Here is a 57,671-nt window from a genome sequence, read left to right as displayed (position 1 = left end):
CATTTTTTCTTCGCTACTGGGAAAAGCATGTAGGGAATACCGTGCGACGTGAAGCGTTTGAAAAGATGTTAGAGCACTTTTTACGCCATGGGGTGAGGCTAGATGTCGAATGCTGCCTGTCGTTGAAAGAGGTGCACAAAGCAATTGAGCTTATTGAATCCGATCAGCCTTTATCAGGTAAAGTCATTCTCACGGTGTAATAGTAACCACTTTGGAGGTGGTGATTGGTAATCTTAAAGGCTCCTGTCACATCTTGTATTGTGTTAGTATGCTGACTCTTCCTATATTGCAGAGGTTTCTATGACTCTCAACCCTCTATTGAAACAGCCCCGTATCCACTGACTCGTTAAGTTTTTGACTATAAAAATTTAAATTCAAACGAGTTAGAGGTAAGTATGCAAAAGAAACATTGGTCAAAATTCCAATATTTACATGAAGTGGTTTCCAACCCCAATATCTTTGTGAAAGGCGAGCACAGTTATTACAGTGATTGCTGGGATAACGGATTCGAAGAGTCTGTTGTTCGATATTTGCATGGGGATGAGGTGAGTCGTCAATGGGAGCCTCGATGGGAAATTGATCAGTTATACATCGGCGACTATGTGTGCATCGGTGCTGAAGTGGTTATCTTAATGGGCGGCAACCATACCCACCGAGCGGATTGGTTCTGTTTATATCCCTTTATGGAGCACATTGAAAAAGCCTATATCGGTAAAGGTGATACCCACATCGGAGATGGTTCTTGGCTTGGTATGAGATCGATGATCATGCCTGGTGTATCTATCGGCGAGGGTGCGATTGTGGCTGCAAACAGCGTGGTCACTAAAAATGTCCCTCCATACAGCGTTGTGGCTGGCTCACCAGCAAAAGTGATTAAGTATCGTTTTGAGCCGGAGGTCATCTCAGAGCTTATAGAACTGAAGGTGTATGATTGGCCAACAGAAAAATTTGAAGCTCTGAAGCGGCACTTGTGTTCATCGGATCTAAGCGAACTAAAAGCTGCGATTTCGGACTACGATTTAAATCAAGACTAACAGCAAAGAAAAGCGCCAAGGTTATGCCTTGGCGCTTTTTATTTTTCATTCAGTAGTTTACTGAGCGGGTTTAAACATCACTTTGTAAGCGTATTGATTGTCTGTTAACTGAAATTCCTTGTGCACACTTGGGCTCCAAGAGTCATCACCACCAACGCCCATGTGTTTATGGTCTAAGCGCACGTAAATCTTCTCTTCTGCGACCAAATCATTGGTGTGTTTCGCTGCTGCTAAGTGCTGCTGGGCGTACTGACTCACACTGAACTGGAAGTCACCCGAGATTTCTAACTCATTCACCTTCAACCATTGCGTACCACAACGCAGACCGCTATCGGTTGGGAAAATGTACGGCGTGTGCATTTGCTCAAGCGTTTGTGTGTGCTGGCCGAAGCGCGCCGCTGCCAAACGGTCTGGGTAGTTTTCAAATGGGCCTAAGCCTTGCCATGTGATCGGCGCGTTTTGCTCATTCAATGGCAGTTCGAACTCCAAACCGATGCGTGGCATTGGTGGTAAATCATCAGCCAGCTTCACGTCGACAGCCAATGTCATCTCACCGTTATTGCTCAGTGTGTGCGTCCAAGTCGTGATCGCCTGAACTTCCCCATTAAAGTGGTAAGCGAACGTTGAGGTCACTTTCACTGCGTGCGCCAGAGTTTCACTGTGGCAAGCGACACATTGGCGTTCCCACTGGCCGATACCCGCCATGTCCCAACGGCACATCCAAGCGTTTGGATCGACATTGTCGATTTCGCTCACGCCGATGTCGTTATCCAGTGGTGCACGGAAGAAGTTATCTTGTGGTGCCGCAAGCATTTGTGCTTCGCCATCAACACGCCAATCAGTGATCAAGCCCGTTTGGCTATCCCAAATCCACTGGTACTTTTCGTCTTGGCTAGATATTAAGATCGCATCGCCTTGCTGCGTTAGCATTGGCGCTGGTTGCGTTTCCAATGTTGGCAGAACAAGGCCAGCGGTATTGCGTAGCAGCATTTGCTCAGAAGCGACGACGTGCTCCGCGTCTGCCCAAAGCGTTGCAGCAATCAGAGTAATGTCGGTATTTAAATGGTATTGCGCTTCCGCTTTTGGCGTGAAGTTAAAGGCAATCTCAATGCTTGCTTGGCTGTCGGCTTCTACGTTAAGCGCCAATGACCCCGTTTGGATGACTTTGCCATCTTCCAACAAAGACCAGTTCAACTGCTCATTATCGGTCGCACGGAACAAGTTCTCGTTAGTCACTAACAGCGTGCAAGCGTCTTTGGTTTGCTCTTGCAGTGACACAGTGATCATGCGTTGGCAGTATTTTGCTTCTTCCAACGTTGGATGAACTGTGCGATCTGGGAAGATCAAACCATTGATGCAGAACTGACGGTCATTGATTTCATCACCAAAGTCGCCGCCGTAAGCCCAGAAGTGTTGGCCGTTTTCATCCCATTGGCTCAAGCCTTGATCCACCCAATCCCAAATAAAGCCGCCTTGTAGGCGAGGGTAATCGCGAAACGCATCCCAGTAATCATTAAAGCTACCCAAACTGTTCCCCATCGCGTGTGCGTATTCACACAAAATCAAAGGGCGAGTTTCGTTTGGTAACGATACCCATTTCTTGATTGCCCATTTAGGCACGGCTTCGTCTTCAATGACCGTATTCACACGCGCGTACATTGGCGCAATGATGTCGGTTGCTGTGGTGTTTGAACCGCCGCCTTCGTACTGCACAGGGCGAGACGGGTCGTAGTTTTTAGACCAAGCGTACATGGCATTGTGGTTGCTGCCGTGACCGGATTCGTTACCTAAAGACCAGATGATGATCGAAGGGTGGTTCTTATCGCGCATCACCATTTGGGTGTAGCGGCTCATGTAAGCGTGTGCCCATTGTGGATCGCTCGATAGGCGGCTCATTGGTTGCATGCCATGGGTTTCGATGTTCGCCTCATCGCACACGTACAAGCCGTATTGGTCACACAGTTCGTACCAACGAGGGTGGTTCGGGTAGTGCGCCGTACGTACCGCGTTGAAGTTGTATTGCTTCATTAAGCGGATGTCGCGGATCATGTCTTCTTCGGTCATCACATGACCGAGTTCTGGGTGATGTTCGTGACGGTTCACGCCGCGGATCAACAAAGGCTTTCCGTTTAGCTTCAATTGGCCATCGTTGATTTCGACTTTACGGAAGCCCACAGGGTACGCTTCGCTTTCTAAGTGCGTGCCGTTTTCATCCAATAGTGAAACGACTAAGCGGTAAAGGTTCGGTGTTTCCGCCGTCCATTTCTTTGGCTCGCGTAATTGCAACGTTTGGAATACCACGTCATCCCATGTGCCACGTTCGTCGATGCGACGGTTGTGCGGACGGTCGATGCGTGGATCTGTCACGGCTTGTTCGCCATCAAAGAGCTGCACTTGAACTTGGTAGGTGTCAGGCGCAGAAATCGAAGTGGCAATCGACAGTGAACCATCGCGGTAACACGCGTCTAAATCTGGCGTGATGAACACGTCTTCAATACAGTGTTGTGGTTTAGACAGCAAAGTCACGTCGCGGAAGATACCACTTAGCCACCACATGTCTTGGTCTTCTAGGTAGCTGCCATCACTCCAGCGAATCACCATGACGGATAAGCTGTTGTCACCTGCGACAAGGTACGGCGTTAGGTCAAATTCAGAAGGCAGGCGACTATCTTGGCTGTAGCCAACCCAAGTGCCGTTACACCAAAGGTGGAAAGCCGAGTTCACTCCATCAAAGATAATGCGTTGGGTATTGATCAAGTCCGCCTCAGAAAGTGACACGGTAGTGCGGTAGCAACCTGTTGGGTTATCACTTGGTACAAACGGCGGGTTTACCTCAAATGGGTATTTCACATTGGCGTAGATAGGCTTGTCGTAACCTTGCATTTGCCAGTTTGATGGGACAGTAATCTCATCCCAGTCTTTGTCATTGAATTGTGACTCGATGAACTCGCCGTCAACTTGCTCTGGCGCATCAAACAGTTTGAATTTCCATTGTCCGTTCAGCGACTGACGCTGGGCTTGAATACCGTCGCGGGCATGGTCAATATCGCGGAAACTGGAAAGAGGGCTGTGAGCCTTAAGACAGTGAATGTTCACTGATTGTGGGTTTTCCCAATCACGTCTTTGAATAATATCTGAGAATGCTGTCATGATGTTCCTACTTAAATTTCTTTGTTACTAATCTGGTTTCGCAATCATTTCGCAGTGAAATACAGGTGAATAGCGTTGCGAATGAGTCGGAGAGCGACGAATAGCTACTTCGCTAGCTGCTCTACGAGATAATCTTTGGCTTGGGTATAGCCTTGTTGTGATGCTTGGTTGGCTAGCGCAGCGGCTTGCTGTACATCGTTGTTTTCGAGTGCTTTATCGATTTGAGATTGAAACACTTCCCACTCATCCAGCGCTTCTGGAGAGGCGGATTGTGTCATTTGAGAATTCTGTTTCTGCTTAGTTTGTGTGCCTAGTTCTGTCAGTAGTGTGAGAACGGAATTGTTGTTTGACGCGCTGGTGGTCACCTCGACGACACCAAATGCTTGGTAATCCGCGACTAGAGGAAGCTGTTTACTGCCGATGATGTTCTGAGACTCTGCATACACCTGTTCAGGGTGTTGTCGTGCGAGTTTTTGTCCAAGCAATGATGAGTCGGAAGCGAGAACTATATATTGCGCCCCGTTTAGTTGCGGGTTGATCGTGATGACTTTCTCGATGCGCTCTAAACCGCGCATGCCGGTTGGGTGATACTCGAAATCCTGTGCCGAGTAACGAGCAACAAGCTGCCAGTTTTGGTCATAAACTAAGACGCTCGCAGCAAACAAGGCTTGGTTATCGACATAAGAGCGTACAAGCAGTGCAAATGGGGCATCTGACGTTATTTCATAGCCGACAACGGGAAGCGCTTGGTGTGAAGTTGAGCTTGATGAAAGTAGTACCGTGTCACTCAAGATAGGCAGTTCAGCATCCACAACAACTTGCTGGTGGAATGGTGTAGACAGCGTTGTGAGTGGCAGCGCTTCTAGGGTTGAGCAGCACGTTTGTTTATCCAAATCGGTATTAAAAGCCTGCTCAGGCAATCCACTGCATGCGCTCAAAGACAATGCCATTACAAGAGTGGCTAGCGGTTTTAGTTTCATCTGCTTGTGTCCTATGAGGGGTGAGCGCTTTGCTCACCCCGTTGGGTCTAAAAATAGTAACCGGGTAGGATTACCACCACGTTTCGACGTTAAAGCCGAAAGTGATCTCGTCTATGTTTTGCGTAGCTATGCTTTGTGCTTGTCCGTAGACATCACCTCCGCGTCCCCACTCATCGGTTTTCTCTGAGTAAGTCGCGAATAAACGAAGTGATGGACGAGCCCAAACACCTTTGCCTGCTTGGAACATTTGCGACACTGTCACTTTGTACATGTCGTTGGTGCCAGCACCGTTCTGAGCTTCTACCGATTCATAACCCACCTCTAGCGCGGTTGCCATGTAATCCGTCCAGCTGTATTGAGGGCGAGCACCAACACTGAACCACTTCTCACCTTCTTCGTTGTCGAGGTTTTTATCTTGGTAGGCGATGGAGTACATCACTTGGAAATCTTCACTCACGTTTAGATCACCTGAGTTGAAAATACGCCAGCTGTAACCATCGTGTTCAACGCCCGTACTGTACTTACGCTTTGAACCACCTTCTGCACTCATCAAACCGCCCGCCAACGCATCGGTACCGTATTGGAAAGCAAAGGTATTTGAACCATATTCCCAAGCTTGGCGATACAGTGTAGAGAGCATGGCGCCAGAAGTGGTGATGTTACTTTCGTCATAACTCGAGTTTTGTGTGAAGACATAGTTCAGACCAACGGTCAAATCAGCGGTGTCACTGAGCGTGATATCACTAAGACGCGCATCAAGGTTGTGTAGGCTGCGGTCATCGACACTAGAGTTTGGTGCCATCCAAGCGATGTGGCCCTTCGCAAAACCAAAGTCCCAATCCTCTAGACCAATACCTGTGCTAGAGGTATCCCAGTATTTAATGTCGATCATGTGGACCTCGTGACGACGGTAGAAGCGTTCACCTGCCCATACCTTAGCGTCGGCTTGTCCATCAATCAGGCCGTGACCTGCAGACCACATCTGGATCAAGCTAACGTCGCCCCAACTCTCGCCACTGCCTAGGTAAAGCGTGGTATCAAAGTACGCATCACCTTGTTGCCAAACGTCGGCTTTGAGGCCTGCTTCCCACCAGTTCATCTCGTTACCTAAACGGTAGTTACCGTAGCCTTCACTGGCTCGAATCACATCATTGCGCTCGCCTTTGCCTGAGTTGTGTTCGTCGTTATCGGTGTAAATGTTGCCCCATTTGGCATAACCGAAGTAAGTGATGTTCTCCACTGCGGCCATACCAGCAAGCGGTGCAAGGGCGAGGGTAAGCCCAAGCGCTCTTACAAGCGTCTTTTGTTTCATGAAGTGTCTCCATTCTATTTTTTATGGATTATTTTTTTATTGAGTCCTAACTCGCTGCGCAGTGTAAATAAACTCTGGAAGCGTTTTCATGATGAGGTTGGCATTTTTTATAGAGGAGGGGTTTTATGGCTATTTAATGTGATAAAAATCTCGTTTTATCTGAATTTTTGGTATTTACGACGTGTTTTTGATGAGGTTTTTGTGGAATCGTTTTCTTTGTGTGGTGGAAAGATATCCTAGATTTTCAAGAATGTTTCTTTATTAAGTCTTTGTAATAATGAATTTTTTTAATGGGGAAGGTAGCCCAATTGAAGTCAATTGGGCATGTGAGACAAGAAGATTAATATGCCAGGCTTTCGCGAGGCTCGCTGCCTAGTGTGCATGGCATACCGTCAATCTGGGATATAAAGTTAGGACCCAACAGAGACACTTCGTGCGTTCTCGAAGTCCCAAGAATACGGTGACGATTTGATGACTGCAAGAGGTCGGTGAGCTAAATGGGTGTTTAGTCGCCTTAATGATTGAGTTATGTTTTTAAGAGTTTGAAATTGATGGTATTTTAATTGATTTTAAACACGATCTGATGTGGTGTATATCAACCATCTCGATGTTTATCTCTGCTCATTTGACCAGTGAATCACTACGTAATATAAGCAAGCACTTTACTGAACGACACAATCTATTCTTTATAAAAAATATAATGGAAACGTTTCCATCATTAGGGGTTCGTCACAGATTCTTTCTAAGATTTCATTATGATGCGACGTAATTTCCAGTTTCAAGGTAAGACAAGATGACGGATAAAACACTGGTTGAGCTAACAGGTAAGCAAACGCAGCTGATCTTAGAGCTTGGTGATTATGCCGAGATCCTGCATTGGGGTAAGAAGGTAAGCGGCGATTACAAAGAGTATCGCAGGGCTTTGTATCGCCCAGTGCCGTACGGGCGTTTAGACAATGATGTATCGATGACTTTGAACCCAGAGCTTGGTCGTGGTCTATTTAGTAGTCCTGGCGTTGAAGGACATCGCAATGGTCAAGATTGGGCTCCGGTATTTGTTATCCGTCATGTTGAAGAAGACCAGAATGGCATCGTGGTTGAGAGTGAAGATGCCGTTGCTGGTTTGCAGTTAAAAACGGAACTGTTGTTAGACGCCAATGACGTGGTCAAAACGCGTCATACGCTAACGAATACCAAAGAGGGTGTGTATCAGATCAACCGCCTTGCGAACACCTTACCTTTGCCTGCGCGAGCGAATGAGCTAATGACTTACTACGGTCGTTGGGTCCATGAATTCCAAACGGTTCGTCAGCCATTGCTACAAGGTGGGTATCAACAAGAGAATCGCCGTGGTCGCACTTCGCATGAGCATTATCCCGCTTTGGTTGCTGGCACCGCACACTTTGATGAGATGAGTGGTGACGTATGGGGTTTTCACTTTGCGTGGAGCGGTAACCACAGGCTGCGTGTTGATGTTAAGGCTGATGGTCGTAGATACATGCAAGCAGAGGTGATCTATCTGCCGGGTGAAGTCGCGTTGGAAAAGGGTGAAAGCTTGACCACACCTTGGTTGTACGCGAGCCATAGCAACTCAGGTTTGAATACCATGAGTCACCATTTTCACTCTCATGTACGCGAGACTATTTTACCAAGAGATTTCAACGTCAAGCCTCGCCCTATTCACCTTAATACGTGGGAAGGTATCTACTTCGACCACGATCCAGAATATATCATGTCGATGGCTACTCAGTCGGCAGAGATGGGGGTTGAACGCTTTATCATCGATGATGGCTGGTTCAAAGGACGCAACGGAGACAAAGCTGGGCTAGGGGATTGGTTCCTATGTGAAAGCAAATACCCAAATGGTTTACATCCGATTGTAGAACACGTAAACAATCTAGGAATGGAATTTGGCTTGTGGTTCGAGCCAGAGATGATCAATAAAGATTCAGATCTGTATCGCACTCATCCCGATTGGCTGCTGGCTGTCGATGGCTACGAGCAACCAACGGGTCGCAACCAATACGTCATCAACCTACAAAATGATGATGCGTTTAACTTCTTGCTTGAGCGACTGGACCATTTCCTTTCGACCTACAATATTGCTTACATCAAATGGGACATGAACCGCGAAGTCGTTCAGCCTGCGCATTTAGGTCAGGCTGCAGCGCACAATCAAACCCAGCGCTACTATCAGTTAGTCGATAAAGTTCGCGAAAAGCACCCGAAAGTAGAGATTGAGTCTTGTGCGGCGGGCGGTGGTCGAATCGATTTTGAGGTGCTGAAACGTACTCATCGATTCTGGGCTTCAGATAATAATGACGCGCTTGAACGTCAATCTATTCAACGTGGTATGAGCTACTTCTTCCCACCCGAAGTGATGGGCAGTCATATTGGTGCGAGCCATTGCCACAGTACTCGTCGTCGCCATAACATCGAGTTCCGTGGGCTTACCGCACTGTTCGGTCATATGGGTATTGAACTTGACCCTGTGAAAGAAGAGCAAGTGGAGAAAGAGGGATTTGAGCGCTACATCAAGCTACACAAAATGTTGCGTCCATTACTGCACAGCGGCAGCACTTGGCGTATCCCAACTGACGATAAAGCGCACCAAATTCATGCGGTTGTCTCTAACGATCAGTCGGAAGCTGTCGTGATGATTGCACAGCTTGCGATGCCAACCAATTCATTGAGTGGCCATTTGCGTGTACCTGGGTTGGATCCACAAGCGATATACCGAGTCACGGTATTGGATAAACCATCTAATTATGACGATATCGTGAACTATCAGCCACCCTGGACTCAATCGGGCTGCGAATTATCAGGTGATTGGTGCGCTGAGGTTGGTCTCACGATGCCAATTTTGGATGCCGAGAGTGCTATGTTAATCAAACTTCAGCGTATCGACATAGCATAGAACCACAGCTTTTCATCTCAACGAAAATAGGTCCCTAAACAAGGGAATAAAATGCCGCACAAGTTTGAAATTTGTGTGGCTTTTTGCGTTTCATTGTAATATCTTATTGATAATTGTTATTATTATCAATTGACTTAAGTTGTTAATTTAAAAGGAGAAAATTATTTTTATTTCGTAGTGGTGTGTAACCTTTCGTGCTCAATGTCTCATTTCTATAACTTTAATGGAAACGTTTCCATAAGGCGGTTTTTGATCACAGTAAGGTGGCTGGTGTGTGAGTAGCATTACCCTCGAAATATAAATAAAAGACGTCGACGCTCTCCATTCTAGTTAGGGGAATGAACAGCAGTACGACACTAAGGAACTAAAATGTCTGATAAAATTACGCTACAAACCAAGCTGTCCTACGGCCTCGGAGCACTCGGTAAAGATTTCGCCTGTGCACCCATCTACATTTTCTTAATGTTTTACTTTACGGATGTCGCAGGTCTCTCTGCCGCGTTCGTTGGTACCATCTTTTTAGCGGCACGTATTATCGATGCTGTGACCGATCCAATGATGGGTGTCATCGTTGATAACACACGCTCAAAATTCGGTAAATTCCGCCCTTGGATTGTGATTGGTACAATGCTGAATGCGATTGTGTTGGTCGGCCTTTTCAGCACGCACATGTTTGAAGGTACGACTCTGTACATCTACGCAGCAGCGGCATACATCCTATGGGGGCTTACCTACACCATTATGGATATCCCTTACTGGTCAATGATTCCGGCACTGTCTAGTGAACGTCAGGAGCGTGAAAAGCTGGTCGTGTGGCCACGTCTGTTTGCAAGCCTTGCATGGTTCATTACAGGTACCTACGGCCTACACATTGTGGGTGAGCTTGGTAACGGTAACCAAGGTGACGGCTTCTTCAATGTTGCGATGCTGATTGCGGTTCTGTTCGTGATGAGCGCATTCTTGATTGCACGTAACGTCAAAGAAAAAGCAGCTCCAGCTAACGCAAAACCAGCAGAAAAATTCAGCTTTAAAGATGTGCTTACTATCATTGGTAAGAACGACCAACTTAAAGCGCTTATCGGCACTGTGTTGTCTTTCCAAATTGCTAACCTACTTGTTGGTGGCTTCGCGATTTACTACTTCTCTTACGCACTGGGTAACGCCGAGTTATTCCCTGTTTACATGGCGGTGGCAGGTGCAGCTGAAGTAGCGGGTGTGTTCTTGTTCCCACGTATTGCGGCATTCTTACCACGTAAGCTTCTATGGCCTATCGCTTGTGGTTTCCCTGTTCTATCTTGTGTACTTCTACTATTGATGGGCTTCATCGCTCCAGCTAACGCGCTAATGATTGGTATGGCAGGCGCTGCAATCAAGTTTGGTGTGGGTATTGCGAATGCACTGCAAACAGTCATGCTTGCAGACGTAGTGGACTATGGTGAACACAAAACTGGCCGCCGCAGCGAGAGCGTTATCTTCTCTGTACAAACAATGCTTGTGAAATTCGCAGGTGCTGCGGGTGGCTTCATTGTTGGTGTGGGTCTATCTGTTGTGGGTTATGTGCCAAACGTAGAACAATCAGCAAGCACTATTATGGGACTAGAATTCATGATGATCGGCCTACCGGCAATCATGATGACCATCAGTGGCCTTATCTACCAACGCTACTACCGCCTACACGAAGGCTTCAACAAAGACGATGCAGACCAAGTAGAGCAGGGCGAACGAGTGACGGCAGAAGCATAGACTATCTAATCTATTAAGCCTAAATAGAGGGCATAAATCTCTAATTACAGAAACCAGCCTATAGTGATGTAGGCTGGTTTTTTGTTTGGTGGCTTTGTGCAATAAAGGGCTAGCTTATTTCTGGACATATCTAAACTAGAGAGTCAACTCTAACTTGGTTTATTCGGATAAGTAAAAGTATGTTGATGTCTTAAGCATGGCTCATAGCAGCAAACTTACATTTATCTTTCAACAAACTTATAACAGGCTTTACGGCAACAAATGTTGAAGTCGTATTATCATGCTGCCAATGAACCCTATGTTCTCTACGTTTACTAATAGTTACGCATATGTGATTTTTAGCGCGGGACAAGGCAACGTATATTGCACAATTATCCTCAAATGTTTGTTCGGAATAGTTCCAAAAAGCCTGATCTTCTAACCCCATAAAGTATACAGTATGATACTCAAGACCTTTACACTTGTGGATGTTCATTAAATGTACAGCGTTCTCAGCACTAAATAGCTTTGCAGCATCTTCTAATGAATTGGTCTGATTACACATATTTCTCAAATGTACTTCAAGCGCTTGCCATACATGACTAAAATAAGCAGAGGATTTATATTGTTTCCATCTTCCTTTTATTTTTGACATACCAATCTCATGAATAAAGCTTTGAATATAAGATAATAAGTCATCAGCCGTTGTTGCTATTGTTATTAACTCTTGTTTTAGAGAGATAAAATTAACTAGAGAAGTAGTTAATGCTTCTTCTTTATCATCATCGGGCTCAACCTTGTTTAAGGCTAAATTAACTTTAAATAGCTCGGTCATGACTTTGGGTTCAGGATGCACTAACGCTTTTAAAAACTGCGAGAATAATTGCCCAAGAGGTTCTTTTAATGCATCTTGTAGGTCGGTCATGTCGAGGTTGTTTATACCAAGCTTCGTTAACTCAGCTCTCAATATTTCAGTGTACTGTGATGTTTGCTGCTTAGTTAAAACAGAAATATCGCTTGCGTTGATACCACTTCTGATTGCTTCATTTATACTGTGAGCAATGAATGAGGCTTCTTGATGTTCATCACTGAAAGCATTTAGAGAGCAGTTTTCCGGAATTGTTGATACTTCTTGGATTGTAGATTTTGGGTTCTGTACAAATTGCAATACTACTGCTAGAACATTTTGTATTTCACTAGATGCTCGGTAGTTCTTGACTAGGAGTTTTTTTTGTGCCGAAAAGTCATTTAAAAAGTCAGTGAATACAGTTTGACGAGCTCCGGCCCATAACATGATACTTTGGTTAATATCTCCAACAGTTAAAATCTTAGTATCGGAGTTCTGAAACAACAATTGTAACAACTCGTATTGCTCATTAGTCGTATCTTGAAACTCATCCACAAAAACATATGCATAAGAATAAGAAAACATTGTCCGTAGATCTTCTCTTGCTCGCAAGATGCGTAGTGCCAAAGCTAGCAAGTTGTCCATCAATATTTTGTTGGAGCCATTGGCATCTTGGCGACGAAAGACGATATCGTAATTGTCTATCGGACGCTCATTTTCAGGAAGAATATTTTTGAATCTATCAACGATACTTTTGCTGAATGCGTGGAATGTAAAAGAGTCAAAACGTGTAGCTTTATGACCGCAACGCTTATTTATTCTCTCTTTTATGTTTAACTGAGCTTCGGTTTTAAACGTAAGAGATAAAATTCTTTTTGGCCAAACACATTTATCTGTAAAGAACAAATAATTTGCTTTTTGGGCCAACAACTCTGTTTTTCCTGCACCTGCACTTGCTAGTACAGCAACCGATGCATCACAGGTAATAATATCCATTAGTTCAGTTGTAGCTTCTATGTTCTCTGATGGCTTCCAATCAGTCATTACTCAACTACCTGTTCGGATAATTCAACAATGCGTTCCATCAATCGTGTTAACTCTGGTGGTAACTTTTCTAGTATCTCTCGAGATGTATATTGCTCCTCAAGTTTAGTAAACATACGAACATGAGATGCAGGTTTACTTTTATTCGATAAGAAACGATAGCGATACCATAAGAAGTTCCTTTCCCAATCTGACCCAAAATCAAACCGTTTACCAACATTTCCTTTTTTGAGTACAGCTTTAATTAGCGCCGCCTCTCTTTTTACAGTATCTTCTTCTTCCTCATCTTCTTTGCCATCAGAGGGACCTCTCTCTCCATAGGCTTCATCTTTTTCACAAAAGATCTCAGGAAAAGCACAAATCATTGAATAATCGATATCTAGTGGACTAGAAAAATAAACATTACATGCTTCTAATTCATCTGTAATTATCCTTGTTTTTCCATCTTCATAATGTATTGAAAATGAATCAGCGTTTCGCTCGCTACTCCAGTCGGGGATATAAGGGATAATGTTTTCGTTAATATAATCGCTCTTTATTTCATCCATTAAAAGTAATTGTTCCACGACATACTTCATACGGCCAAAACCACCACCATTACGATCAATATCAAAGTCTAATAGTGTAACAAAAGGGATCTTTAGAGAATTAAGCAAACGCCAGAAATGGTTAACATGCTTTCCACCAAGTGGAACCACCGATATTGAATGACCGTCAATGTCTTTTCCAAAGTGTTCCAGCAACTTCGGAAGAACAACCTGCTCACTATCGCCTTCACCTAGTATCACTAGTTTAGAAAAGTAAATTTCTGGATAGGCCTTTACAGCTTCGCTAATATACTTAGCTTGCTCATCAGTATCTTCAGGCAATAATAAGGCTTGAATCTTGGTACATATATTCTCATTTTCTAGTCGAAAATGACGTATTTGTGTTGGTTCTATACGCCCAACCAATGAAGCGGAGTGCGTAGAAATAACTGATTGACAGAGTTCAGTCGCACCATAATCTTTTACTAGCTTTATTATTCGACCTAAATAGTGTGGTGATAAATGGTTCTCAGGCTCCTCAAGCACGATCAAGCTAAAAATAGGTAACTTCATCTTATCAGCATCAAAATTTGATGGTTGATTATCAACAACAGCTTGTCGTGTCGCTTTATCTATATCAAATAATGCTTTGGTTAGAGCAAAGTAAACTAGAGATTTTTGGCCATCACTTAGTCGACTAGTATCAACCTTGTTTCCAGTTGCATCTGGCATAAACTGAAGCTGTATAAGTCTCAATATTTCATCCACATCACCGACAGGAAAATTAAGCCCAGCTTGAGTGAGGTGACGCCCCTTGTATATCTCCTGCCAATTGTGATTAATCGCGCGTGTGATTTGGGTTAAAGCTGGGTTGTCTGATGCTAATTGGTTCAGTTGCTGAGCTTGTGCTTCAAAAGACTCTTGCTCCCCCTCTGACCATTTAATCGCCTTGAGTAAACGACCCAATATGGCTTTTGATGAGTACTTTAATTGAACTAATGGGTCTCTATTGGCAGGTACATAGTTGACTTGAATCGCATTCCTTTGGGTTGCAGACAAACGATGCTTATTATCGTCTTCAGGTTCTTCCATATCACCATCGATTACCCAAATATTTTCGTCTACATCTCCTAGAGGGTTGTAGTCAAAGCTTAGGCTTGCTTCCAATCGAACCCTAAATATGATTTCACCAGTTGAACTAGATGCTGTAAGTCCATTAATTAAAGGTGGAATCGATGGATTTCCGTTTGCAAGACTGAACCATGCCTCTATAGTTAAATTTCTTGGTGTTACAGGATCCACATCGTCAGGTAAGTGAAAATCAGAAGGTACAATACCACGTAAAGAATGGTCGATTGAAAACAACTTATTTAGAGCCTCTAACGTGGCACTTTTTCCTGTTCCGTTGTGACCAATAAAAACTGTTAGCTGAGGATCAAACTCTATTGTTTGAGGATGGCTTATGGATATGCTTTTGTAGCCAGATACTACTAGTTTCTTTAATAACATGCTTACCACTTGTTTGTAGAGGATTCTGTTCGAGTCGCTTAAATAATCAAGAAATCTAATTACACCTTAAGCAACCAATTGATAAGTAAACCCTATCATATTAGGCGGTGAGGGTTTTTTAGAAATATCAAGTTTTGGGGCAGAACCGAGCTAGCTCTTCTGAAGATCGAGAGCCATAGTCGATTGGTATAGTGGCGCGGAATAACGCTGGAAGATACTGCTGAACTGCTCTTGGTTATCGAGCACAAAAGTTACTCGAATATGATCTACATTACATGTGGTGAGGATTGAGCGTAACCAGCTAGCCAGAGAATCATTTAGAAGCCCCTCGCAATTAATAAACCAGATCCACGTTGGCTTATCACTTAGGATGATATCCATGATTTGCGACTTGTTTCTGTAATCTTTATCTGCAAGTGAGAGTAGGTCGATGTAGATCGTTTGAACCCCTAATCCATTGTTGATGCGATTGTATGTATTCTGGAGGTCTTCTCTACACTCATTAGTGAAAGTATGAAATCTCATCATACCCAGCTCCCAATACCCATTTATTAGGCGCTCATGCGAGCCAACAGGCCATTTATCCAAATTAGGGGCGATAGATTGTGGGGTTGTATTCTTCATTCATCCATCCTATTTGTTGGGTGAGTGCCCCGTCTTCTTCGCTAACTGTTGCATCGCTTCTGCAAAGGTTGTTGTCCCACCTTTTGCTTTAACCTGAACCACCTTAAACCCCATTTTCTCCAGCGCTTTGCGCTCTTCCACAACGGCTTTGTCATCTTGCTGACTGCCTGGTACTGGCTGATGAATATAACACCCTTCTAATTGACCATCTTCAACCAGCTGGTGGTGTTTTAGTGCGTTTATATCAAATTTCATAGTGAGTCTTTTGTTTTGTAGAGAATATAAGTGCTAAGGCAAGAAGGGTTAAGTGAGCATAGCCTTTATTGCTTGCAGTGACTACAGCCTAACTCTATTAGTAATGTTTTGGAAACAGTAAAACGCTTTAGGGCTTACTAATCACAAAGTAACCAACCTGTTAAAGTGTTGTGATAAATAATTACAATTAAAGACAGGACAATGTGATGCAAGGGATAGATAGCTACGAAGCGTTCATCAACGCCGCCAAAGAGTTCATTCCTCAAGAACGAATTATTACCGATTACCTTAGAAAGCTTGCGTACGGAACTGATGCAAGTTTTTACCGACTAGTTCCTAAAGTTATTGTGCAAGTTGCTAATGAGCAAGAAGTGATTGAGCTAATGATGTTGGCAAGCCAAATGAGTTTGCCTATTACCTTCCGAGGTTCAGGGACGAGTTTATCGGGTCAAACCATTACAGATTCCATTCTGATATCGATCACATCGGATTGGAAAGACTTTGAAATTCTCGATGAGGGCCAACGAATTCGCATGCAATGTGGAGTTCTGGGTGGCGATGCCAACCGATATCTCTCACCTTACGAACATCAACTGGCGCCAATGCCAGCGTCAATTGACGCCGCCAGCGTTGGTGGTATTGCGATTAACAATGCGGCCGGAATGAATTCAATGGATACCTATGGCGTGATGGACTCCGCGCGCATTGTATTTCTGGATGGAACAGTACTCGATACCGGATCGAGTAGCAGCCGTGAAGCGTTCAAGCAGACGCATGCTCAAATGGTTGATGAGATTACACAGTTGTCAAAGCAGCTCAAAAGTAATACTGCATTGAGTGAGCGGATTGCTCGTAAGTATGAAATCAAAAATACGACCGGTTATGGCTTGAGATCTTTGATCGATTGGGAAGATCCGATAGACATCATTTCTCACTTGTTGATTGGCTCTGAAGGCACGCTCGGCTTTATCTCAGAAATTACTCATAACACGATTCGAAAGTATCCACTGAAGGCGTCGGCATTTTTGGTGTTTCCAGATATCCGAACTGCCAGCAACGCGGTAACTCGATTTAAATTGAATAATACGCCAGTGTCCGCTGCTGAAATGATTGATTACTTTGCGCTTAAGGCGGTGCAGCACATGGACGGAGTGCCGAGCTATATTGCCACGGCTCCTGAAGGTGCAACGGCGATTCTGGTTCAAACTGAAGCCGATGAACAAGCCGTGCTTGATGCGCAGATTCAGACAATATTGACTGAAATCGAAGACCTTGAGTTGGTTGTGCCAGCAAGCTTTACTGATAAGCCTCAAGAGTATCAGGCGTACTGGAACATTCGCAAAGGTATATTCCCAGCCGTTGGTGCGACGAGACCAAAGGGCACAACAGCACTGATTGAAGATGTCGCTTTTCAGATAGAGACGTTGGCGGATGCATTGACGGACTTGCAACAGTTAATGCAAGAGTATGGCTACTACGATGGTGTGATTTATGGCCATGCGTTAGACGGTAACTTACACTTTATTTTCTCTCAAGGGTTTGGTTCGCAGCAAGAGGTGGAGCGATACGAGAGGTTCATTGATGCTGTCTGCGATATCGTCGTCAATAAGTATGATGGCTCTTTGAAAGCAGAACACGGTACAGGCCGAAACATGGCGCCTTTTGTTCGTAAAGAGTGGGGAGATGAAGCGTATAGCTACATGCTTAAAATCAAGCAGATCTTCGACCCGCAAGGCATCTTAAACCCCGATGTCATGATCACCGAGAATCCTAAGCTGCACATCAGTAACCTTAAACCGATGGAAGCAGTGAGTGACATTGTCGATCAGTGTATCGAATGTGGGTTTTGTGAGCGTATGTGTCCGTCTCGAAACCTGACTTTGAGCCCACGCCAACGAATCATAGGTAAGCGCGAACTGGCTCTCTTAGACGGGGAAGACAAAGCCGCATTTGCCGATAAATATGACTACATGGCTGTGGATACTTGTGCTGGCTGTGGCTTATGCTCAACCGTTTGTCCGGTCGGTATTAATACTGGTGATTTAGTAAGACAGCTGCGTCATGACCGTCATGCTGATAAAGAAGGGGTGTCAGAGTGGATCGCTAATCACTTCGATACAGTAACAACGGCAGCAAAGGCGACTTTTAGTGTCGCAAATACGACCCACGGCGTGCTTGGTACTAAAGCAATGGGAGCCGTAACACGAGCAGCTCGTAAGGTGTCTGGAGAAAAAGTGGGTTTTTGGAACCCTCAAATGCCGACAGCCGCAAAGAAAATTACTATCAAAGGCAGAAGCAATAGCGATAAAAGTTCAAACAAACCTAAAGTCGTTTATCTACCAAGTTGCGCCAGTCGTACGATGGGGCCAGCAAGAGATGCCAAGAATCAGACATCGTTAGTCGATAAGACAGAGAGTTTATTGATAAAGGCAGGTTTTGATGTGATCTATCCTCAGCGACTCAATGAGCAATGCTGCGGCATGCCGTTTAAGAGCAAAGGGATGTTCAATCAGGCTCAAACTAAGGCGTTAGAAACGGTACAGATGCTGCTGGAAGCAAGTAATTATGGTGAGTTTCCTGTCTATTGCGACACCAGCCCTTGTACGATGCAACTGTTGGATTTCATGGACCCTCGTATCAAATTGTACGAGCCGGTTGAATTCATTCATAAATACATGATGGATAAACTGGATTTCACCCCGACGGACGAAAAAATCGCGCTTCATATTACGTGCTCTGCACGACGCATGGGCCTAGATAACAAGATCGTGGAACTGGTCAACGCGTGTAGCAATAACGTCGTTATTCCAGATCAGATTACCTGTTGTGGTTTTGCTGGAGACAAAGGCTTTACTACTCCTGAGCTCAACGAATCTGCTTTAAGCACCTTGGCAACTCAGGTTGAGGGGTGCCAAGGCGGTTATTCTACGAGCCGCACTTGTGAGATTGGTTTGAGCCATCATTCAGGGATTGATTACCAGTCGATTGTCTACCTGGTCGATGAGTGTAGTGAGCCCATCGCCGTTAGTTAATCGGTCATAGTGATTTAACACCAAACGCTTACCTTGCTTCCCCACAAGGTAAGCCACTAAAAGTGTTCGCTCACTATAAGACATCCATTTTTTATTCTTATAAACTCACTTCAACAATGTAATTCAGCGTTGTAACAAGTGCATTCGAGTTATGGTTAAAAACACCGACGATTTTCTGATTTTTTATCAGCTTATAGAACAAGGCTCTTTCAGCAAAGCAGCCGACCATGTGGGGCTAACGAAATTCGTTGTTAGTAAACGGATCACACGTCTAGAGCATGATTTAGGTGTGCAACTTGTCTATAGAACGACGCGCAAACTCACTTTGACCGAGGCGGGTGAAATCTTTTATCGCCATGCTCGAGAGGTTGCCAATTCGGTCTATAACGCGGAGCAAGATCTGCAAGGGCTCGATGAAAAACTCTCTGGCTCTATTCGCATTTCGGTTCCCACGATATCTGGTGAACTGATCCTCCCGAAAGCAATATCAGACTTCAACAAAAAGTATCCGAAAATTCATATCCATATGGATCTAGATAACCGTTTTGTTGACTTGATTGGAGAAGGCTATGATATGGCGATACGTACCGGGGTTTTGCCTGATTCAAGTTATATCGCCCGACGGCTCTTGGATGTTCACTGGGTGATATGTGCAGCGCCAGAATACCTCAAAGAAATGGGTAGCCCTAACTCACCTCAAGACTTGAGAATGCACAACTGCTTGGGTTATTCCTATCAAGAAACTGGGACATTTGAGTGGTTGTTTAAAGGAGATGAAGGTGTTTATACCCTTCATGTTACAGGTAACTTCAGTACAAATAACGCTTCAGCGCTCCGACAAGCTGCCTTGTTGGGACAAGGTCTCGTCTACGTTCCTAAGGTTTTGGTGGCAGAAGATTTGAAAAGTGGTCGGCTGGTGGAGGTACTCCAAAACCAAGTAGGCAAGCGACTCGGAATCTACGCAATCTATCCTTACACCAAGCACTTGCCCATAAAGACGAAGTTGTTTATCGAGCATATTTACAACTATTACAACCGAGCTAAAGATAGTTTCTAGCCTTTCCTCATGAAACCGAGTTTTTCTCCTTAAGTGACTAATTATTCAATCTATCAATTGCACTGCTCACAGTTATTTTTAGTTTGGCTGAGAGTGGTGAAATTTTATAAAATTAGAATAAATACTCTAATAAAGTAACTAAAAATGCATGTTTTTGGTTGGCAATTATATGTTTTATAAACAATAAAATGGATATTGAGTGTTCACTCTTTTGGTTTGCCGAGTGATTATCGCTCAAGAATTAAACATTTGCGTGGTGAATGATTTGGACTTTAGCGCAATTAATTTATAGCTGAATAGCTCATGCCGAGATTTTATAAATGATTCTTGATGGGTTATGTGTGAATAAAAATATGCTAAAGGAAAAAGCAGATGCACTATACAACGTTAAAAATGAAAGGCTTAATGCCACTGTCCGCCATAGCAGTGGCAATGACATTCTCTATGTCAGCGCAAGCGGCACCATTCTCTGGATTCGATGAATCTAACTTGCCGACCAAATACATCGTCAAGTTTAAAGAAGATACATCGAGCCCTTCACTCATGGGGGGAAACCCCTTTTGGGGGCCACGCATTGTGCAAGAGTCGGTATTAGACCAACTCAAAGCACGCAAAGTAGAAAAGCTGGGAAATAGCTCAATCTACAGTGTGGAGATGGAAGACTCAGAGTTAGGGAAACTGCGTGATCGTAGTGATGTTGAATATGTGGAAATTGACCCACCACGATACCTATTAAGCGAAACCACCCCTTGGGGATACGAAGCGGTGAATGCTCAGCTTTTGGATGACTCAAATGCTGGCAATCGTACAGTGTGTATTATCGATTCAGGCTACGATCTCGCTCATAACGATCTGAGCGGCAACCTTGTGTCAGGGACTAACGACAGCGGCACCGGTTCTTGGAGCGTACCTGGAAACAATAACGCGCACGGCACACACGTAGCAGGCACCATCGCTGCGATTGCGAATACTGAAGGCATTAAAGGTGTGATGCCAAACCAAAACGTGAATCTGCATATCGTCAAGGTATTCAATGAAGCGGGCTGGGGTTATTCGTCCAGCTTGGTGAAAGCGGTACAAACGTGTGCAGACAATGGTGCGAACGTGGTTAACATGAGCTTAGGTGGTAGCCAATCAAGCGTGACCGAAAGAAATGCGCTAAATGCCGTTTACGATAACGGAGTTCTGTTGATAGCCGCTGCTGGTAACGATGGTAATACAGCGCACAGCTACCCTGCGTCTTACGACTCAGTTATGTCGGTCGCTGCGGTTGATGATAAGAGCGACCACGCTGCGTTTTCTCAAGCAACTAATCAAGTTGAGATTGCAGGTCCGGGTGTAGCCATTCTATCTACCGTGACGTTAGGCGAAGGCAAACTATCCGACATTAGGTTAAACGGTGTCAGCCAATTTGAGCGTGGTATTGTGCCACACAACCGCTTAGTTCAAAGTGGCGGGAGCTACGGTCCTGATCCAGTCGCAGGTTCAATTACGGCAGAACTGGCAAGCTGTGAGGTCTCTGGTAGCCGTTTCAATTGTGGCGATATGTCAGGCAAAATCTGTTTGACGGAGCGTGTCGGTAATCAGTCATCGGGGAGCTACCCAGAGATTGATGCAGTTCAAGCGTGTTACAACGCTGGAGCAAGCGCAGCGATTGTGTACAGTAACTCCGAACTACCGGGTTTGCAGAACCCTTTCCTTGTTGATCAATACAACGCAGCACGCATGGTGTCGGTGACGGTTGATCGTGCGTTTGGCCAAGAGCTGGTGGGCTATGTCGGCCAAGAGATCACGGTTTCAACAACCAAAGGTGAAGACTATGAGTACTACAACGGTACTTCCATGGCGACACCTCACGTAACAGGTGTTGCGGGCTTAGTGTGGAGCTATCACCCAACCTGTACCGCTGCACAGGTGCGTAATGCGCTGATCAAGACAGCAACGGACATTGATGTCGTGGGGCGTGACAATCGCACTGGTCATGGTCTTGTGAACGCAGATGCCGCGAAGCAATATCTAGATGCGGGTTGTAATGGTCCTGATGGTTCAGGTAGTGGAACCGATCTGAACAGCTACACCAATTCTGATGCGGTTGCGATTCCTGATAACAGCACTGCAGGCGTTGTAAGTGAACTAGATGTGGTTCGTTCCGGTGATGCGGGTATGGTAACGATTGATTTAGATGTTGCTCATACCTACATTGGAGACTTGCGTATCACACTCACTTCTCCAACGGGCGGACAAGTGGTGCTGCATGATAATCAAGGCGGCAGTGCCAACGATATCAATACCACTTACCAAGTCGACTTCTCTGGTTTTGAGTCTCAGGGTACTTGGGAACTAAAAGCGGTAGACAGTGCCAGAAGAGACACAGGAACCATCAACAGTTGGACACTAACCTTTCAATAAGGAGTGACTATGAAGGCGTTGAACTTAGTTTCGTTGTCCGCAATGGGTGTGAGTGCGCTATTAGCACTCGGGCTGAGCTCACACAGTTTAGCTAACAACCAAGGTTTTCCTTTGGTGGATAAACGCTCTGAACAAGCTGAACAACAACCTACGCGTTACTTCGTTAAGTATGTAGAAGGGAAGGAAAGCGAGGTGAGAGCGCTTCTTCAACAGCACGACATTCAAGTGGTCGATGTGCTGTTGGACCAGCATGTGCTGATTGTGACTGGCGAGCAATCCGAACTGGATAACCTTGCTGAGCACGAATCAGTGGAATACACCGAGCCAGAGCCTGTGCGAAGGCTATTGTACCAGTAAAACATCTCAATAAGCTGTTCAAATATGCAAACGCCCCATACTCGAGGGGCGTTTTTTGTTGCTATCTCTAATGGCCTGCTCTCACATCACTTATACCCTTGAGAGGATAGGAAAGAGTGAATTTGCTCTCTTTTTTCTCTCATGAACTCGATGAACAGCTGAGATTTTTGAGGAAGGTGAGTTCGATCTTGGTAGACCAATAGCATGGTTTTATCTTTCGGAACCCAAGGTTCGAGAAGGAGTTTGAGTTTGTTTTCCTTAAGCTCTTTGTAAAGCATGGATATAGGAAGATAACAAATGCCTGCACCGTCTAAGCAAAGTTGTTTGCTGACAAAAAAGTCATCGCAAGTGATGCCTCCCGATTGAGATATTTCAATCGTTTCATTATGGTCGCTGAAGCGCCAGGGTAGGAAATATCCTTCCACATGATTTCGAATGCATGGCAACGATGTTAGTTGATTTGGATGGTTAATCTCCGGAAGTTGGTCTGCAAGTTCACTCGATATAGCGAGTACATACTTCACCGGAGATAAGGTCATTGCAACCAATGATGAGTCATTTAATGGGCCGAGCCTAAACGCAAAATCCAAGCTCTGCTTTGTCATGTCTTGATAGCGGTTTGATGACGTGAGGTTGATTCGTATAGAGGGGTAACGCGCTTGAAATTCTGCAAAGAGTGTTGCGAGTAAGTTTTGACTCAACGCCCTTGGTGCGGTGATATTTAGAGTTCCGACCGGCTTGTTTGCAGCATCTTCTGCTTGGTCATAGAGTTCGCTGACTGTATCGGCGATCAACTGTGCTTTTGGTAGAACTTGTTGCCCTAGCTCGGTAAGTGACAATGATCGAGTAGAACGATTAATCAGTTTACCGCCTAATTGCTCTTCCAACTGCTGGATTTTTCGGCTAACGGTCGTTGTCGGTACATTCAATTGTCTCGCTGCTTCAGCAAAACTATTCAGTTCGATGACCTTTGCGAACAAAGGTAGTGCAGATATCTCTTTCATTGTGTTTGTCTTGTCCCGTATTTGGGATAGTTAAGCCCAATTATTGTATCTAGTCAATATAACCGGGATTAACTAAAGTATATCCATACCGCAGCATTCACTGCCTGAACAAATTAACGCTCAGCTCGATAGGAGAACATCATGGATATTTTAGTATTAGGCGCAACAGGTAACACAGGTTCTGAAGTGGTTCGTCAGCTTAAACTCAAAGGCGCGGACTTTGGTGTGATGGTTCGTAAGTCGAAATCTGCAGAAGCGATGGATTTGAAGGCCGAGCAGATTCGTGAAGGTGACTTCTCTGATGTTGAATCGATGAAAAGCGCAATGAAAGGCGTTAAGCGTATCTACGTTTCTATGCCCATTCACCAAGATAACGAACTATGGGTGGCGAATGTGATTGAAGCGGCACAAGCTGCGAGTGTAGAGCACGTAGTCAAACTTTCGGGCATGGGGGCAAAGATCGATGCGGGTTCTGAGATCATTCGTACTCATGTTATTACCGACAACTTGCTTAAAGAATCAAACCTACAATGGACTATCATTCAACCGAATTCGTTCTTCCAGAACTTGTACGGAAGTCTAGAAACCATCAATAGTATGGGGCAATTCTTCTTGCCTTTGGCAAACGCAAAACAGAGTGTGGTCGATATTCGAGATGTGGCAGCGGTTGTTGTTGAGGCGTTAACTGGTGATGGTCATCATGGTCAAACATATCTGTTATCAGGCCCAGAGGCTCTAACTTTTGCTGAACAAGCAGCAGTATTGTCGCAGGCCACGGGCAAAAATATCGAATACGTTGCCATCTCTGAGGAGGCTTTTGCCAGCGCCATTAAAGAAGCGGGAATGGACGAGTGGTTTGCTAACGCACTCGCTGAGATCATGGCGTGGTTTGCTACTGGAGCTTATACAGAAGTTACCGATACTGTGGAGCGTGTAACGGGCAAGCCAGCCAGAACCTTCTCAGATTTTGCCGATGAGTTTGCTCACGTCATTACCAAGTGATCAAGTGGTTCATTTGTTTCTCTGTTTAGCTATCTAGAAAGCGCCCCCCTTCGGATCGGGGCGCTCATATAACCGCACGATATGTATTGTTTTATCAAGGTCACACTTTTTACTATGCGTAGTTGTCTTTCTAATTCATTTTTATCAATAATACCGCAAAAGTTAACGTTAACATTTGAGATATTATGGTTCTGAACTCAGAATCAAAAAATTTAACAACCAATGTTAACGTTAACATTTAATAAAAATACTATAATTAGCCCTACAAGAATGTTGATAGAGGACATGATGAAATTAAGTAAAAATCGCAATTTTATATTGCTCAGTGCTACGCTGTTTTTCTTTTTCGTGACGTGGTCATTTTGGTTTTCACTATTCCCGATTTGGTTGAGCCAGCACTTAGGCCTAGATGGGGCAAATACAGGCATCATATACTCTCTAAATGCAGTTGGTGCCTTGTGCTTACAGCCTCTGTACGGCTATATCCAAGATCGCTTAGGTCTGAGAAAACATTTGATGTGGTTTATAGCGTCGCTGCTTATTTTTGTTGGTCCATTCATCATTTATGTCTACGGCCCATTATTGCAAGCGAACATTTTTGCCGGTGCAGCTGCTGGTGCTGTTTATTTAGGTGCCGCTTTCTTTGCAGGTGTTGGTGCCATTGAAACGTACGTTGAACGTGTCGGTCGTGTGTCGAACTACGAGTTTGGCAAAGCGCGCATGTGGGGTTCATTAGGTTGGGCGTTTGCTACTTTTTTTGCTGGAACGCTGATTAACATCAACCCAAATATCAATTTCTGGTTAGCTTCCGTCTCAGCAATGATTGCTGCCGTTATGATCATGTTGGTTAAGTTTGATAACACGGACACCAATAGTGATGTTGAGGCTAACCCAGTACGAGTCGGTGACTTATTTGCGCTGTTAAAAATGCCGCGCTTCCACGCTTTTGCTTTGTATATCTTTGGCTGCGCCTGCATTTACGGTGTGTATGATCAGCAATTCGCTATCTATTTCTCTTCTCAATTTGCCACCGTAGAAGAAGGTAACCGTATGTTTGGCTACCTAAATTCGCTACAAGTATTTTTGGAAGCTGGTGGCATGTTCTTGGCGCCATTTTTAGTAAACCGTATTGGCGCGAAAAACTCCCTTATCCTAGCTGGCTTCATTATGGCTAGCCGCATCATTGGCTCAGGTTTAGTCGAGACAGCGATGGGCATCTCTGCGATGAAACTACTGCACGCTGTAGAGCTTCCTATTTTATTGATTGCTGTATTTAAGTATTTCAGCAAGAACTTTGACACGCGTTTAGCTTCAACGTTGTACCTGTTTGGTTTTCAGTTCGTTATTCAAGTATTCACTAGTTTTCTATCACCACTTGTTGGGAAGTCGTATGACACCATTGGTTTCCAACAAACTTATCTAATTTTAGGCGTTGTCGTTGCTATCTTTGCCGCCATTTCAAGCTTCACTTTGGTGAGCGATAAAGAGCCATCAGTAAACAAAGAAACTGAGACAATTTCAGAAAAAGAACTGGTCAAAGCCTAATTCCCAAATTCCTTTAATCTTCTCCCCCTTATTTATGAGGGGGGGGTATTAGCCCTGGATAATCTATGAAAAATAATACGTCTAAAGCGAATGAAACATTAGCGCTTTCAGCTACAAATCTGCGTTGTCATCACCGTCCTGGTTTTCATATTGCGGCACCTGCAGGCTGGGTCAATGATCCTAATGGCTTGTGTTTTCATAACGGTGTGTATCATGCTTTTTATCAACATCACCCATACTCTTCTGATTGGGGACCGATGCACTGGGGGCATGCAACCTCAAAAGACATGGTGCACTGGCGACATCAACCTATTGCGTTAGCTCCTGGAGATGAAGGTACTTGTTTCTCTGGCTCTGCGGTAACAGATGGCGACTTGCTTGCTCTTTTGTACACTGGCCACAACTGGCTTGGTGAGGAAGGCGACGACACCAAAATGAAGCAAATCCAATGCTTGGCAACAAGTTCTGATGGAATCCACTTTGATAAACAAGGCGTAGTTATTGGTGACGCGCCAAAATCGGATATGGTTCATTTCCGTGATCCAAAAGTTTGGAAAGAGGATGATATCTGGCACATGGTTGTCGGTATGAAAGACGGCGATTTTGGTCAAATTGGTTACTATCAATCTGATGATCTTCGTGAATGGAAATATCGTGGTGTGATGGCTGAGGCGACACCTGGTATTGGCTACATGTGGGAGTGTCCAGACTTTTTCGCGTTAGAGGATAAGCGAGTATTAATATGCTCTCCAATGGGTATGGAAGCTGACGGTTACAACAACCTTAACTTCCACCAAAATGGTTATATGGTTGGAGATCTTGATAAGAACAGTTGTCGTTTTACGTTTGACCAGTTTGTCGAGCTCGATTACGGCCATGATTTTTATGCTTGCCAAACATTTGATGCGGAAGATGGCCGAAAGGTTGCGATTGCGTGGATGGATATGTGGCACAGTGAAATGCCAACAAAAGCAAGAGGTTGGTGTGGTGCTTTAACTTTACCTAGAGAGCTGAAGCTTGATGAAAATGGCAAAATCTGGCAAACACCAATCAAAGAGCTAACGTCATTAAGGGGCAAGCAATTTGATACTAGCGCTATTACTTGCCTTGATAGTGAAATCCGCGATACCGAAATTCAATCTGACCTTTTAGAAGTCAAAGCTTGTTTCTCATTAGCGGGCGCATCTGCTGAGCGTTTTGGTTTTATGTTGCGTGTCGGTGATGCTCCATTTGAAAGAACACTGGTTGGCTATGATCGTATGGCCAAGCGAGCATTCTTAGATCGTACTCTTTCAGGTGAAGCTGTCACAGGAGTACGTAGTGTAGATATAGATACTTCATCAAATACGGTTGAGCTGCATCTATTCCTCGACCGATCTTCTGTAGAAACTTTCTTGAATCGTGGCGAGCAAGTCATTACAAGTAGAATTTACCCGTCAGAGCATAGCTTGGGTTTCAAGTTATTTGCTGAAAATGGCGCTGTTGAGCTGCAGTCTCTTGAAGTTTGGCAGCTTGAAGATATTTGGAATCAATAACATTGAGGAATTCGCTTAAGGCTCTCGATTCTTAATTGATAATGCGAAGAGAGCTTTAGCGCCAAGCAGTCGAATTTCGCTCCACTTAACATTAAGAGTAACACTATGAAAATTAAAAGAGTTTGGGTCACGGGTGATGCAGTTGTTGACCTCATTCCAGATGGTGAAACAAGCTACTTAAAATGCCCGGGCGGCGCGCCAGCTAACGTTGCAGTAGCGATCTCTCGCTTAAGCGGTGATGCTGCATTTTTTGGTCGTGTGGGGCAGGACCCGCTCGGACGCTTTATGAAAGATACCCTACAGGAAGAGGGCATTGATACCACTGCAATGTTGCTTGATCATGAGCAACGTACCTCAACGGTTATTGTAGATTTGGATGACATCGGTGAGCGCAGTTTTACCTTCATGGTGAAGCCGAGCGCAGACCAGTTTTTTGCCGAGCAAGATATCCCGATGTTTTCTGAACATGAGTGGATGCACAGCTGCTCTATCGCATTGGCAAACGAGCCTTCGCGTGGCGCTACTTTAGAAGCAATGAAACGCATCAAGGGGGCGGGAGGTTACGTTAGTTTCGACCCAAATCTACGTAACGAAGTATGGTCTAACCAAGCTGAAATTAAGCCAATCGTAATGAAAGCTGTCGAGTTAGCCGATGTGGTTAAGTTCTCTGAAGAGGAGATATTATTCTTAACGGATACGGTAGAGCTTGAAGATGCGTTGACTATTTTTGAAAAGCAAGTGAACAAATTAGTTCTCATTACTTTGGGCGAAAAGGGAGCGTTGGCATTGTTTGACGGAGAACGCAGACTCATCACTGGCTCGAAAATCGATAATGTTGTCGATACCACAGGAGCGGGCGATGCATTTGTGGGTGGTTTGCTAGCGAAACTCTCTCAAACTCCACAATGGCGCAATTGGAAAAATGTTGATGCGGCAATTCGCTGGGGTAACGGTTGTGGTGCTCTTGCGACCACACAAAAAGGTGCCATGACCGCATTGCCTTCCATCGAAACTTTGTCCGAATTTATAGCTGTTTAAGTTAATTAAAAAAGGGCTAGCAAAGATTTATGCTAGCCCTTCTGTTTGCAATGTCGTCTAGACCATACGTAGAAATTTGTGGCAATTCGGACCCGCATCATCTCCAAATCTAATCACCGTAAACTCCCCCTTAGAATTCAATGATTATGTCGTTAGACTGACTCTCTCTCAATTAATGGGCATGGCAGTTTTATTAAACCGCGATCTTGACGAGTCTCAATGATATGTAGTGCCGCCTGCTTCCCAAGCTCCCTGTGTGGGAGTTGAATGGTAGTAAGGCCTGGGACGAATAAGTCGGCGATTTCATCCATGTTGTCATAACCGAGGATAGCCACATCAGTGGGGATCGATTTACCGATACGATGCAGGTGCATATAAGCGACTAATGCAATGCGATCATTACCACAAACGATGCTGTCAAAGTCATAGTTTTGTGCAATGGCTTGGTCGATGATAGTTATCGTATCATGATAGTTACACTGCTCAGACATATGCTCGAACCTGAAGTCATCGATTGCCAAATGAGAGTTTTGACAAGCCTTTTCGATACCAGATAGTCGTAAAGGGACTGCGGGTTGTTTTGAGTGCAACATAATGAATAAAGGCTTTTTATAGCCTTGTTTTAGTAAATGCTGGGTGCCAAGAAACTGACCATGAGCATCATCGGGGATATAACTTGGAATATTGTGATCGTTAGAATAACAGTTGGCTAAAACTAAAGGGACTTCTTTAAGCCTTTCAGGAACCACTACTTCTCTTAGTCCCATCGTAGCAAAGATAATACCTGCGGGTTTGTGAGAAAGTATACGATCAACCGTTTGTTCGGAAGGGGTAGGCTCTGAAGTATTAAAAATTAACGAATTCCAACCTTGTTCTTGTGCCGTCTGCTCAATTGAGTAGTTAATACCGACCGAGAAAGGAGTCGTGGCGACTTCTAAAGCAAGTACGCCGATGGTCGAGTCTTGGTAATCCCCAGTTCCTTTCGAACGCATCTTTTGAGCGGAATAGTCTGGCGTATAATTAAGGGCTCTGATGGCTTCGTTGACTTTTTTAAGGGTTGCGGGCCTAACCTTGTCAGGGTTATTGATAACACGTGATACCGTCATCGTTGAAACGCCTGCAAGTTTTGACACATCTTTGATTGAAGCCATTGTTTTCCGTTAATCTCGAAAAGTAAGAAAAATTAATTCATATTAAACAGAATTATATCGTTTTACCCTGAGGAAGTTAATTAGGGAAAACACAACTTTTATATGCAAGTTAGATGTTATTGAATCGCAGCAATGGCGACTAACTTATGTTTCGTGACGACCTATAAGGTTGGGTGAATGCGCGAAGGTTGCATCCACCTATCTAGTTTATACCTTTAAGCATTCGCAAACTTAAACGTTCGATAGCCGCCGATTAAGTTTCTTGCTTTAAACCCATTGTTTACGAGTTGGCGATAGGCTACGTTACCGCGTAACCCAACTTGGCAGTAGATAATGATCTCTTTCTCTTTTGGCAACTCATCCATGCGCTGGCGAAGTTGGTCGACAGGTATGTTGATGGCACCTGAAATATATCCGACGTTCTCAAGCTCTGCCGGGTTTCGTACATCCAACAGAATCTGATAGTCATTTAGATTAGTGACTTCATCAAAGTGGATCGGCGTCGCGTCACCCTTAATGATGTTGTTTGCCACAAAAGCGGCTTGGTTGATTACGTCTTTGGCGCTGCCAAACGGGGGGGCGTAAGTCAGCTCTAGATGCTGAAGCTGTTCAACTGTCATGCCTGCTCGTTGAGCAACCGCCATCACATCGATGCGTTTATCGACACCATCTTTACCGACCGCTTGAGCCCCTAAGATTTTTCCTGTGGACGGGTCGAACAGCATTTTGAATGAGACAATTTCCGCACCAGGGTAGTAGCTGGCGTGGCTGGCAGTGTGTACATAGACTTTTTCATAGACCACACCCTCGCGCTTTAACTGCTTCTCGTTTCTGCCTGTTGAGGCAACGGCAAGGTCAAAAATCTTACAGATGGCAGTGCCTTGTGTCCCTTGATAGGTTTCATTGCGTCCGAGCATGTTGTCGGCAGCCATGCGGCCTTGGCGGTTTGCAGGCCCCGCAAGCGGAACGAGCGTTTTTGCGCCTGTAATAAAGTCTTTTTCTTCGATCGCATCACCGACAGCATAGATACTTGGATCACTCGTTTGCATTGAATCGTTAGTGTAAATACCACCCAATACACCGATTTGAAGGCCAGCTTCTTTTGCCAACTTAGTCTCAGGACGCACACCAATGGCCATGATCAAAATATCGGTGGTGAGCGACTCACCGTTGCTAAGAACAAGGTTGAGCTCACCTTCGATATGTTGATGCTCTTCGTCTTCACCTGAGTCGATACTGGCTATATGTTGATTCGGAATGTATTCGACCGCTTCAAGCGCAACGCCTAATTTAAGGTCAATACCTTTCTCGCGAATTTCAGCATGAGCGAACCCCGCCATTTCACGATCAACAGGTGTCATCACCTGATCCGCCATCTCAATTAGCGTGGTTTTGATTCCCAATTGGTGGAAGGCTTCCATCATCTCTAAACCAATGAATCCGCCACCAACCACCGTTGCGTGTTCAGGTTTATTCATTTGAATGATTTTAATGATGCGATCCATGTCTGGGATGTTTCGCAGTGAGTGGGTCAGTGGGTTATTAATCCCAAGAATTGGAGGAACTACTGGGCCGGCGCCAGGGCTGAGCAAGAGGAAGTCATAGCTTTCAATATACTCACGACCATCTAGTAGATTCTTAACGGTAACTCGTTTGTTGTGTCGATCGATTGATACAACTTCATTCATCACACGCACATCAACGTTAAATCGAGCTAAGAAGCTTTCTGGAGTTTGTAGGAGGAGCTTACTTCTATCCTTAATATCGCCACCTATGTGGTATGGCAAGCCGCAATTAGCGAACGAGACGAAACTTCCTCTCTCGAACATGATAATTTCTGCATCTTCACTCAAGCGACGAGCACGTGCAGCAGCAGATGCTCCGCCTGCAACGCCACCAACAATAACAATTTTAGTCATAAGGCCACCTTTTAATCTTCTGGTTGGTGATTACTATAAAACCAATAATTAGATAAGTCTAATTTAAATTTATCTAAATTAGAATTGACTAATAAATAAAGTTAAACCATCATAATATCCAGAATTAAGTGATGAGATTAAAACGATGAACGTTGAAGAGATGCGGGATAACGCAAATGAAACTGCTGAGTTTTTAAAATCGATGGCTCACCCTGATAGGTTAATGGTGCTGTGTCAGTTAGGTAAGGGCGAAGTAGGGTTTACAGAATTGCTGAAATCTTCTCATTTAAGCCAGTCTGCATTTTCTCAACAGCTCACTGTGCTTAAGAAGAAAGGCTTGGTGAAAGTGAGAAAAGAAGCGCAACAAGTGTTTTATTCGTTAGCCGATGAACGAGTCATGATGTTGATGGAGTCACTTCACAGCGTATTTTGTAAACATCAACAAGAGGGTAAGTAGATGGAATTCTCTATACCTTGGCACGCACTAGCTGGTGGTGCTTTGCTCGGCTTATCTGCAGGTCTGCTCATGTTATTTAGCGGAAAAGTTGCAGGAATAAGTGGGATTATTAGTGGATTACTTGCCCCTAAAGCGGGAGATCGACTGTGGCGAGTATTGTTTCTGTTTGGCATGGTGACCAGCATTATATTTACACGCCCAATTGGTTTTGAATTGCCTGATTTAAGCACAATGAATCTTGGCTTGGTTGTGGTTGCCGGTGGATTGGTAGGTATCGGCACGCGCCTAGGTAATGGCTGTACCAGCGGACATGGCATTATTGGCATGGGGCGTTTCTCTAAACGTTCAATCGTCGCGACCTGTACCTTTATGATTGTCGCGATTGCCGTTGTATTTGTACGTCGTAGTTTAGGAGTGCTCTAAATGAATCCTGTCTCTTTGTTTGTCGCTCTTTTGTCTGGCGTACTATTCGGTGCTGGAATGAATATCTCTGGCATGGTCGATCCGGCTAACATTTTTGCGTTTCTCGACATCACAGGTGATTGGGACCCTAGTCTTGCGTTTGTGATGGGGGGCGCTTTACTCGTATTTACGCCTTTCTACCATTTCATTATTAAACCTCGCAGTAAAACCGTTGATGGCAATGCTTTTAGCCTGCCTACGAATACAAAGATTGATCGTAAGCTGATTTTAGGTGCGTCTATTTTCGGCTTAGGTTGGGGAATCGGTGGTATCTGCCCGGGACCAGCGGTCGCCAGTTTGGGCGAGGGTAGCATTACCATCATCTCGTTCATTGCCAGTATGATGATTGGAATGAAGTTGGTTGCGTTAGTCTCGACCAAATAGCCGTATACCAACTAGCCATATATAGCGTAATCACTTTGATACAGTGGTTAACAAAGCACACTTGTTGTTCGTTTAAAATTGAGAGAACTAAAAGCCGCTTAACAGAAATGTCCAACTTTACGGGGTCACTTCATGGAAAGCGGCTTTTAGCTGTTTACTGACTTTTTATTGTATTCAGTTAGATACGTTTCTGATGATGCAAGAAGGTACGGTAGCTAAGATGGCTATGAGTCCTCTCAGCAAGAGTTGTTTAGTAACTGCTCTTAGCTACTTCCTCACTTTCACCTAGTGTATTTAGCAGGTTTGTTAGTAAGCTAGACGCACCAAAACGATAATGCATGCTATTTTCCGCCCACTCGGTACCAAAAATAGTATCAACCATATCTAGGTATTTTTTTGCATCTTCGGCAGTTTGTACTCCACCAGAGGCTTTGAAACCAACGGTTTTTTCCACACCCATGTCTTTGATAACTGACAGCATAGCTTCAGCTGCGTCTAGAGTTGCATTTACGGGTACTTTACCTGTGGATGTTTTAATGATGTCAGCCCCTGCTTTGATTGAAATCTCAGATGCTTTTCTGATCAGCGCATTCGTTTGCAGCTCACCAGATTCAATGATGACTTTCAAAGGTGTATCACCGCAGGCTGCTTTACACTGTTTAACCATTTCAAATCCCACGTCTTCGTTTCCAGCCATAAGTGCACGGTATGGGAACGTTACATCCACCTCATCAGCACCGTACATAAGGGCCGCTTTCGTTTCTGCAACTGCAATTTCGATGTCGTCGTTACCGTGAGGGAAGTTAGTGACAGTAACGACACGAATATCAGGTGTACCTTGCAAACGTAATTGTTTTTTGGCGACAGGGATGAAACGTGGGTAGATGCAGACAGCAGCCGTATTACCTACAGATGTTTTAGCGCTCTTACACAACTCGATGATTTTTTCATCCGTGTCATCATCGTTTAAAGTAGTAAGATCCATTAATTTAAGTGCACGCAATGCTGCAGTTTTTAAATCGCTCATAGATAGCTCCTGTTGAGTTATGTCATTTAAATCTCAAGCGATTAACGACCTAATTGTCGCTCTGAATTTTAGACGCGTCCTTGCAGTATTGATCAACGAGTATTCATCCTAACGCTTTGAGTGACTTCCAGTTCAAACCGAAAGTGAGGCTATTATAAGAAGAGGCTAAAACCTATAATAGATACAGAAATTGTACATTTATATATAACAGATTGATGAGCTTGCTACAGCTCAAGTAGAAGATACAAAGGACGTTTTCCGTTGGCAAAATATGACCAGCTCGTAGAGCAAATTCGCAATCAGATTAAAAGTGAGATTTGGGGAGTAGGAGACAAGCTCCCATCGTTGCGAAAGCAGGCTGAAATCTCAGGTATGAGTTTGATGACGGTACTTCATGCTTATCAAGTGCTCGAAAGCCAAGGGTGGATCGTATCTCATGCTCGTTCAGGGTATTTTGTGGCACCAAAAGTGAAGTATTCGAGTCCGAAAAACTCAGATGTGACGGTCCAGAAAACGGAATCTATTGATATCAATGATTTTATTTTTGATGTTTTGCAAGCAAGCCGGACGCCACACAATGTTGATTTTGGTTCTGTGTATCCTGATCCTAAGCTGTATCCTCGCCATCAAGTGAACAAATCGCTTATGACTGCAGCTCGCAATATGCCAACATCAAGTGCTTTGGACAACTTACCTCCTGGGAATAAAGACTTACGTCAACTCATCGCTAAACGCTATGCGGCACAAGGGATAAATGTCCATCCCGAGGAGATTGTGATCACGGCCGGAGCGCTTGAGGCATTGAATCTGAGTCTTCAAGCTGTGACGCAAGCTGGTGACTGGGTTGTGGTGGAGTCACCGACTTTTTACGGTGCATTACAATCTCTGCAAAGACTCAATTTGCGTGCGCTGTCAGTTAGAACTCATCCAAGAGATGGGATTGATCTTGATTCACTTGAAAAAGCGCTACAATCTCACCCAGTAAAAGCGTGCTGGTTGATGACAAATCACCAAAACCCTTTGGGGTGTACTTTATCGAATGAAAAGAAGAAGCGTTTGATTGAATTACTGGCAGAGTACAATGTTTATCTGATTGAAGATGATGTCTACAGTGAACTGTATTTTGGGGGACAAAAACCATTACCAGCTAAATCCTTTGATCTGCACGGTATGACAATGCATTGTTCATCTTTCTCTAAAACGTTGGTGGCCGGGTTTCGTATTGGCTGGGTCGCGGCAGGGAAAATGGCGCTTCCTATACAAAAACTTCAATTGATGAGCACATTGTCTGCCAGTGCTCCGATTCAACTTTCCCTCGCTAAATATCTAACTACTCGAAATTATGAAAATCATTTACGTCAATTGCGCAGAAAACTGGAACAGCGTAAATTTTCAACGTGGCAGATGTTAAGCTCTTATGTTCCTTCTAATGTCACCGTACATTACTCAGAAGGTGGTTATTTTTTATGGGTTGAGCTTCCGGAACACCTAGATGCGACAGACCTGTATCATAAAGCCTTGCAAGAGAATATTAGTATTGCCCCTGGCAAAATGTTTTCTGTGAGTAATCAGTTTAACCATTGTTTTCGACTTAACGCGTCATTTGAATGTTCTGAGTCGGAAGAAAGAGCGATAAAACGGTTAGCCGAGTTGATCCAAAATATGTTGGATGAATAAGGTAAATTTCAATATGCGGTAGATCTCCATACAACATACGAAGAATTTTATAGGACCTGATCTGCGGATAAGAGCGGCCCACAACTCACTCAAGCGGCCTTTACATGCTTTTAGGGGGCTGTTTTAGTATTTATGGGCGGTATTAAAACATCAGGAAAATTCGAGAGTTCGACGACTGAACACTCGAAATCCTATCAATGAAGGTTTGGCTTCTCACGTTTTTAGCACGATTAACTTCCGACCCTGACTTCATTACAAGCAATTTTCTTGTTCCTATCTTCTCTCTTCTTCAATACTCCAAAACAGTTAAAGGCAATCACACTGGTCACGACCATGGTAACAAGCCCTCCATTCCGCGAAAATATGAGGGGAGATCGCATTGACGTTGTCCTGTAGGTTTCTGACTTTGTACGGCTATGGATACCTACCACGTAGCTGTTCTTGAATAAAGTTTACGAAGCAACGCACCTTCAAAGGGACGTGCCTGCTTTGCGGGTAAATCGCATTGATCGGAACGGCATCACTCGGAAACTCTTCCAATACTCTTACTAGTTCGCCTGACTGCAGATACTCATCCATCATCCAAATGGGGAGTTGAGTAATGCCTAGACCCGCAAGCGCCATCTCAAGATTGGTTTCGCCACTGTTACTGCGAAAGCTGCCACGAACGGGAACAGAGACTTCTTGGCCATTGTCGACAAAATGCCAGTTGTTGAGGGACCGATTAAAGGTGTAAACAATACACTGATGAGATTTGAGATCGTTAGGTTGTATTGGGGTGCCATGTTTCTTTAAGTAGCAAGGGGCTGCCACTAACAGCAATGGGTTGTTAAATAGTGGTCTTGCAATTAATGATGAATCTTCCAGTTTCCTCGCACGAATCGCGATATCGATACCCTCTGCGACAAGGTCGATATGGCGCTCATCGATCACCATGTCCACTTTGATGTCTGGGTATTCATCCAGAAATTTGGCGATCAAAGGCGCCAGTAAGATCCTCGCCAGTGGCGCAGCAGCTGCAATACGCAGTGTTCCCTTGGGAGAGCTGACTTGTGAGCGAACGCTGGCTTCAACTTCATCAATCTCCTGCACAATGCTCAGGCAGTGCTCGCAATACTCTTGTCCTGCTTGAGTCAATGAAAGCTCACGACTTGTACGTGTGATCAGCTTTACCCCCAATTTATCTTCGAGTGCGGCCACTTTCTTGCTAATGGTTGCTTGAGAAGAGTTTTGCTCTCTGGCTGCAGCCGAGAAGCTACCTGTTTGTATTACGCGAAGAAATACGCGCATTGCCCCGAGTTGGTCCATAAGTATATTCGAATTTGGAATAGATGGTGTTCATTTTAGCTTGGTTCTATAACAAATCCAGTGTGGTTAATATCGTGTTCGTCAACCAAACATTCGATAGAAGAGAGAGCAATGATGAAACCGACTCATACTAAACAAGCCATTCGTGAAGCCATGGATCACCTGATTGACCGCGCAACCAACTTTGATATTGAAGCGCTGGACACGATCTACCACCAAGATTTTCATACCACCTTGATCATGCCTGACAGTACAGTGCAAACCTTTAATAAGGCGGAGTTCAAAGCGCATTTCGCTAAGCAAGCTGAGGAAGGGAAAAACCAACTCAACACATGGGCAGAATGGCATGATTTCCACATTCTGGGTGATTCAGCGGTGTGTGTATTGAGCCGTAAGCACAGTGGCATGAATGGAGAAGAAATGAAGCTGCTTTGTAATATCGAATTACGCTTTGAAGATGAGCGCTGGCAAGTGCTACGTGAGCAAATCTTCCTTCGTCCACTTTCTGCAGGTTAATGGCTGCATTGCCGTTTGGTTATTGCAATGTCGATACTACTGCTAACCTAGAAAAATTGATTGCTTGAGCGAACAGAAGCAAGTCATAGGTGAATGGAATTGCCTATGACGTAGCGCTGCCTCTTTTCATCGTGCATTTAAGCAACGAACGGGGCTCTCACCATTAAAATACGCTAAGCAAGTACGCTTACATGTGATAACGCAGGAAGACCGACGTATCAGTGAGGTTGCTCAAGATGTCGGTTACGAAAACTTCTCTCAGTTTACTCGTGAATACAAAAACTTAATTGAAGTAACCCCTCGTGACAGTCGTAACTGGGCTAAGCACAATCCAGAAAGAGCCCAGTATTTACTGTGCCTCATGCCGCAGGATTTCGTGAACTCGTAACCCCGGCGGTGAATGACCTAGGGACAGTCATATAACTGAGCCCACTACTGATATTTTTTAGTGGGCTTTTTTGTTAGACTTTCTTAAGTTAAAAAAGCACTTAGTTGTTCATCGCCCAAGCATTCTAAGTAGGGTTCGATCTCTATCGATGATGTGGTGTTTCATTGCCCCTACAACGTGGAGTACTAAGCTAATAGGCAACACGTATTGCCCCACCAGGTGATGGATGCTTTCAGATAACTCTTGGAGAGTAGGGGACAGTATTAACATTTCACCAGGGGTGCTTGGGTCGACGGTTTCTGGCCATACTTCCAAGGCGAATATATGCAGCCCGTGCCCACCGGCAATCGACATCGCGGCGCCAGACAATGGCATTGCGATCATGCTGAGCATCAGCAACCAATGCACGACCTTACCGGCATACTTTTCTATACGGCTATAATCTCCCACAGGTTCAGGCCACCCTTCTATGAAGCGCCAAACAATTCTTGGAATAAGAATAGCGATAATGGCGACGCCCAAGGAGGTATGAGAATCAAAAAACCATTCAACCTCAAGGCTTTCCATTAATAAGCCAGAGAAGAGCATGTATAGCATCATACTGCCGGCAAGCCAGTGAAGCGTAATGGATGTTCTCGATAATGTAGCTGTTGTTGGATTCGACATATTCTTTACTCGGTGGTTGTTTTGTTTTGAGGTTGTCACTCATCCAGTCGAATTAATGTCGAATTTTCGAACCTATTTTGGGTTTTATAGATCTCACATATTGATAAGGAATGTATGTCCTTTGAACCAAAGTGACCTGCCCGATAGATTATTTCCCCCACCCCCCGTTGTTTCCAAAGAATTTTGAGTTGCTAACGCGGACTTCGCTAAGAAGCTTTTGCCCCAAAACGTGCTAGCGGCGCTCAGTTTTTCAAACCACAGATAGCTCGTTTACCCTACTTTTCTCATTCCAGAGAAATCCTGAAGTATCAGAAACCTTACCAGTTCCTAGATGATGATCAGACTCAACCTCACAATGAGATAACAACTCAAAGTTCTGCTAAGTTTGTCAGGAGAAATTAAAGTTAGTGTCGTTATAGCCCAGCGATCCAAAGTGCAGTATTCAACTTATCTTTCAGAAAATTCGACCAAAAAATCAATGAAGAGTCTCAGGCGCATGGGTAAGTGCTTGCGTGATGGATACAGTAAGTAATAGCTGAATTTTCGATAGTACCAGCCATCAAGTAACTTCACAGCCTGTCCGTTTTCTACCGCTTCCTTCATCATCCTATCTGGTTGCATTGCAAGGCCTCTAGCTTTTAATACTGTATCTCTGAGGATGATCGGTGAATCACAAATATCATAGTTGCTAGGTGCTAATTCTATCTCATCAAAGTCGTTAGATAAGCAAACCTTATTGTTAGGGTTTAGATTCTCAAACATCATCCATGGCAGTGTTTCAACATCTGAATGAGATATTTTATCAGGATTAGAACCAACTAAATCAGGGCTTGCATAAACGCTTGCTTGATCGTGAAAAAGAGGACGCGCAATAAAGCCGTGCTCTTCAATATTAGCCACGCGAATAGCGAGGTCAACCTTACCTTTTACTAGGTCAATTCGCTGATCAGACAGAAGGTAATCAATTACGATTTCAGGGTATTGCGCTTTAAACTCGCTAACAACAGCCATCAACCAATTAGAAGCAAAATCGTGAGTCGTCGTGACACGAATGATGCCTTCAGGTTTGTCTTTCAGCAAACTTGCTTCACTTTCCTCTAAACCAATAAGAATCGCTTTTGCTGATGGAAAAATACGTTCACCTTCATTTGTAAGCATCATTTGTCGAGTGGTTCGCTGTAACAAGCGAGCATTGAGTCTTGCTTCGAGCTTATTGATCTGCTCACTCACTGCCGATCGGTGCATCCCCAACCGTTTTGCTGCTGAGGCGAAACTGCCTTCTTCAACTACAACGGCAAAGATAGTCAGTCCCTTTAAGTTGCCTAAATCCACCAAGGTATTGTCCTGAATATATGAACAGTGCATTCATATTATTATATCTAATATAAACAATAAACCCGTACTATTCTCTATTTCGAGTGAATCAATTACCTCGGAGGACGATTCAATGAACAAAGCACTAATCAGTATCATAGTCACTGCAGTTGTATTAACTTCAACTTCTGCGTTCGCAAAACAGTTGACGGTCGAAGAAGCGCAACAGATTGTAAAGCCGTTTTATGATTTGTTCAGTTTGAAAGATACAGAGCTAGCTGCAAGAGCGAACATGTCTGCTGATTGGCAGTCGTATTACAACAATACTGAGTATAAAAACCTTGACGAAACTATGCAGGCAGTAGCCCACGGGTTTCCGAAAATGATACCTGATATGAAGTGGACTCAAGATGACATCGGCGTTACGACGACTAATCAAGTTGTGGTTCGCGGCACACTTACCGGTACGCCTGCGGGGGATAGCTTCTTCGGTCAACCTGTCGATGGTAAGTCATTCTCTATTATGACCATTGATATCCATCAGATTGAAGATGGCAAAATTATCCGTAGTCATCATATTGAAGACTGGTTCCGAGGTTTAGGTCAGCTACAACCAGATGTAAAATAATGAAATACCCACCTTTAAAAATACTGCGTAGCAATGAATGTACGCAGTATTTTTTATTCGTGAAGTGAGAAAGTTCAATGAAAAAAATACACTATTTTTTTGACCCAATGTGTGGATGGTGTTTTGGGGCAACGGCGCTGATAAAAGAAATACAAGCCCAAGGCATTGAGATAGTTCTTCACCCAGGAGGGCTGTTTGAGCGTCAATATATGCAAGATGACCTGCGAGCAAAAGTGCTTAGTTACGATGCGAATATTGAAAAAATGACCGGTCAGAAGTTTGGTGTCGGTTATAAGGATCGCATTAAGGGCAAAGAAAAGATCACTCTAGACTCTTTTATTACCGCACAAGCTGTCATGGTGGCGGAAAAGCTAGAGTTCAAAGGTCTTGCGATTTTAGAAGCGATTCAAAATACGCATTATGTAAAAGGTGTACATGTCAGTCAGCCGAGTTCTTTGAGTATATTAGCTATTGAACTGGGATTAGATGGAGATAAATGGCAAGAAGCTATCTCAAGCGAAGAGAATAATGCTAAGAAAATTGTACAAACTTCTCAACATACCATAGGGCATTGGGGCATTAGAGGTTTTCCAACTTTGGTATTAGAAAAAGAGACAGGTTTAGTACGTTTACCTCACGATCAATTCTATGGAAATGTAGATGGTTGGTCAAAGTACCTTAGTGAGCAATAGAATGATTAAATGAGGAGAGAATTATGGAAAATAATATTCAAATAAAATTAGAGCGGCCATGGGTAGAATCACTGCTTGAACGCTATAAAGTTCTGATTGGAGATGATTTTCTTGGTTATCGTAATCATGTTTATAGAACTATTACTTATGCGATGCACTTTTTAAATTATGATAAGCAATTTGAGAAATTAGTCGAAACAGCATTTGTTTATCACGATATTGGCTTATGGACTGATCATGAGCTTGCGTACCTTGAACCATCAGAGGAGGTCGCATTAAATGACAACAAAAAGGAAAATTGGGGGTTAGACCCAGATGCTTTAAAGGGGGCAATTCATTGGCATCACAAAATTACACCATATAAAGGCCCACATGAGCGACTTATAGAAGCTTGTCGAAAAGCTGATTGGGTTGATGCATCAAAAGGAATGGTTAAAAAGGGACTATCAAAGGCAATGATCTCAGAGGTAGAACTGGCTTTTCCAAATCATGGGTTTCATGACACTTTATTAAGGCTAGCGAAAGATTACGGTGGTTCCACTTTAATTGGCGGTATTAAGGTTACACGTGGCATTGTAAAGCTGTAATTTTTATATTGCAGATAGGGCAAAGTAAAAGTGGCAAAGAATCACAGTTTCAATAAAACTGGAATAAAAAAGCCATTTAGATTGGAGGAAATTTGGCGCATATGAACTCGTTTAGAACTGAGCAGCAACTTTATGGAGTTGCCGCTTCTTAACTTAGAAATTGATAGTAAGTTGCGTTCTAGCGACCTACTATCATTAAAAGTGTCAGATATTTCATCTAAATATATTGTGTTCTCCCGTGCCCAACACTTTCATAAGAAAACTGGAAATGATGTACAGTTTGAGATCACACAGAGAACCCAACAAATCTTGAGTCATTGGATTAAAGACCAAAACCTCAAACCTACAGATTATCTATCCCCGAGTCCACGGAAGGCTGAACAACCTCTAAGCTATTCCTATTATCGTCGAATCATACGAAGTTGGGCGCAAGATTTAGGTCATAACCCTGACCTCTATGGCACACATTCACTGCGCCGAATCAAAGCTACATTGATTTACCAGAAGACTAATAATATCCGTGCTAGTCAGCTTTTACTTGGCCACACAAAAATCGAAAAAACCATCAAATATTTGGGTGTTGAGATAGAAGATGCTCTTCGGTTATCGGAAGAAATTGAGAGCTGACAGACTAGATTTAGATATTTGCCTCTGAATTGATAGTTCTTTTACTCTAGCTCACTTTTGTCCAGTTATGAGTTGTAGTCGGTTCCTCTGTGGATACAAATGATTCACTCGCGAAGCTATGTGCAGTGCTTCGTACTACATACTCGGAAATGAGCCAGATACAGGTTTGCTTGGAGATTGGCTCTGTCACTTGTTTATCAGTATTTGCGACAGAGCCGAAAGTGCCCGTTATTTTTGTCCTAATTGAAAATGGACTTAGCCATTGAATGCACGAGCGACACGACCTTCACAACTGATCGTGTAGTTGCCTACATAGGCAGGAATGAAAACGGATTGTCCTTTGCCAAGCACCAATGTTTCGCCGCTTTCTGCGAGAAGTGTTACGTTCGCATCGATGGGCATTAGGATCTCTGCACTGGTCATTTCGACTTGTTGTTCTTTTGGCTCTTGGAAGACAGAGAACTTGAAGTCTTGTACAGGAACAGGGAAGTGATGCTCACAATCCTTGATTTCTGCTTGGGTTAGCAGTGTACTCATTGGCTTTGGAATGAAGTCGGTACACTTGACCAGTTCTTCCACATCGATGTGTTTGGGTGTTAAACCGGCGCGGAGCACGTTGTCTGAGTTTGCCATGATTTCTAGACCTGTACCTTTAATGTAAGCATGAGGTGTTCTCGCGCTTAAGAACATGGCCTCACCCGGTTTAAGGGTAATCACATTCAGCAGCAGCGGTGCAAACAAACCCACATCGTTTGGATATTGTTCAGCAAGGTCTAAAATCAGCTCGCACACTGAACGTGCTTGGTTCTTCGCAGCGTAACTTAGTAAGTGATCCACTGCGTTGACCTTACGCGTTTCTCCCATAGAAAGAATTTCCACGAAGAACTGACACAAACCGTCTTGGTTAGGATTGCGCTCAAATTGTTCTAGATAGCCGTTGATTTCAGGAATGTCACAGTGGCGGAACTCCGTAATGATTTCATCAAACGGACGAAAGCCATTCATCGCTTGGTATTCAGTCAGTGCGTAAACCAACTCTGGTTTGTGGTTCGCATCTTTATAATTACGATTGAACGCACTAAGGGGTACGCCTAGCTCTTGTTCTTTGGCGTAACCAAGCTCTGCATCTTGCTTGTTAGGATGTACTTGGATTGATAAGGCGTTATCCGCGGCAAGAACCTTGAAAAGGAAAGGTAGGTCACCAAAAGTTTCTGCCGTACTTGGTGATAGAAACGCAGAAGAATCTTGTTTGATCAATTCTGACAGCGGAACATTGATGTTGCCTTGTTTTACCATAGAACAACCATTGGGGTGCGTGCCCATCCAAACCTCGGCTTGAGGTTGTTGTGTCTCGTTAGCAAAGCCAAACAAATCGTGGATAGCTGTGCGGCTTCCCCAGTCGTAGTTTTGGATCTTATTGCCCATTTTTAAGAAGTGTTTTGATGAAATAGTATTCGAATTCATGAATTTTATCCGTAGAAAACCCTCCGAACTGAATCGGAAGCAAAAATAGTGGAGATTAGACGGGTGAGTGGTTAACTCACCCTAAGAGGTGCAGAAGTTGCTTCTACAATGAGGTGTCTACAACCTAAGCTTGGGAGCGAGCGGCTTTCTCGAAGGTTGAGCCTGTAAGAACGGCAATAACAACAAGCCAATAACGGCTGCGCATACCGAAATAGTGATAAAGAATCCAGTCCAGTTGTACTCTTCAAGAATCAATGCCAATGGGTAGCCAGATAGCGCTGCCCCCATGTAAGCAAACAAACCAACAAAGCCGGTGGCAGCGCCAGCTGAATCTTTGTGAGAACATTCAGCAGCCGCCATGCCAATCAACATTTGTGGACCAAACACGAAGAAACCAATTGAGAATAATCCCGCCGCTTGGAACGCAAAGTTGGTCAACGGCATCAACCACAACGCAGCAACTGATAGGAATATACCTGCGGCAAATAACAGGTTCATCGGACCTCGGTTACCACCGAACAGTTTATCCGAGCCCCAACCGGCCACCAGAGAACCAACAAAGCCACCAATCTCAAACATTGATAATGCAGCGTTGGCATTGATTAGGCTGTAGTGGTGCTGTTCTGTTAGGTACAAGTTGCCCCAGTCATTGATGGCGGTGCGTACGATGTAAACCAGTACGTAGCTAAATGCGAGCAACCAAATGTACTTGTTGTTGAACACGTACTGTTTGAGAATCTCTCTGTAACTTAGACCTTGCCCGTGATTCTCTTGCGCCAGTTCTAGCTTGTCATCACGCCATTGACCAACCGTTGGGAGTCCTTGAGTCGTCGGCTTATCGCGCAAGCGCCAGCACACAACCACACCAAGAATGACACCGATAATGCCCGGTACGATAAAGCCTTCTCGCCAGCTGTAATGGAATGTGAGAAAACCTACGAGCAGGGGAATCAAAGCGCCGCCGACGTTATGCGCCGTGTTCCAAATTGCCCACAAGAAGCCACGCTCTGAACGCGAATACCACGTCGTAAGTAACTTAGAGCACGAAGGCCAGCCCCAACCTTGGAACCACGCATTCATTACCCACAGTGTGGCGAGTGCAATCAGAGAGCTAGAGAAGCCAAACGCGATATTGATAAGGCCCGTCGCGATCAATCCGACCCCCATGAAAAAGCGAGGGTTAGAACGGTCAGAAATGGTGCCCGAGATAAACTTCGATAAGCCGTAGGTAAGGTAGAAAAGCGTCCCAATCATACCGATATCGGCTTTATCTAACCCTAAATCAGCAATCATTGCGGGGGCAGCGTAGTTGAATGTTTTACGGGTGAAGTAAAAGCCCGCATAGCCAAGATACATGCCCAGCATGATGTGCAGACGCCAATAGCGATAGCGTTCATCTACTTGGTCTTTGCTAAGGGGCGCTTGGTTGTAGCTCGGAGACTGAAATAATCCAAACATGCTCGTTACACCTTAGGTAATGTGATGGCGATTTGCGTGCCATCCACATGATCGTTCAAAGAGTAGATATACATTTTCCCACCAAGCGCTTGCACGCGTTCTTGCATGCCACGAACGCCCATGCCTTTCATGCAGTCTTCGGTTTTGAAGCCAATACCGTTGTCTGCGATGTTCAATGAAATGTTCTCTTTAATGGACAGCTCGATAACGATAGAGGTCGCATTTGCGTATTTGGCTGCGTTATTCAATGCTTCTTGGCACAAACGGAATAGGGTGACTTTTAGCGTGTCCCCCAAAGATTCATAGTCACCTTGCCAATCAAGCACAACACGAGTGCCATGATTGTCGAACTCCATTTCACGGGTTAACTGGTGAACAGAGTCCTTCAAATCCAAATCATCGAGCATTTTCGGGCGCAGTTTGCTCAGCAGATGCTTGGTGGTGTCGTAAACATTGAGCGACAAGTTCTCGATCATATCGGCACTGCGTGTGTTCATTTCTGCATTATCAACCCGCTTAATGATGCTCGCTTGGGTACGAATTGCCGTGATGTTCTGACCAATCTCATCGTGCAGCTCTCTTGCCACGTCGCGACGTACCGACTCTTCCGCTTGAATGAGCTGGCGAGATAAGGTTTGGTTTCTCGACAGTTCGCCACGGAGCTTTTGGTTAAGATCTTTCTGCTTCTGCACCGCTAAACCGAGCATGATGCCAGTGACGGTTTGTGCTGAAAGGGAGAGTAGCAGGTCAGTAATTTCTAGATTCGAAACACCACTGCGCGCGGCAATCAAAGCAATACTGTTTAACATGGTCGCAAGCAATGCACCTTGCCAGCCGTAGCGCAGTGCGAGCACAATGATTGGGATCGCCATGCAGAAAGGCGCAAAGCGTTTTAGTTCATCCGGCAAACTGGTTTGAATCAAAATGCTGGCAATCAATAGCACGCTATAGAGTAGAATATGACGCACTTTGAATTGAACTTCATTTGCTAGTAGGTTCGAGGTTAACGGCGACCAAGGGCTTTGGAAAAGATAGTTCCAAAGCAGGTAACACATTGGCAGAACCAACAAACCGCCAGCAATGTTCGCCAACCATGCCATGTAGATAGATTGGACGTGATAGCCAACCACAAGCACGTTAATGCAAGACGTGACGAGCAACACGACAGCCATGACCGCTAAGTGCTGGTTCTGATCACCTTTGTAATAACGCTTGGCAAAGTACACTACGGGAATACTTAACATGCTAGCCACCAACACCATTAACCATTGTGGTTGTTCGAGCAGCAGAGCCAGTGCGACGGTCAACCCCCATTCGGCGAGATAAATCGTTGGCCAGTACTTAGTACGCGTGTGCAGTGTTAACCCCAAACGTAACGCGAAGGGGAACAGCAAGATTGCCAGTTCGGCGTCGTTCACAAAGTAATAAGCGATCACCCATAGACAGAACCACGAGCATCCTGTCATGAATAAACCACAAATGGAGGTGATGGTGTAACTACGCATTAAAACGACTCTTGCGAGAACAGTTTAGCGAGTTCCACGTTGTTCTTCACACCCAGCTTATCCATGGCGTTTGCACGGTGAACGTGAACCGTTTTATGGCTTAAACCAAGCTCAATCGCGACCGACTTTACATCCAATCCACGAGCCAGTAATTGACACACCTCGTTTTCACGGCGAGTCAGCTGAGTTAGTGTCGCCGCTTTGTCACTTGGTGTCGCGAGCTTCAACGCTATATCGGGTGTTAGGTAACAACCGCCTGAAGCACTGGTCCTTACGGCTTGGATCAACTCGTCGGGGCTACAACGTTTACTTAGGTAACCTTTAGCACCCAGTTTAAGTGACTTTTCAACCATTGCTGGAGAGTCATGCACGCTTAGCATCACACAAGCAATACCTGAAGGGATCTCGGAGAGTAGGGTAAGCCCACTTTCGTCTGCCATCGAGATATCTAGGATAACCACATCTGGCTTGCACGCAGGTAATCCCACTCGAGCTTCTTCTACCGAGCTAAATTCACCTACAACATTCATGTCTGTTTCAAGGCTCAACAATTGAGCAAATCCAGAACGAACAATGACATGGTCATCAACAAGCGCTACGTTAATCATCTTAAATACCAAATTTCAGCAATACACAAACGAAAATGAGCTCTCAAAGAACTCAATAAAAACCTACTATGATACTAAATTAACCAAGTTTATTTAATGAACTAGCGCGCTTTGGTTAACAAAGCGCGCTGATTGATTAAGCTTGGTTTTCTGCGAGTTCAAGCTTCTTCTTGTTTTGACGAATCTTTTTCTCTTCTGCGATAGCAACGAACACAAGCAAAACAATACAAATCATTGCTGAGGTATCGAGCGCAGCGAACGTGCCTTTCCAACCGGTTAGACCAAAGATTGGTGTACCGTCGGCAATCATACCTAGACCCAGTTTCGCGAAGCTGTCACCAATTAGGTAAGCGAATGTGCCTTTTACGCCGTCTGCCACACTGATTGCTTTCTTAGGAACAAAGCCAACCGCAGCAACACCGATAAGTAGTTGAGGACCAAACACTAGGAAGCCAAGAACAAATAGCGACGCTAGGTACATGAACTCACTGGTTGCATGTTGGTAGAACTCAAGGGATACGATGATCAAACCCAAAGAAATACAAGCGACTAGCGCCCGGCGACCATTCGCAAGGTCAGACAGATAACCCCACATCAAAGTACCCACAAGCGCACCCACTTCGAATAGGGTAAAGCCAGAGATTGCAGCTTCTTTTGATAGACCAAGCTCTTGATATGCGTAAACCGTTGACCATTGGTCGATACCGATACGCACGATGTAAAGGAAGATGTTTGCAAAGCAAAGTAGCCAGATCACTTTGTTTTTCAGCACGTACTCAACAAAGATCTCTTTCTTAGTCATTTGATTTTCTTCAGCTGCTTCGTCTTCTTCGCTGACTGCTTCATCAAATAGCTCTTCTACTTTACCTAGACCGTAAGCTTCAGGTGAGTCGCTACCATAGCGCATACCGATGAAACCAACGATGATCGCAATGATGGAAGGGAAAACGAACATGCCGATGACGTGACCGTCGAACAAGTAGTTCGCACCAAACAGAGCCACACCTGCAGCACCTGCGCCACCAACGTTGTGAGACATGTTCCAAAGACCTAAGTAAGAACCACGCTTGTTACGCGGCGTCCATTTGGTAATGGTCGAGTAACTAGAAGGGCCACCCGTACTTTGGAAGAAACCACTTAGTGCGTAGAAAGCGACCATCATGAATAAGCTCGCGCTGCCACCGCCCATGCTGAAACTGAAGCCAAGCATTGCTAGGCCAGAAAGGATAAGCATGAAAGGGAGGAACTGCTTGGTGTTCTTACCATCGGCGTAATAGGAAACCACGGTCTTACCGATGCCGTAAGTAATCGAGAAACCTAGACCAATCAAACCTAGATCTGTCATCGACAAACCGTAAGTTGAGATCATGTCATTTTGCGCGACGTTGAAGTTTTTACGGATCAGGTACATGGTCAAGTAGCCAATGAATACCACTAGGTAAGATTGGATAAATGGCTTAAACCACATTTTTCTACGTGCTTCGACAGGAAGATCGAGGGTAGGCTTCCGGACTTGTTCAAGGAATTTTAACATCGTGAACTCTCTTGTATTAGTGTGATGCACTTGCGTGCTCGCTTTCTTTTAACTGCCAGCGATTGTAGATAGTCTGTTTTTGAACCACATGAGAGGAGGGCTTAGATCGGCTAGGAAAAATTCCTAGAAAGCGATGGGGGAGTGAGAAAGCGTGAAAATCATCACATTCTGTGCGGGATAGTCTTCTTACACAAAATGTCACAGTTCGAGCGCAAATCACCTATATCAATACTGAAACAAAGTTTGGTTGTGAGTATGGAGTGGTTAGCATCCCTTTTGATGGAAGCTATTCCCCTTTTTCTATTTCTTTGGCACAACACAACGGGTTTGAGGTAATTAGCAGGTCAATTAGGTCTTTTGTTTGCCTAGCTTGGTTTATTCTTGATTGGCTCGCTCAGCGTCCAGTTTTGTCAATTAAATGATTGAGTTGGTGAACAAATATGCGTCAATGAACTAACGCTAACTGAATTCTCGAAAACACAAAAAAACGACGCTAATGAGCGTCGCTTTCCTATTAGAAACTGTACTCTGTAAGAAACAGTACTACTTCTGCTGCTGTAAGTCGCCAGGGCGCCAAGACTTATCAAACCATGTTTCTGTTGGACCATACGCTCTGAAAATAACGTTGTAGCCTTTGTTTGGCATGGTCTGAACCCAGTTGTCTTCCCAGCCTTTTGGTGCCGTTGGCGCGAAGTGGATCGTGACCGAACCATCTTCATTTTTTCGGAGAGCTTTATTTAATCCATCGACTCCGGCTGACTTTTGATCCGTCTCTAACATTGAACGTGTTTGGTTGTCGTACACCATGAAGGACCAGAAGTTCGCCACAGGAACATCTTTTGGCAGTGTCACTGTGTAGTGCTCTCCACCATCAAGAAGCTGGTCGTCGCCATCGCGTGTCGCAAGTAGGTACGCCGAACCTTTACCCACGGTATTTGTCACCATGTCAGGTGTAATCCCTGTCGCCATAAAGTGGAAGGTCGCTCTCTCATCAATCGACACTACTCCATTTTCATCTAGGAACTCATGTCCAGAAATAAGAGGAGTAAACCAATGTCGGTCGTCATATACCTTCATGTTCTCTTCTGGGTAAAAGTAAGTTGCACGCGCTTCCGCTGTAGCAATTTTTGCGGCTTCAGAAAGAATCGACTTCATGCGCTCATCAGGAGCAAACGCCTTACCTTTTTCAATGCCTAGATCTTTTGTCATCGCAATCCATTCTTGGTCCCAAATCTCAACAGGCTCGTACTGGATAAGAGCATTGATTTCGTCATAGAACTTTTCGTTCATGGCATGCACGGTGTTGTACTGTAGGTCTGTTAAGTTGAGAAACTCTGTCTGCTCTTTTTCACCATACGGGTACAGTTTCATTGTCTCTTTTAGCTTGGCGATGTTCGTTTCTACATCGGATTTTTGGCCTACGATACGCAGAAGCAACCAATGTTGGTAACCGTCGGTTTTAATTGGAATGTAACCCTGTGGGATCTCACCTTCATACGAATTGTGATAAATGAAGTACTTACCACCTTTACCTTGATCTTGTGGGTGTGTGACGCCGACTTTACCGGAAAATTCAAACGCGGCGTTATCGAGTAAACCCAACACTGGCGTTCCGAGCTCTAGTATCACGGGCCCATTTTTCACATCTACTTCACTGGTTACATAGGGTGTAGTGGTATTCGGAGTCAACCAAATACTGCGGGCATTGAGCATGCCTTCAGAAACTCCAACGGTTTGATTGGGCTTCATGCCAACACTCTCGTGTCCGGCGAACATGCCTTGCATAGACGCCACTTGAATGCCCGACAGAAACACGCGCACTGCACTGGCTGTATCAACAAAATCGCGCGCCTTTAGATAGGTATCTTCATTGGGTGCGCCTGATGTGTATTTCATTTCCCCCAAGTATTTTGATTGCACTTGGTCTGGAGTAATGATTTCTTCAGGTACATTTGCGCTGTATTGCGGAGCTGCAAAAGCTGAAACTGATAGAGAAGAAATGAGTGTTGCTAACAATAGTTTAGACATTAAGAAACCCCAATTATGTTCAAATGACACACGCTTCAATCTCCATCTCCTCGATATATTATTCACTATCGATATCGACCCAGCGCGTCTGTTGATTAAACCTTAGACATTTTGTTTCATTTCATCCAATCATATAATTTGATATCAATTATGCGTGAGGCGCATGTCACTAATATATGCCTGGCGCAGATCAATCAGTAACTTGCTCACTCGCTGTAATGGTCGATCTTCGGGAGATGGTGTTCATTTATGTCATAGGTATGGCGAGGTCTGTCTTGAAACAGCGAGCTAAGGTTTAGTTCAAGGTTCCCTTTGTGCGTTCGCAGTATCGGGTTTAAGAATTATGCTGTTTTACAAATTGTCCAGGGGTCATATTGAAGCGATTCTTAAATGTTCGGGTAAAGTGAGACTGATCGTTAAAGCCCAACTCTTGACCAACAAGTGCAATGTTTACACTTTCTAAAGAGAGTAAGTGTTTGGCTTGATCTAAGCGCTTGTTCATTAGGTATTGATAAGGCGTTAGGCCAATCAGTTTTTTAAACTCTCTCAGAAAATAGAACTTACTGCAGTTCAATAACTCTGCTAAATCATCGACAGAAATAGTGGTGCCGATGTTGTCTTCAATATACTGATCAACTTTGTCTACATGCCTTTGTTCAAACTTTGATGAATCGACCTGAATGTTCTTTTGGTCAACGTAGTTTGAATAGTTTTGAATGTAGTGGGTGGATAGTAACGAAAGCAGGTTTTGCAGATAGAGGTGACCATTTCTTCCTTTTGCCTGAACCTCAAGAATAAACAACTTGATGATCTCTTTGATAGTTTCATCAGGCACATTGTAATTGTTGAGAAATTGCAGATCTTTGCCTTCTAGGCTTAGTGGGCAACTGGAGAGAAACGCCTCTTCCTCAATGGCTAAAATTACAAAGTAGCAGGGCTCGGAAATGTCATGAGAAAAGGGCGTCTTTGGAGGGTTGATCCAAACATCCCCCGGCGTGGTTTTTAACGAAACTAGGCTACCATTAGTTTCAGCTGTCCAGTTCAAATCCTGTTCTAGTGCGAGTGCAAAATAGAAATAGGGGGTATATACATTTTTAGGATAAAAGTGTGGCGAGCTTCCTTTTTCTAATATGACACCTGGCCAATCTAACTCGCGATTCGAAAACTCAATATCTAAAACCTGACCGCAGTCAGAGAGTTCATCGGAGTTAAAGTCGATAAATTTCAGTTTAGATTCCATTCGGTTAGCCTTGCCCATTTGTTTAAAAATCAGATTCTATTCTAAGCAGACTATAGCGGAATATGAACAGTAATACCTTCTTGCTTTGGGGTGTTTTCCTAGTCAAGGGTTGCGTGACATCAATGATTCAAATTAGGTTCTAATTGGCAAAGGCAAAAATGCCGATTCAGGCTTTAATCGGGAAAAGAAGCGTGCATCGGCATTGTTCTGCGTATTTTTAGTCCAAGGTTATGAGTTTTGAATCTCTTTGAACGAGGTTCTCCTTAGCAAATTTAGGTGCCTCACTGAGTACGTCCCGGGTGCCAGTTTCACCTTTATAATTGAGCTTGACGGAGTTAATTACCCAGCCAGTGTTTGCTCGATTGAGCATGAACTCGTAAGAGCCAAATATCGACCAAAACCCAGTGTCACCAAGCCAATGGCTAGCTGTGAAATCTACTGTCGCTAATGCATTATCGCCATCTAGTTGCAGTTCAAGGTTACTTAACTCGTGGTAAGTCGTATCAAACCCAGGCAAGAATGCTGCCCACTGTTTCATTAGGTCAACGTTTGTGGTTTTTGTAGGCTCACCTCCCCATAGTGAGGTGTAGTCAACGGTAACCTCTGGGGCGAATAGACGACCTAAATGTTGGTAAGCATTTTGGTCGGCCATTACTGCAAAGCTATTGATTGCACTGCGAACCTTCGCTTCATCTTGGGTTAACGCTTTCGCTTGAGCGGTCACTGCTGTCACTGAAAGTGCAACGAGCGAGAATGCTTTGAGAATCGTTTTAAACATGATCACTCCGCCTTATAGATTTTCTTCAAAGTGTATTACAACGGCATTAATTGCATCTGCCACAGGCTTTGGTTGGTCATAGAAATCAAATTGAGTCACGTCTTCTAGCCAAATCGCCTCTACATTGTCATTCGCTTTTTCAAGGTAAGCGTGTGCGCCTGCGGGTAATGCCATATCCTCAGATACCACCATAAGTACAGGCTTGTTTTGGATAGGCGCACTTGCTTGCCCATTATAGTTTAACCATCCGTCCCAAGATGCAACGTTGAATTTATTGTCGTACTCAGGGATCAGGCCACGGTCAGTTTCTGTGTAGTAGGGCGCTTGATACATCAGTGCATTGCTGTTGGTGGTGCTTGCTGCTTCCATAATCACGGGCTCTGCACTGTCTTGTGCTTGCTTCGCCGCTGCAATGAGGTTTGCAGCGCTCTCTTCACCACCGTATATACCCGTTGCCATCGCTTTGTCATGTAGCCAAGGGGCAACAACAGCCGCGGCTTGCACTTTATCGTTTCCTGCTACAGCATCCAGCATATAGCCCGCCGACGCACAGATACCAAGTCCTGCGACTTTTGATGCATCAATCATGTCCAGTTTAGATACTGCCTCGATGACGGCGCGAATGTCTTCAGTTTTACGTGTAGGGTTTTCTAAGTACTGGACTGCATCTTCAGATTGACCCCAGCCTCGGAAATCAAAGGTCACTGCGGCATAGCCTTTCTCTGCTAACGCTTTTGCGTACGTTGCTGGCATTTGTTCTTTTACAGTCGTCCAAGCGCCAGTCACAATCACGACAGGAGGTTTTTCAATGCCTGCTGGAAGATAAAGGTTTGCTGCAAGGTTACCAACGTTGGTATCAAGTTGAATGGCTTGTTTGATGCTTTGTTCTAGGTTAACTGTCATGTTGTCCTCACTTGCCGTAGCGGCTGCTGCGATTAAGGTTGCTGAAAGTAGAGATGCTGATGAGATAAGCGCTTTTTTCAACATACTTATACTCCCTTTTGTCATTGACCGAGCCAACTCATGTGAGTGTGTCGGCTAAACATTGTGCGTTTCGATGGAGAAATAATATGGCAGTGTGGGGTTTTAAGATTGAAGATTACTGCTTGGGTTTTTGTACTTTATTGCTCAAGCTCATTTAGTTTTCTATCTAGCTAATTTTGTTCAATTAAGAGATCAACTAAATACAAAATGCTAAGCAATATTTTGCAATTCTTTTAGGTGTGCTTGGCGTAAGCTAAAAACATAAAAGAGTTAAGGAGTAAGGTATGAAACACAATCAACCCATCGCAATAGTCACGGGCGCAAACCGGGGGCTGGGTAAAGAGACCAGCCGTCAGTTGGCAAAGCAAGGCTACATGGTTGTAGTGACGGCTAGGCAGCTAAGCAGTGCCGAGCAGGCGGTCAATGATATCGGGTTGAATGACCTATTTGCTGCGCAGCTTGATATTACCGATCAAGCAAGTGTTGATGATTTGTTTAAGTTAGTAGCACAGCAGTATGGGCGAATCGATGTGTTGGTGAACAACGCGGCTATTCATTATGATACTTGGCAAACCGTGATTAACGCCGACTTAACCACTGTACAAGAAGCAATGGATACCAACGTCTATGGAGCGTGGCGCATGGTCAATACCTTTACTCCCTTGCTAAAAGCCAGCAAGCAGGCTCGCATTGTGAATGTCAGCAGTGGCGCTGGTGCGTTAGATAGCCAAACGGGCAACACGCCTGCATATAGCATGTCGAAGGTAGCCTTGAACTCGTTAACGCTGATGTTGGCTCAGCAACTAAAGGGCAGTGGTATCTTAGTAAATGCTGTGTGTCCGGGTTGGGTTGCGACCGATATGGGAGGCAGTGGCGGCCGCCCAGTCGAATTAGGCGCTAAAGGCATTACTTGGGCTGCAACACTGCCAAATAATGGGCCGACGGGACGATTTTTCCGTGATGGTAAAGAAATCGCATTTTAGGTGCGATTTCTTCATCTTAAGCTATTTGTGAGCTAACCAAGTTGTCAGAGCTTGAATTATTTAAACGTCACCTTGTGAAGTCCCGCCGGGTTTGTACCACCAAACAACAAGCCGCCGTCGTTGGTGATGTAAAACACGCCTGCTTCCTTGTTACTCATTTGAATCGCCGTGTTGCCTTCAATGCCGTGGCTAACTAACACAGATTGTTTGCCGTCGGGAGTAAACTTAATTACTTCGTGGTGGTGCGTAGTAATGAACCAATCACCTTGCTCATCAATGATGAAATCATCCGCTTGAATGCCTTTGTGCACGATGGTTAATTCACCCGCTTTACCATCTTTGATGGTGATTTTGCCAAGCAACTGCTGCGCAGAATTAGTGAAGTACAGGTCACCTTTGTAAAGTTGGATGCCATTTACACCAGGTAACCCTGGGCGCTCTTGCATCGCTTGTAGCTTTTCATCTTCCAACCAGATAGAGAGTTTGGATGTGTTCATATCGAAGTGGAAGATCTTTCCATTTGCGGCATCTGCAATCAGGTATTGCTGCTCACCAAGATAAGCCATACCGTTCAAGAATGCGCTTTGGTCTAACCCGATGAGGCGTGTTAGTTGACCGTCTTGCGTCACTTTATACAGCGCCATGCTGTCTAGAAAGCTTGCGCCCTGCATGATTGAGGTTTCGTGAACACTCAAAAGACCGGTGCCGTTTTCATCAAAGCGAATGGATACTGGATGACCGTCTACCTTAGTTAGTAGTTTCGCGGCACCATCTTCGCTGTATTGATAGAGCGACATTCCCGTGTAGTCCGTGGCAACCAGTTCTTTCTCATTCTTGTAAGTCAGGTTTTCAAAAAAGTGACCCGCAGGCATTGAGATTACTGGCTCTATCATAGCGTCAGTTGCAGTGTTTGACTGAGCTAAAGCAGTAAATGGCACCGAAAGCGATGCAGAAAGTAATAGGGCATTAGTAAGTTGCTTAAACATAGTAAAATCTCGTTCATCAATTGCGTTGATATAAATGTTAGATGAGATCTCTTGAACCATCTATAATACAACAATTACACTATCTTTAACTAAAAGTTTATGAAATCACTGCCGAGTCAACACCCAATACTGATAGAGGTTGCGAAAGAGAAGAGCTTTTCCGCCGCTGCACGCAACTTAGGTATCTCAACCCCTGCGGTGAGTAAGGCAATCAACAAGCTCGAAGATGAATGGAAGCTCAAGCTGTTTCATCGCTCGTCACACTCATTAAGTCTCACCTCGGTAGGGCGAGAGTTGGTTGAGCAACTCTCTCCTGCGGTCGATTCGATTTTTTCTGCCATCTCAAGTAGTCAGAGTGTCAACAACGAGTTGTCAGGAACCATCAAGGTTAACCTACCAAGCACATCACTAGGGGTTGATACGCTATTGCCTCACTTGATGCACTTTGCAGAAACTCACCAAAATATTGAGTTGGATTTACACTTTAGTGATGCCAGTGTCGACCTAACCTCGAATGGTTTTGACCTTGGGATTGGTACCTATCTGAATCAAGACTCTCGCTTGATCGCCAAGCGGATCATGACAGGGCGCATTGGTTTATTTGCCTCTGCGGCTTACGCTAAAGAAAAAGGGCTGCCAAGCACACTAGATGAGCTTGCTACGCACCAATGCATTCCAATTCGTTCATTAGAGAGCGGCAAGGTGCGCAGCATGAGTCTGTTTGATGGTGAAACAGAGCATAGCTTTTTGCCGAAAGGACGAATCGTGGTCGACAGTTTTAGCGCAGGCAAAGCGATACTGTGTCAGAGCTGGGGGATCATCGGGCTTGCTGATTGGGTGCTGAGTGAAGAGCTCAAGCAAGGGAACGTCGTGCCAGTATTAGAAGCGTATTGGCCGCCAGAGTTGTCGGTTTATCTTTACTTTACCTCGCGTGAGTATATGCCTCATGCGGTGAGAGCCTTGGTTGATTATCTCAGTGAGGTCGAGCTGACTTAACCAAAGTCATATATAAATAAGCCCTGCGTGAAAGCAGGGCTATGTAATTATTGCTGTTTAGTTAAGCGCTGGCGGATCCCCTCATAATTCTCCTAGTCCACAGGTATGCGTTAAGCGCTGATATTCCACCATTGCCCAGTGATATTGGGACTCTTGAATTCGGTACCTCCGATGACAACGTACTTCCTTACCAAGTCTAGGAATGGAGAGCACCCGACGATGCTTGATTGTGTTGGCTTGGAAGTCGTAATGCCAATTGGCTTGCATGGCGATTAAGCCGTTCCACCACATGATGATTTCGGCCATCAATGCCATAAGTAACAAGATATCGATACGTTTGGGGCAACGTGTTCTGTTATGGCGGAGTGCTAACCCGTAGGCTGGGCTTTTTAGATCTCGGAATG

The 57,671-nt window shown here is 44.5% G+C and carries 46 protein-coding genes and 3 pseudogenes (1 of these 49 running past the window's edge); 24 read left to right on the top strand and 25 right to left on the bottom strand.

Annotated features, from left to right (window positions below):
- Positions 1 to 200, top strand: the final stretch of a protein-coding gene (locus KI655_RS19505) for a zinc-dependent alcohol dehydrogenase family protein (protein WP_285408042.1). Its footprint begins 778 nt before the window's first position; 200 of the gene's 978 nt are visible here — the last part of the coding sequence; the start codon falls outside the window, past its left edge; the stop codon is at positions 198 to 200.
- A 195-nt stretch (positions 201 to 395) separates the two neighbouring features.
- Positions 396 to 1,034 (top strand): CatB-related O-acetyltransferase, encoded by a 639-nt coding sequence (locus KI655_RS19500; protein WP_285408040.1) that lies wholly within the window; start codon positions 396 to 398, stop codon positions 1,032 to 1,034.
- A gap of 57 nt (positions 1,035 to 1,091) precedes the next feature.
- On the opposite strand, the gene KI655_RS19495 is transcribed toward KI655_RS19500, so the two are convergent.
- The 3 genes from KI655_RS19495 to KI655_RS19485 all read right to left on the bottom strand — a co-directional run bounded on the left by KI655_RS19495 (position 1,092) and on the right by KI655_RS19485 (position 6,476).
- Positions 1,092 to 4,184: a beta-galactosidase gene (locus KI655_RS19495; RefSeq protein ID WP_285408039.1), complete on the bottom strand. Its 3,093-nt coding sequence runs from the start codon at positions 4,182 to 4,184 to the stop codon at positions 1,092 to 1,094.
- Positions 4,185 to 4,288: 104 nt separating this feature from the next.
- A complete protein-coding gene (locus KI655_RS19490) occupies positions 4,289 to 5,164 on the bottom strand; it encodes a MalM family protein (protein ID WP_285408038.1) in 876 nt (291 codons plus the stop codon).
- A 70-nt stretch (positions 5,165 to 5,234) separates the two neighbouring features.
- A complete protein-coding gene (locus KI655_RS19485; protein WP_285408037.1) occupies positions 5,235 to 6,476 on the bottom strand; it encodes a carbohydrate porin in 1,242 nt (413 codons plus the stop codon).
- A 793-nt stretch (positions 6,477 to 7,269) separates the two neighbouring features.
- Between KI655_RS19485 and KI655_RS19480 the strand changes: the two genes are divergently transcribed.
- Together KI655_RS19480 and melB are read left to right on the top strand one after the other, a co-directional pair.
- Positions 7,270 to 9,393 (top strand): alpha-galactosidase, encoded by a 2,124-nt coding sequence (locus KI655_RS19480; RefSeq protein WP_285408036.1) that lies wholly within the window; start codon positions 7,270 to 7,272, stop codon positions 9,391 to 9,393.
- Between the two features lie 369 nt (positions 9,394 to 9,762).
- A complete protein-coding gene (gene melB / locus KI655_RS19475; RefSeq protein WP_285408034.1) occupies positions 9,763 to 11,136 on the top strand; it encodes a melibiose:sodium transporter MelB in 1,374 nt (457 codons plus the stop codon).
- Positions 11,137 to 11,326: 190 nt separating this feature from the next.
- On the opposite strand, the gene KI655_RS19470 is transcribed toward melB, so the two are convergent.
- The 4 genes from KI655_RS19470 to KI655_RS19455 form a co-directional block, all read right to left on the bottom strand.
- Positions 11,327 to 13,006, bottom strand: coding sequence for an ATP-dependent helicase (locus KI655_RS19470; RefSeq protein ID WP_285408032.1), 1,680 nt, complete (start codon positions 13,004 to 13,006; stop codon positions 11,327 to 11,329).
- Entirely contained in the window at positions 13,006 to 15,042 is a 2,037-nt protein-coding gene (locus KI655_RS19465; RefSeq protein WP_285408031.1) for an ATP-dependent endonuclease, read from the bottom strand. Before KI655_RS19465 ends, KI655_RS19470 begins: the two co-directional genes overlap by 1 nt.
- Positions 15,043 to 15,192: 150 nt before the next feature.
- Positions 15,193 to 15,666, bottom strand: a complete 474-nt coding sequence (locus KI655_RS19460; RefSeq protein WP_285408030.1) for a hypothetical protein — start codon at positions 15,664 to 15,666, stop codon at positions 15,193 to 15,195.
- Positions 15,667 to 15,675: 9 nt separating this feature from the next.
- On the bottom strand, positions 15,676 to 15,921 hold the full coding sequence (locus KI655_RS19455; RefSeq protein ID WP_285408029.1) for a hypothetical protein: 246 nt from the start codon (positions 15,919 to 15,921) through the stop codon (positions 15,676 to 15,678).
- 206 nt (positions 15,922 to 16,127) lie between these two features.
- Here KI655_RS19455 and KI655_RS19450 point away from each other — a divergent pair, with 206 nt between their 5' ends.
- The 4 genes from KI655_RS19450 (at position 16,128) to KI655_RS19435 (ending at position 22,776) form a co-directional block, all read left to right on the top strand.
- A complete protein-coding gene (locus KI655_RS19450) occupies positions 16,128 to 18,953 on the top strand; it encodes an FAD-binding and (Fe-S)-binding domain-containing protein (protein ID WP_285408028.1) in 2,826 nt (941 codons plus the stop codon).
- A gap of 151 nt (positions 18,954 to 19,104) precedes the next feature.
- Complete coding sequence (locus KI655_RS19445; protein ID WP_285408027.1) at positions 19,105 to 20,010, top strand: LysR family transcriptional regulator; 906 nt, start codon at positions 19,105 to 19,107, stop codon at positions 20,008 to 20,010.
- Positions 20,011 to 20,382: 372 nt separating this feature from the next.
- Entirely contained in the window at positions 20,383 to 22,419 is a 2,037-nt protein-coding gene (locus tag KI655_RS19440; protein WP_285408025.1) for a S8 family serine peptidase, read from the top strand.
- Positions 22,420 to 22,428: 9 nt separating this feature from the next.
- Positions 22,429 to 22,776 carry an ATPase gene (locus KI655_RS19435; protein ID WP_285408024.1) on the top strand — a complete coding sequence of 116 codons (348 nt, stop codon included), beginning with the start codon at positions 22,429 to 22,431 and terminating at the stop codon, positions 22,774 to 22,776.
- Positions 22,777 to 22,862: 86 nt separating this feature from the next.
- On the opposite strand, the gene KI655_RS19430 is transcribed toward KI655_RS19435, so the two are convergent.
- Positions 22,863 to 23,780: a LysR family transcriptional regulator gene (locus KI655_RS19430; RefSeq protein ID WP_285408023.1), complete on the bottom strand. Its 918-nt coding sequence runs from the start codon at positions 23,778 to 23,780 to the stop codon at positions 22,863 to 22,865.
- Positions 23,781 to 23,921: 141 nt separating this feature from the next.
- Between KI655_RS19430 and KI655_RS19425 the strand changes: the two genes are divergently transcribed.
- From KI655_RS19425 to KI655_RS19410, 4 genes are all read left to right on the top strand, one after another.
- A complete protein-coding gene (locus KI655_RS19425; RefSeq protein ID WP_285408022.1) occupies positions 23,922 to 24,782 on the top strand; it encodes an SDR family oxidoreductase in 861 nt (286 codons plus the stop codon).
- Positions 24,783 to 25,070: 288 nt separating this feature from the next.
- A complete protein-coding gene (locus KI655_RS19420) occupies positions 25,071 to 26,327 on the top strand; it encodes an MFS transporter (RefSeq protein ID WP_285408021.1) in 1,257 nt (418 codons plus the stop codon).
- 65 nt (positions 26,328 to 26,392) lie between these two features.
- Positions 26,393 to 27,862 (top strand): glycoside hydrolase family 32 protein, encoded by a 1,470-nt coding sequence (locus tag KI655_RS19415; protein WP_285408020.1) that lies wholly within the window; start codon positions 26,393 to 26,395, stop codon positions 27,860 to 27,862.
- 111 nt (positions 27,863 to 27,973) lie between these two features.
- Positions 27,974 to 28,900 (top strand): aminoimidazole riboside kinase, encoded by a 927-nt coding sequence (locus KI655_RS19410; protein WP_285408108.1) that lies wholly within the window; start codon positions 27,974 to 27,976, stop codon positions 28,898 to 28,900.
- Positions 28,901 to 29,052: 152 nt separating this feature from the next.
- On the opposite strand, the gene KI655_RS19405 is transcribed toward KI655_RS19410, so the two are convergent.
- Positions 29,053 to 30,051: a LacI family DNA-binding transcriptional regulator gene (locus tag KI655_RS19405; protein WP_285408019.1), complete on the bottom strand. Its 999-nt coding sequence runs from the start codon at positions 30,049 to 30,051 to the stop codon at positions 29,053 to 29,055.
- Between the two features lie 215 nt (positions 30,052 to 30,266).
- Positions 30,267 to 31,970: an FAD-dependent oxidoreductase gene (locus KI655_RS19400; protein ID WP_285408018.1), complete on the bottom strand. Its 1,704-nt coding sequence runs from the start codon at positions 31,968 to 31,970 to the stop codon at positions 30,267 to 30,269.
- A gap of 145 nt (positions 31,971 to 32,115) precedes the next feature.
- Here KI655_RS19400 and KI655_RS19395 point away from each other — a divergent pair, with 145 nt between their 5' ends.
- Genes KI655_RS19395 through KI655_RS19385 form a run of 3 tightly spaced genes read left to right on the top strand, consistent with a single transcriptional unit; the run spans position 32,116 to position 33,273 of the window.
- The gene (locus KI655_RS19395) at positions 32,116 to 32,427 is read left to right on the top strand and encodes a metalloregulator ArsR/SmtB family transcription factor (RefSeq protein WP_285408017.1); all 312 of its coding nucleotides are present in this window, start codon (positions 32,116 to 32,118) and stop codon (positions 32,425 to 32,427) included.
- Positions 32,428 to 32,850 (top strand): YeeE/YedE family protein, encoded by a 423-nt coding sequence (locus KI655_RS19390; RefSeq protein ID WP_285408016.1) that lies wholly within the window; start codon positions 32,428 to 32,430, stop codon positions 32,848 to 32,850.
- Positions 32,851 to 33,273 carry a YeeE/YedE family protein gene (locus tag KI655_RS19385; RefSeq protein WP_285408015.1) on the top strand — a complete coding sequence of 141 codons (423 nt, stop codon included), beginning with the start codon at positions 32,851 to 32,853 and terminating at the stop codon, positions 33,271 to 33,273.
- 250 nt (positions 33,274 to 33,523) lie between these two features.
- On the opposite strand, the gene deoC is transcribed toward KI655_RS19385, so the two are convergent.
- Positions 33,524 to 34,300, bottom strand: coding sequence for a deoxyribose-phosphate aldolase (gene deoC, locus KI655_RS19380; protein ID WP_285408013.1), 777 nt, complete (start codon positions 34,298 to 34,300; stop codon positions 33,524 to 33,526).
- A 261-nt stretch (positions 34,301 to 34,561) separates the two neighbouring features.
- On the opposite strand from deoC, the gene KI655_RS19375 reads away from it, so the two are divergent.
- Entirely contained in the window at positions 34,562 to 35,977 is a 1,416-nt protein-coding gene (locus KI655_RS19375) for a PLP-dependent aminotransferase family protein (protein ID WP_285408012.1), read from the top strand.
- A 414-nt stretch (positions 35,978 to 36,391) separates the two neighbouring features.
- Here the strand turns inward: KI655_RS19375 and KI655_RS19370 are convergent, their stop codons facing one another.
- Positions 36,392 to 37,285, bottom strand: coding sequence for a LysR family transcriptional regulator (locus tag KI655_RS19370; RefSeq protein ID WP_285408011.1), 894 nt, complete (start codon positions 37,283 to 37,285; stop codon positions 36,392 to 36,394).
- Between the two features lie 111 nt (positions 37,286 to 37,396).
- Between KI655_RS19370 and KI655_RS19365 the strand changes: the two genes are divergently transcribed.
- Entirely contained in the window at positions 37,397 to 37,801 is a 405-nt protein-coding gene (locus KI655_RS19365) for a hypothetical protein (protein WP_285408009.1), read from the top strand.
- Positions 37,802 to 37,925: 124 nt separating this feature from the next.
- A pseudogene (locus tag KI655_RS19360) lies at positions 37,926 to 38,189 on the top strand (helix-turn-helix domain-containing protein); the annotation flags it as partial.
- Between the two features lie 108 nt (positions 38,190 to 38,297).
- Here the strand turns inward: KI655_RS19360 and KI655_RS19355 are convergent.
- Complete coding sequence (locus KI655_RS19355; RefSeq protein ID WP_285408007.1) at positions 38,298 to 38,855, bottom strand: cytochrome b; 558 nt, start codon at positions 38,853 to 38,855, stop codon at positions 38,298 to 38,300.
- Positions 38,856 to 39,302: 447 nt separating this feature from the next.
- Entirely contained in the window at positions 39,303 to 40,187 is an 885-nt protein-coding gene (locus KI655_RS19350) for a LysR family transcriptional regulator (RefSeq protein WP_285408005.1), read from the bottom strand.
- 115 nt (positions 40,188 to 40,302) lie between these two features.
- Here KI655_RS19350 and KI655_RS19345 point away from each other — a divergent pair, with 115 nt between their 5' ends.
- From KI655_RS19345 to KI655_RS19330, 4 genes and pseudogenes are all read left to right on the top strand, one after another.
- Positions 40,303 to 40,797, top strand: a complete 495-nt coding sequence (locus KI655_RS19345) for an ester cyclase (protein ID WP_285408003.1) — start codon at positions 40,303 to 40,305, stop codon at positions 40,795 to 40,797.
- Positions 40,798 to 40,874: 77 nt separating this feature from the next.
- Complete coding sequence (locus KI655_RS19340) at positions 40,875 to 41,489, top strand: DsbA family protein (RefSeq protein ID WP_285408001.1); 615 nt, start codon at positions 40,875 to 40,877, stop codon at positions 41,487 to 41,489.
- Positions 41,490 to 41,512: 23 nt separating this feature from the next.
- A complete protein-coding gene (locus KI655_RS19335) occupies positions 41,513 to 42,076 on the top strand; it encodes a phosphohydrolase (RefSeq protein ID WP_285408000.1) in 564 nt (187 codons plus the stop codon).
- Positions 42,077 to 42,106: 30 nt separating this feature from the next.
- Positions 42,107 to 42,703: pseudogene (locus KI655_RS19330) on the top strand (tyrosine-type recombinase/integrase).
- 255 nt (positions 42,704 to 42,958) lie between these two features.
- Here KI655_RS19330 and manA read toward each other — a convergent pair.
- The 9 genes from manA to KI655_RS19285 all read right to left on the bottom strand — a co-directional run bounded on the left by manA (position 42,959) and on the right by KI655_RS19285 (position 54,305).
- Entirely contained in the window at positions 42,959 to 44,167 is a 1,209-nt protein-coding gene (gene manA / locus KI655_RS19325) for a mannose-6-phosphate isomerase, class I (protein ID WP_285407998.1), read from the bottom strand.
- A 117-nt stretch (positions 44,168 to 44,284) separates the two neighbouring features.
- Positions 44,285 to 45,625 (bottom strand): MFS transporter, encoded by a 1,341-nt coding sequence (locus KI655_RS19320; protein WP_285407996.1) that lies wholly within the window; start codon positions 45,623 to 45,625, stop codon positions 44,285 to 44,287.
- Between the two features lie 5 nt (positions 45,626 to 45,630).
- On the bottom strand, positions 45,631 to 47,130 hold the full coding sequence (gene uhpB, locus KI655_RS19315; protein WP_285407995.1) for a signal transduction histidine-protein kinase/phosphatase UhpB: 1,500 nt from the start codon (positions 47,128 to 47,130) through the stop codon (positions 45,631 to 45,633).
- Positions 47,130 to 47,738: a transcriptional regulator UhpA gene (gene uhpA / locus KI655_RS19310; RefSeq protein WP_285407994.1), complete on the bottom strand. Its 609-nt coding sequence runs from the start codon at positions 47,736 to 47,738 to the stop codon at positions 47,130 to 47,132. The genes uhpB and uhpA overlap by 1 nt, the downstream gene beginning before the upstream one ends.
- Positions 47,739 to 47,874: 136 nt before the next feature.
- Positions 47,875 to 49,272: a hexose-6-phosphate:phosphate antiporter gene (gene uhpT / locus KI655_RS19305; RefSeq protein WP_285407993.1), complete on the bottom strand. Its 1,398-nt coding sequence runs from the start codon at positions 49,270 to 49,272 to the stop codon at positions 47,875 to 47,877.
- Between the two features lie 543 nt (positions 49,273 to 49,815).
- Positions 49,816 to 51,300 (bottom strand): DUF1254 domain-containing protein, encoded by a 1,485-nt coding sequence (locus tag KI655_RS19300; protein WP_285407991.1) that lies wholly within the window; start codon positions 51,298 to 51,300, stop codon positions 49,816 to 49,818.
- A gap of 334 nt (positions 51,301 to 51,634) precedes the next feature.
- Positions 51,635 to 52,540, bottom strand: coding sequence for an AraC family transcriptional regulator (locus KI655_RS19295; protein ID WP_285407990.1), 906 nt, complete (start codon positions 52,538 to 52,540; stop codon positions 51,635 to 51,637).
- Between the two features lie 217 nt (positions 52,541 to 52,757).
- Positions 52,758 to 53,318, bottom strand: coding sequence for a nuclear transport factor 2 family protein (locus KI655_RS19290; RefSeq protein ID WP_285407989.1), 561 nt, complete (start codon positions 53,316 to 53,318; stop codon positions 52,758 to 52,760).
- Between the two features lie 12 nt (positions 53,319 to 53,330).
- A complete protein-coding gene (locus tag KI655_RS19285; RefSeq protein ID WP_285407988.1) occupies positions 53,331 to 54,305 on the bottom strand; it encodes an alpha/beta hydrolase in 975 nt (324 codons plus the stop codon).
- Between the two features lie 281 nt (positions 54,306 to 54,586).
- Between KI655_RS19285 and KI655_RS19280 the strand changes: the two genes are divergently transcribed.
- A complete protein-coding gene (locus KI655_RS19280; protein ID WP_285407987.1) occupies positions 54,587 to 55,285 on the top strand; it encodes an SDR family NAD(P)-dependent oxidoreductase in 699 nt (232 codons plus the stop codon).
- Positions 55,286 to 55,341: 56 nt separating this feature from the next.
- Here the strand turns inward: KI655_RS19280 and KI655_RS19275 are convergent, their stop codons facing one another.
- Positions 55,342 to 56,271 (bottom strand): SMP-30/gluconolactonase/LRE family protein, encoded by a 930-nt coding sequence (locus tag KI655_RS19275; protein WP_285407986.1) that lies wholly within the window; start codon positions 56,269 to 56,271, stop codon positions 55,342 to 55,344.
- Between the two features lie 99 nt (positions 56,272 to 56,370).
- Between KI655_RS19275 and KI655_RS19270 the strand changes: the two genes are divergently transcribed.
- Positions 56,371 to 57,267 (top strand): LysR family transcriptional regulator, encoded by an 897-nt coding sequence (locus tag KI655_RS19270; protein WP_285407984.1) that lies wholly within the window; start codon positions 56,371 to 56,373, stop codon positions 57,265 to 57,267.
- A gap of 81 nt (positions 57,268 to 57,348) precedes the next feature.
- Here the strand turns inward: KI655_RS19270 and KI655_RS19265 are convergent.
- Positions 57,349 to 57,671: pseudogene (locus KI655_RS19265) on the bottom strand (transposase); the annotation flags it as partial.

Origin of the sequence: Vibrio sp. D404a (assembly GCF_030248535.1) — a bacterium.
GTDB lineage: Bacteria > Pseudomonadota > Gammaproteobacteria > Enterobacterales > Vibrionaceae > Vibrio.
The sequence above is the reverse complement of the archived record's forward strand: the minus strand, read 5'-3'. Positions and strand labels throughout refer to the sequence as shown.

Coding starts and splice junctions, on each gene's coding strand:
- KI655_RS19500 (WP_285408040.1), top strand. CDS start 396: ATGCAAAAGAAACATTGGTCAAAATTCCAATATTTACATGAAGTGGTT.
- KI655_RS19495 (WP_285408039.1), bottom strand. CDS start 4,184: ATGACAGCATTCTCAGATATTATTCAAAGACGTGATTGGGAAAACCCA.
- KI655_RS19490 (WP_285408038.1), bottom strand. CDS start 5,164: ATGAAACTAAAACCGCTAGCCACTCTTGTAATGGCATTGTCTTTGAGC.
- KI655_RS19485 (WP_285408037.1), bottom strand. CDS start 6,476: ATGAAACAAAAGACGCTTGTAAGAGCGCTTGGGCTTACCCTCGCCCTT.
- KI655_RS19480 (WP_285408036.1), top strand. CDS start 7,270: ATGACGGATAAAACACTGGTTGAGCTAACAGGTAAGCAAACGCAGCTG.
- melB (WP_285408034.1), top strand. CDS start 9,763: ATGTCTGATAAAATTACGCTACAAACCAAGCTGTCCTACGGCCTCGGA.
- KI655_RS19470 (WP_285408032.1), bottom strand. CDS start 13,006: ATGACTGATTGGAAGCCATCAGAGAACATAGAAGCTACAACTGAACTA.
- KI655_RS19465 (WP_285408031.1), bottom strand. CDS start 15,042: ATGTTATTAAAGAAACTAGTAGTATCTGGCTACAAAAGCATATCCATA.
- KI655_RS19460 (WP_285408030.1), bottom strand. CDS start 15,666: ATGAAGAATACAACCCCACAATCTATCGCCCCTAATTTGGATAAATGG.
- KI655_RS19455 (WP_285408029.1), bottom strand. CDS start 15,921: ATGAAATTTGATATAAACGCACTAAAACACCACCAGCTGGTTGAAGAT.
- KI655_RS19450 (WP_285408028.1), top strand. CDS start 16,128: ATGCAAGGGATAGATAGCTACGAAGCGTTCATCAACGCCGCCAAAGAG.
- KI655_RS19445 (WP_285408027.1), top strand. CDS start 19,105: ATGGTTAAAAACACCGACGATTTTCTGATTTTTTATCAGCTTATAGAA.
- KI655_RS19440 (WP_285408025.1), top strand. CDS start 20,383: ATGCACTATACAACGTTAAAAATGAAAGGCTTAATGCCACTGTCCGCC.
- KI655_RS19435 (WP_285408024.1), top strand. CDS start 22,429: ATGAAGGCGTTGAACTTAGTTTCGTTGTCCGCAATGGGTGTGAGTGCG.
- KI655_RS19430 (WP_285408023.1), bottom strand. CDS start 23,780: ATGAAAGAGATATCTGCACTACCTTTGTTCGCAAAGGTCATCGAACTG.
- KI655_RS19425 (WP_285408022.1), top strand. CDS start 23,922: ATGGATATTTTAGTATTAGGCGCAACAGGTAACACAGGTTCTGAAGTG.
- KI655_RS19420 (WP_285408021.1), top strand. CDS start 25,071: ATGAAATTAAGTAAAAATCGCAATTTTATATTGCTCAGTGCTACGCTG.
- KI655_RS19415 (WP_285408020.1), top strand. CDS start 26,393: ATGAAAAATAATACGTCTAAAGCGAATGAAACATTAGCGCTTTCAGCT.
- KI655_RS19405 (WP_285408019.1), bottom strand. CDS start 30,051: ATGGCTTCAATCAAAGATGTGTCAAAACTTGCAGGCGTTTCAACGATG.
- KI655_RS19400 (WP_285408018.1), bottom strand. CDS start 31,970: ATGACTAAAATTGTTATTGTTGGTGGCGTTGCAGGCGGAGCATCTGCT.
- KI655_RS19395 (WP_285408017.1), top strand. CDS start 32,116: ATGAACGTTGAAGAGATGCGGGATAACGCAAATGAAACTGCTGAGTTT.
- KI655_RS19390 (WP_285408016.1), top strand. CDS start 32,428: ATGGAATTCTCTATACCTTGGCACGCACTAGCTGGTGGTGCTTTGCTC.
- KI655_RS19385 (WP_285408015.1), top strand. CDS start 32,851: ATGAATCCTGTCTCTTTGTTTGTCGCTCTTTTGTCTGGCGTACTATTC.
- deoC (WP_285408013.1), bottom strand. CDS start 34,300: ATGAGCGATTTAAAAACTGCAGCATTGCGTGCACTTAAATTAATGGAT.
- KI655_RS19370 (WP_285408011.1), bottom strand. CDS start 37,285: ATGGACCAACTCGGGGCAATGCGCGTATTTCTTCGCGTAATACAAACA.
- KI655_RS19365 (WP_285408009.1), top strand. CDS start 37,397: ATGATGAAACCGACTCATACTAAACAAGCCATTCGTGAAGCCATGGAT.
- KI655_RS19355 (WP_285408007.1), bottom strand. CDS start 38,855: ATGTCGAATCCAACAACAGCTACATTATCGAGAACATCCATTACGCTT.
- KI655_RS19345 (WP_285408003.1), top strand. CDS start 40,303: ATGAACAAAGCACTAATCAGTATCATAGTCACTGCAGTTGTATTAACT.
- KI655_RS19340 (WP_285408001.1), top strand. CDS start 40,875: ATGAAAAAAATACACTATTTTTTTGACCCAATGTGTGGATGGTGTTTT.
- KI655_RS19335 (WP_285408000.1), top strand. CDS start 41,513: ATGGAAAATAATATTCAAATAAAATTAGAGCGGCCATGGGTAGAATCA.
- manA (WP_285407998.1), bottom strand. CDS start 44,167: ATGAATTCGAATACTATTTCATCAAAACACTTCTTAAAAATGGGCAAT.
- KI655_RS19320 (WP_285407996.1), bottom strand. CDS start 45,625: ATGTTTGGATTATTTCAGTCTCCGAGCTACAACCAAGCGCCCCTTAGC.
- uhpB (WP_285407995.1), bottom strand. CDS start 47,130: ATGCGTAGTTACACCATCACCTCCATTTGTGGTTTATTCATGACAGGA.
- uhpA (WP_285407994.1), bottom strand. CDS start 47,738: ATGATTAACGTAGCGCTTGTTGATGACCATGTCATTGTTCGTTCTGGA.
- uhpT (WP_285407993.1), bottom strand. CDS start 49,272: ATGTTAAAATTCCTTGAACAAGTCCGGAAGCCTACCCTCGATCTTCCT.
- KI655_RS19300 (WP_285407991.1), bottom strand. CDS start 51,300: ATGTCTAAACTATTGTTAGCAACACTCATTTCTTCTCTATCAGTTTCA.
- KI655_RS19295 (WP_285407990.1), bottom strand. CDS start 52,540: ATGGAATCTAAACTGAAATTTATCGACTTTAACTCCGATGAACTCTCT.
- KI655_RS19290 (WP_285407989.1), bottom strand. CDS start 53,318: ATGTTTAAAACGATTCTCAAAGCATTCTCGCTCGTTGCACTTTCAGTG.
- KI655_RS19285 (WP_285407988.1), bottom strand. CDS start 54,305: ATGTTGAAAAAAGCGCTTATCTCATCAGCATCTCTACTTTCAGCAACC.
- KI655_RS19280 (WP_285407987.1), top strand. CDS start 54,587: ATGAAACACAATCAACCCATCGCAATAGTCACGGGCGCAAACCGGGGG.
- KI655_RS19275 (WP_285407986.1), bottom strand. CDS start 56,271: ATGTTTAAGCAACTTACTAATGCCCTATTACTTTCTGCATCGCTTTCG.
- KI655_RS19270 (WP_285407984.1), top strand. CDS start 56,371: ATGAAATCACTGCCGAGTCAACACCCAATACTGATAGAGGTTGCGAAA.